Source organism: Klebsiella sp. WP4-W18-ESBL-05 (genome assembly GCF_014169075.1).
GTDB classification, from domain to species: domain Bacteria; phylum Pseudomonadota; class Gammaproteobacteria; order Enterobacterales; family Enterobacteriaceae; genus Kluyvera; species Kluyvera ascorbata_B.
In genome coordinates, this window is sequence record NZ_AP022057.1 from 4,054,878 (window position 1) to 4,112,548 (window position 57,671).

The window sequence follows — 57,671 nt, forward strand, 5'->3', positions numbered from 1 at the left end:
TGCCGTCGCTGAAGGCAAAGCTTCGGCCCGGTGCAATTCGCGCGAGGATCTTCGGTGAAGGGCCATAACCTGCGGACCAGACCAGCATAGAGGGCTTCATCTGGGTCAGCAGTTCAAGATTAGGTTCGGTACGCAGCCCGACGTCAATCACCGAGTCCGGCAGCACCGGTTCGTTGACCCACATGCGGTAGTTGGGGATATCCGCCACGCCGTAGGGCGTTACGCCCAGCGCCAGCATCAGCTCGACGGGCAGCCACTCCAGCGCCACGATACGTTCGGCATTCACCGGCGCAGCCTGCGCTTTTTGCATCTGCCAGAGCAGCGGCGAGAGCGCCATCGCCGCCAGAAAACGGCGGCGGTTTATCACATTCGAATCAGCCATCAATAGACAAAACTTACCGGTGCAGCACCGGCTGGATGCGGCAGAATGCCCATTGGAATGCCGTAAATCTGCTCCAGCGTGTCGCTGCGCATCAGTTCATCCGGCGTGCCCTGAGCAATCATTTCACCGCCGCGAAGCGCCACCAGATAATCACAGTAGCGCGCCGCCATATTAATATCGTGCAGGACAGCAACAACCGTCAAACCGCGCTGCTGGCTCAGGCGATGCACCAGCGCCAGCACATCAACCTGATGGGCAATATCCAGCGCCGAAGTCGGTTCGTCGAGCAACAGACAGCGACTGTCCTGCGCCACCAGCATGGCTATCCACGCACGCTGACGTTCGCCGCCGGAGAGGCTGTCCACCAGGCGATGCGCCAGCGGTTTTAGGCCAACCAGCGAAATCGCTTCTTCCACTTTCTCTCTGTCAGCCACGCCAAAACGTCCCAGCGCGCCGTGCCACGGATAGCGACCAATTGCCACCAGTTCACGTACGGTCATCCCTTCGGCGGGCGGCAGCTGCTGAGGCAGATAGGCCACCTTGCGGGCAAACGCTTTGCTGTTCCAGCTTGCCAGCGGCTGACCGTCGAGCAGGATCTCCCCTTCCGACGGCGGCTGGTGACGGCCGAGCATTTTCAGCAGGGTCGATTTGCCGGAACCGTTATGGCCGATAAGGCCGGTGACTTTGCCCGCAGGGAAGGTTAACGAGAGAGGATGAAGCAGCGTACGGCCGGGAACGCGAAAAACGACCTGTTCGAGAGAAAAGGTCGTATCAGAATGAATTGTGTTGTCCTGCATAACCGTCAACATGTTAAAGGGCGCGGAAAGCCCGCGCCCTGGAGGTGGTTAGAAACGGAACGTTGCGGTTGCAACAACCTGACGTTCTGCGCCCCAGTAGCATGCATATTCGCTATAGCAGCTGGAAACGTAGTCACGATCGAACAGGTTATTCACGTTAACCGCGACGGACGATCCCGGTAAGCCGAAGCGGCCAAGGTCGTATTTCACCATCGCATCAGCCACCGCGTAACCGGCTACGCTAAACGCTTCGTTTTTCTTCGCCGCGTCGTTTTTGTAGTAGCTCACGGTAGAACCGGTGTAACGCACGCCTGCGCCGAAGGTCAGACCGCTCAGGGCCGTATCGTAGAAGGTGTAGTCGGTCCACAGAGACGCCTGATTACGCGGTACTTCCGCCGGGCGCTTGCCCTTGAAGATTGTGTCTTCAGTGTATTCCGCATCATTGTAGCTGTAGGCAGCCGTTACGTTGATGTTCTCGTTAACCGCCGCTTTCGCTTCCAGCTCGATACCGCGGGAGCGAATTTCACCCGTCTGCACGCTGTACAGGCCGGTAGAATCGTTCGGATCGGAGGTCAGGTTTTTGTTCTTCGTCAGCTGGTACACCGCGGCGGTCAGAACCACCGGCATATCTTTCGGTACGTATTTCACGCCCGCTTCATACTGCTTACCGCGCGACGGATCGAACGGTTTACCTTCTTTGGTGGAGCCAGAAGTCGGTTCGAAAGATTCGCTGTAGCTGAAGTACGGAGAGATACCGTTATCGAACAGGTAGTTAATGCCGCCACGCCAGGTGAACTGCTGGTCGTGATTCTGCGCCAGAGAATTGGAAGAACGCGTCAGCGTTGAGGTGGTCGCATAGTCGTAGCGGCCGCCCAGCGTCAGCACCCATTTATCCCATTCCATCTGATCCTGCGCATACAGGCCGGTCTGCTCCATACGGTTAAGCACCGCATAGGGGAAGTTAACCGCGACGTTCGCATTACCATACTGCGGATTGTTCATATCCAGCGAGCTGGCGGAACCATACTGCGCGTCAACGTCATTACGCATACGCGAGTAGTCAACGCCGGTCAGCAGCACATGATCAACCTCGCCGGTGGCAAAGTTGGACTGCAGCTGAGTATCGACGGTGAAGGCATTCATATCTTCATCAGAACGTACGTACTGACGGTTGATTTTGCCCGGCGCGCTGTAGCCATAACCGTAGACAGAACGGTACAGCGTTTTGACCTGGTCATAGCGCAGGTTCTGGCGCACGGTGAAGGTATCGTTGAATTCGTGAGAGAAGTTGTAGCCCACCATCTGCTGACGGCGCTGCATCTTGTTGTTTTTCTCACCTTCGTTGAAGTCGGTCGGCAGCTTGTGCGCGTTACCGTTGGCATCAATGTACGGCACAACCGTGCCTTCGCGCGGCAGCTAGCCATAGTAGCCCGCGTTCGGGTCACTCTGGAAATTGCTCAGGAAGGTGAAATCGGTTTTGTCATCCGGGCGCCAGCTGAAGGACGGCGCAATCGCGTAGCGATTAGATTTGGCCATATCCTGCTGGGTATTCTGGCTGCGGCCTAAGCCGGTCAGACGATAGGACCACACGCCCGCATCATCGATCGCGTCGCTGAAGTCGAAACCGGTCTGCCAGAGATTATCGGTACCCATTTTGAACTGAATTTCACGCAGCGGCTCGGTGGTCGGACGCTTGCTGACCATGCTGACGATGCCGCCCGGGTTGCTGTTGCCATACAGCACGGAAGTTGGCCCGCGCATCACTTCAACGCGTTCCAGGAAATACGGGTCCATGGAAACTTCAGAGTAGTTATTGCCCTGCAGTTTCATACCATCCAGATACTGGTTGGTGTTAACGGTGGTCGGCGCGGTAAAGCCGCGAATCGAAACCACGTCATAGGTAGAAGAGCTACCGCGAGTAGAGAAAACGCTCGGTGTGTAGGCCATCGCATCTTTGACGGTCGTCGGCTGGCGCATATCCAGCTCCTGACGGGTAATCACCGACACTGACTGCGGCGTTTTCTCAATTGGCGTATCCGTTTTCGTCGCCGTCGCGGAACGTTTTGCCGCGATGGTCGGTGCCGGGCCCCAGGCGCTTTCTTGCGCAGCCGGTGCGGCGGTAACGGTGATGGTTTCTTCTTTCGGTTGTTCTGCTGCCTGTGCGTATACAGACATGCCGCTAACCGCTGTGGCTACTACGACCGCGAGTTTACGCAGCGAGAGGTTTGGCTGAGCAGTTTTAAGACGCGCCATTGGTATATCTCTGATGAAGTGAATGATAACGTAAACGAGAATTATTATTATAACCAAGACATGATAGGACAGGCAGCGGACCCATAGCAAGTGATATAAGTCCCTACCAGAATTAAGGGGTTAAGAAATAAACAGATGAAATAATGAGGTTAAAAAAAAGAAAAAAACTGGAAATAAAGAAGCCCCGGTTATTAACAGGGGCTTCTTTGGGCCTCAATCGGCGATGACGTGATTTACAGTATTAGTTACCGCCGAACATATCCTTAATCCATCCCGCCACGCCGTCGCTGTCTTTCTTCTCCTGCTGCTGAGCAGGCTGTTGCTGCTGCTGCGGCTGAGAAGTCGAAGAGTCAAACGGGTTCGCCGACTGCTGCTGCTCAATCTGCTGCTGGCTCTGCTGGCAGAGCGCATCGGGATCGGTCGTCCACACCGGCAGCATACGCGTACCGCCACCGCCGCAGATAAAGTTACCGCCGTCGTCAACGCCCATATTGACCACGTCTTCCGGCGGCGTCAGCTCCAGCGCGATCGGCGACTGGCTGGCCAGATAGCGTTGATAGATAGACATCGCGCCGCTGGCACCGTACAGCTTGGTCGGCTGGTTGTTGTCGCGCCCTACCCAGGTAATCACCACTTCACGGCCATCGATACCGGCAAACCAGGTATCAACGTTGTTGTTAGTGGTACCGGTTTTCCCTGCCAGATGCAGGTTCGGGTATTTTGCCCCCAGTTGACGACCGGTGCCGCGCTGCACAACCTGCTGCATGGTCCACAGCGTCAGGTACGCGGCCTGCGCCGGTACGGCACGTTCGGCCTGCGGGAAGCTCTGATACAGCACGCTGCCATCTTCCGCAATCACGGAACGCAGCGCCGACAGCGGCGCGCGGTTGCCGCCGCTGGCAATGGTCTGGAACGCCTGCGCCACTTCAATCGGCGTCAGGTTCAGGGCGCCCAGCAGCATCGCCGGCACGGCGTTCAGCTGATCTTTCGGCGCGCCCAGCTTCAGCCACGTGTCGGTGACCGCCGGCAGGCCCAGCGCCATACCGAGGTTAACGGTAGGCACGTTCATTGAGCGGGTCAGCGCATCTACCAGCATCACCTGACCGCTGTAGCGGCGATCATCGTTCTGCGGCGACCACACCTGGCCGTTCGGCTGGCGCAGCGCGATCGGCGCATCGGCAATCCAGGTATTCAGACGATACTGATTCGGCTGGCTCAGCGCGGTCAGGTAGGTCGCCGGTTTCGCCAGAGAGCCGATCGAACGACGCGCCTGCATCGCACGGTTATAGCCGGCAAACTGCGGCTCAGCCCCGCCAACCATCGCGCGCACTTCACCGCTGAAGCGATCAACGACGACCATCGCCGTTTCCAGATCGCTGAGCTTACGCTGTTTCTTCAGCACCGGGATGCCTTCCGTTGCCGCTTTTTCGGCCGCATCCTGGGCCACGGAGTCAAAGGTGGTGAAAATCTTCACGCCAGAGAGATCTTTTACCTTATCGCCCAGCTTAGCCTGCAGTTCCTGACGCACCATCTGCATAAAGGCCGGCTGCGGTGAAATCACCCCGCCGCGCGGCTGCACGCCCAGCGGACGGGCGCTCAGCATATCGTACAGCTCCTGGTCAATCACGTTCTGCTGCTGCAACAGACGCAGGACCAGGTTTCGACGCTCCAGCGCCACTTTCGGGTTACGCCATGGGTTGTAAATCGACGCCCCTTTCACCATGCCGACCAGCAGCGCCTGCTGATCGAGACTCAGCTCTTCCACCGGTCGGCCGAAGTAGTAAAGGCTCGCCAGCGGAAAACCGCGTATTTCATTGTCGCCGCTCTGACCGAGGTACACCTCATTCATATACAGCTCAAGAATACGGTCCTTGCTGTAACGCGCGTCCATAATCAGCGCCATGTAGGCTTCGTTCGCCTTACGCCAATAGGAACGTTCGCTGGACAGGAACAGGTTTTTCACCAACTGCTGAGTCAGCGTACTGGCCCCCTGTACCGTACGCCCGGCGGTCAGGTTCGCCAGCACCGCGCGCCCCATAGAATAGAAGCTGATACCGTCGTGCTCGTAGAAGTGGCGGTCCTCAGTAGCAATCAGCGTATCGATCAACAGATCCGGGAAGCCACTACGCGGGACAAACAGACGCTGCTCGCCGTTCGGCGAGGACATCATGGTAATCAGCCGCGGATCGAGACGGAAATAACCAAACTGGCGGTTATTATCCATGTTTTCGATGCTGTCCAGACGCGCGCCGTCAAAGGTCAGACGCGCACGCACCTGCCCTTCTTTGCTGTCCGGGAAGTCGAACGGACGGCGGATCATCTCGATGCTGTTCGCCTGTACGGTGAACTCACCGGGGCGCGTCATCGCCGACACCTGACGATACTGGGTCGCCGTCAGCAGCTGAATCATCTCATTCTTGCTGATGGCCATATCCGGCTCGAGGCTAACCATGCGGCCATACACCGCCGCCGGCAGCTGCCAGACTTTACCGTCAATACGGCTACGGATTTTTTGATCCAGATAGACGCCGTAAATGGCAATCAGTACCGCGAAGACGATACCGAGCTTAACCAGGAACCAGAACCAGCGGTGTTTACCGCGCGGTTTTTTCCCCTTGCCGCCTTTACGCGAGCGCGGCTTTTCTTCATCGTAGCCATCATCATAATCGTCGTCATACTCATCATCTCTGAGCTGTCGACGGTCTACCTTTTGCTTTGCCGGACGCGCTGGCTTGCCTTTACGTCCAATCGGCTCGCGGTCATTCCCCGCCATGCTTTCTCTCCGCAACATTCAGGCATAAAGGCCTGATTTTCTGTTCTTCCGTCACAAGACAGAAGAAGATATCTCTCAATTTTCAACCGCAGTTTTGCCGGATGGCGGCGTTGCCTTATCCGGCCTACGAAAGCATGTGCCTCGGTAGGCCTGATAAGCGTAGCGCCATCAGGCGGAATACTTCTTCGTCCGCCGCGTTGGAGCGGTATTCGCCGGGTCATCCGGCCAGACGTGCTTCGGATAACGCCCTTTCATCTCTTTTTGCACCTCGCGGTATGCCCCCTGCCAGAACGCGCTTAAATCGCGCGTGATTTGCAGCGGCCGCTGCGCCGGTGACAGCAGCTCAAGCACCAGCGCCACGCGGCCTTCCGCGATAGTGGGCGTACGGGCTTCACCAAACATCTCCTGCATCCGCACGGCCAGCGCCGGTGGGTTATCTTCGTCATAGCGAATCGCAATACGACTTCCCGTCGGCACAGTGTAATGAGTTGGCAGCTGACTATCCAGACGTTGTCGTAATGACCAGGGCAACCAATCGAGCAGCGCCTGGCGCAGATCGAGCGATTTCAGGCTGCGTAGCGAATGCACGCCGCTCATATGCGGCAGCAGCCAGCTTTCCAGCGCGGCCAGCAACGAGGCGTCATCCACCGCAGGCCAGTCATCCTCCGGCAGCCAGCGCGCCGCGCACCGTAACCGCAAGCGTAGCTGTTCCGCTTCGTTCGTCCAGTTCAGCACGCTTAACCCCTTCTCACGAATACCGGTGAGCATCGCCTGGTGTAATTCGTTCTCGGACGGCTTCGCCAGTGGCCGCACGCTGAGCGTCAACTGGCCTATCTGGCTGCGGCGCAGCGCTTTTAGCGTCCCCTGCGCATCATCCCATTCAATGGTGTCAGATTGGTGTAACAGCACCGGACAGCGGCTGACCAGCCCGTCAATCTCCACCGCGCAGGCTTGCAAAATACGCGCGTCCGGCGAGGCATTCCCCTGTAGCAGCAGCGGCGCAATCAGCCACTCGTGACGGCCTAACGCGTCGTCGGCGTTGAGCATCGCCCCCATACCGTTTGCCAGCTGGTAGCGCCCCTCCAGCCCGCGTCGACGCGCGATACGATCGGGAAAGCCCTGCGCCAGCAGCGGCGCAACGGCATCAACGTCGGCCTGCCCGGCGCGGCGGTTCAGGCGCTTGCACAGCTGCTGGCTGCGCTGCTGCCAGTTCCCCTGCGGGCGGGAAAACGCCAGTAGCAGGTCGCTGCTGGCACCGCGCGGCGGTTCTTCGAGAATCGCCGCCAGCCGGGCTGCCGTCGCCACCTCATCATCACTCTCTGCGGCCACCAGCATGGCCGCCAGTCGCGGATCGTTGCCGAGCGCCGCCATCTTCTGCCCTTTTGCCGTCAGGCGTTCACCGTCCAGCGCCTGCAGCTGCGTTAGCAGACGGCGCGCCGCCGCCAGGTTTGCCGCCGGTGGCATATCCAGCCAGCGAAGCTGCGACGGATCGGCGCAGCCCCACTGCAACACATCCAGCAACAGTGCGGAAAGATCGCTTTGCAAGATTTCCGCGTCGCTCTGCGCGCTGGCGCGTTCAGCCTGTTCTTTCGCCAGCAGATGCACGCAGACCCCGGGCGCCAAACGCCCCGCGCGGCCTGCACGCTGGGTCATTGACGCCTGGCTGACGCGCTGCGTCACCAGTCGCGTTAGCCCCGTACGCGCATCAAAGCGCGCCACGCGTTCCTGAGCGCTGTCCACCACCAGACGAATGCCTTCTATCGTCAAGCTGGTTTCGGCGATATTGGTCGCCAGCACCACTTTTCGTTTTCCCGGTGGGGCGGACAAAATCGCCTGCCGCTGCGCGTTTAGCGGCAGCGCACCGTATAAAGGACACAGCAGTACATCATCAGCCACCCGCTCAGTCAGGTGCTCCTGCACCCGTTGAATTTCACCGACGCCGGGCAAAAACAGCAGCAGCGAACCGCTCTCGTTGCGCAGCAGCTCGGCAGTCGCTATCGCCACGGCCTCGTCAAAACTCAGCTGTGCGGGCAGCGACTGGTAACGGCGCTCGACCGGGTAGGCCCGGCCTTCAGACACAATCGTCGGTGCCTCTGCCAGCAGGCGTTGAAGCCGCTCGTTGTCCAGCGTTGCCGACATAATCAGCAGTTTGAGATCGTCACGCAGCCCCTGCTGAACGTCGAGCAGCAGCGCCAGCGCCAAATCCGCCTGCAGACTGCGCTCGTGGAATTCATCAAGGATCACCAGCCCCACGCCGGACAGTTCGGGATCGTGCTGGATCATGCGCGTCAGGATCCCTTCGGTCACCACTTCGAGCCGGGTATTCGGCCCGACGCAGGTTTCCGCACGCATCCGATAGCCGACCGTTTCGCCTGGTTTTTCATTCAACAGTTCAGCCAGCCGCTGCGCAACGTTGCGCGCCGCCAGGCGACGCGGCTCCAGCAGCAGAATGCGCCCGTCGATACCGCCATCGTGCAAAATTTGCAGCGGCAGCCAGGTCGATTTACCCGCGCCCGTTGGCGCATTTAACAGCACCTGCGGGGCATGGCGTAAGGCATGAAGGAGTTCAGGAAGGACGCTGGCGACCGGCAACAAGGACACGAATAGCTCCAGAGGGTTAACATTAAACGGCGTACATTGTAGCATCGCCACAATTCATAACCGAGTACCCACCATGTCTGAGTCAAAAAGACTGTTTTTCGCCATTGCTATCCCGCCGAAGATCCAGAAACAGCTGGTGCAATGGCGCGCCGAGCGTTTCCCCGCCGATGCGGGCGTGCCGGTCGTCGCCGCCAATATGCATATGACGCTGGCGTTTCTCGGCGAGGTCAGCGCGGAAAAACAGCGGGCGCTGACCGCCATGGCCGGACGCATTCGTCAGCCGGGTTTTGCGCTGCACCTGGACGATGCCGGGCAGTGGCTGCGCTCGCGAGTGGTGTGGCTCGGTACGCGTCAGCCGCCGCGCGGGCTGCTGCAGCTGGCGAATATGCTGCGCGCCCAGGCCGCACGCAGCGGCTGCTATCAGAGCCCGCAGCCGTTCCACCCGCACCTGACGCTGCTGCGCCACGCCGCGCAGGCGGTCCCCATTCCGCCCCCCGGCTTTCACTGGGAGATTCCGGTCACCGAGTTTGTGCTCTACGAATCACGCGTCGTCGGTCACCGCACCCGCTACACGCCTTTGCAGCGCTGGACGCTCAGCGAATAATTAAGGAAACCTGATGCAGTTTATCCCCCCGCTTAAGTCCGCCACGCTGATCAAACGCTATAAACGTTTTCTCGCTGACGTCGTTACCCCAGCAGGCGAAACCTTTACGCTTCATTGCGCCAATACCGGCGCAATGACCGGCTGCGCGACGCCCGGCGATACCGTTTGGTATTCCACGTCAGAAAATACTAAGCGCAAATATCCCCACAGCTGGGAATTAACCCAGACACAAAAAGGGGATTTTATTTGTGTAAATACGTTACGGGCAAATAGCTTAGCAAAAGACGCTATTTTATCCGGACGTATTCCTGAACTTACCGGTTACAACACGCTGAAAAGCGAAGTGAAATATGGTGAGGAAGGCAGTCGAATAGACATCATGTTACAGGCAGATGATCGTCCTACCTGCTATATTGAAGTGAAGTCAGTCACACTTGCAGAAAATGAATTCGGCTATTTTCCTGACGCCGTCACCGTGCGCGGACAAAAGCATCTACGCGAGCTGATGAGCGTTGTGGCGGGCGGTGAACGCGCCGTTTTGCTGTTTGCAATATTGCACTCAGCCATTGAATATTTCTCTCCAGCGCACCATATTGATGCTAAATACGCAGAGTTGTTACAAGAAGCACAGAAACAGGGGGTGGAAGTTTTAGCTTATAAGGCGGAACTTTCTGCCGATAATATGACTCTGATATCGCCGTTACCCGTCTCGTTATCGCGGGGTGAAGAAGTTGAGTAGAAAGTGTTCGGGCTGCGGCGCAAATACGCTTTTCCTCACAGCATTGTCAAGTGTTACGTTTAGATAATTGCCATCCGGAAAAGCATCTGCTATTTATAGCGGCCTGATTTTTCCCCCGAACACGGGGATCGATAGTGCGTGTTAAGGAGAAGCAACATGCAAGAAGGGCAAAACCGTAAAACATCGTCCCTGAGTATTCTCGCCATCGCTGGGGTGGAGCCATACCAAGAGAAGCCAGGCGAAGAGTATATGAACGAAGCCCAGCTGGCGCACTTCAGGCGTATTCTTGAAGCATGGCGTAATCAACTTAGGGATGAAGTCGATCGCACCGTTACACACATGCAGGACGAAGCTGCAAACTTCCCGGATCCGGTTGACCGTGCCGCGCAGGAAGAAGAGTTCAGCCTCGAGCTGCGTAACCGCGACCGTGAACGCAAGCTGATCAAAAAGATCGAGAAGACGTTGAAGAAAGTGGAAGACGAAGATTTCGGCTACTGCGAATCTTGCGGTGTGGAAATTGGCATTCGTCGTCTGGAAGCGCGTCCAACGGCAGACCTGTGCATTGACTGCAAAACGCTGGCAGAAATCCGCGAAAAGCAGATGGCAGGCTAACAGAAAGCTCACACTCTATCTTCAAGGCGGGAGTCATTTCCCGCCTTGTTGTTTTTATTGCTATCAACATGTCATCACAATCTTACATCGGGCGATTTGCCCCCTCTCCTTCCGGTGAGCTGCATTTCGGCTCGTTAATTGCCGCGTTAGGCAGCTACCTCCAGGCTCGCGCTCAGCAGGGCATCTGGCGAGTGCGCATCGAAGATATCGATCCCCCTCGTGAAGTTCCCGGTGCTGCAACCACCATTTTGCATCAACTGGAACATTACGGCCTGCACTGGGACGGCGACGTGCTGTGGCAATCGCAGCGCCACGACGCCTACCGAGAAGCGCTGGCGTGGCTGAAAAGCCAGAACCTGTGCTACTACTGCACCTGCACGCGCGCGCGAATTCAGCAGATTGGCGGCACCTATGACGGCTACTGCCGTGACCGGCACAACGGCCCGCAAAACGCTGCGCTGCGCCTGCGTCAGACCCATCCGGTGATGGCATTTACCGATTTACTGCGCGGTCGCCTGACCGCCGATGAACGTCTGGCGCGGGAAGATTTTATTATTCATCGCCGTGATGGGTTATTTGCCTATAATCTCGCGGTGGTGGTGGATGACCATTTCCAGGGCGTCACCGAGATTGTGCGCGGCGCAGACCTTATCGCACCGACCGTCAGGCAGATTTCCCTGTACCAGCAGTTTGGCTGGCCCGTACCGGACTACATTCACCTGCCGCTGGCATTGAATGAAGAAGGTGCTAAACTTTCGAAGCAAAATCATGCACCTGCTTTACCTACCGGCGACCCGCGCCCGATACTCATTGCGGCGCTGCGTTTTTTAGGCCAGCCGGTAACTGACCAGTGGCAGGATTTTAGCACGGCCGATTTATTGCAAAATGCGGTCGCTCAGTGGTCGCTAACGTCAGTACCTGAGACGGCGAAGATCAATCCGCCATTCTCAAACGCGTCATGCTGAGCTATGATTAGCCGCTATTTTTTTGTCCTGGATTCTGATATTACCGAGGTGCACCATTTTTACCCGAGTCGCTAATTTTTGCCGCAAGGTGCTAAGCCGTGAGGAGAGCGAGGCTGAAAACGCCATCGTGAAACCTGCTATGACTGTCATTCCGCGCGAGCAGCACGCTATTTCCCGCAAAGATATCAGCGAGAACGCCCTCAAGGTTCTTTATCGTCTGAATAAAGCAGGCTACGAGGCTTACCTCGTCGGCGGCGGCGTCCGCGACCTGCTGTTAGGCAAAAAACCCAAAGATTTTGACGTCACCACCAGCGCCACGCCCGAGCAGGTACGTAAACTGTTCCGCAACTGCCGCCTGGTTGGCCGTCGCTTTCGCCTGGCCCACGTCATGTTCGGCCCGGAAATCATCGAAGTCGCGACGTTCCGCGGGCATCATGAAGATGGTCAGTCCGATCGCGCCACCTCGCAGCGCGGTCAAAACGGTATGCTGCTGCGCGACAATATCTTCGGTTCCATCGAAGAAGACGCCCAGCGCCGCGACTTTACCATCAACAGCCTTTATTACAGCGTTGCCGACTTTACCGTACGCGATTACGTTGGCGGCATGCAGGATCTCAGCGACGGCGTGATTCGCCTGATCGGCGATCCGGAAACCCGCTACCGCGAAGACCCGGTACGTATGCTGCGCGCCGTACGCTTTGCCGCGAAGCTGAGTATGCGCATCAGCCCGGAAACCGCCGAGCCGATTCCGCGTCTGGCCACCCTGATGAACGACGTGCCGCCGGCGCGCCTGTTTGAAGAAGCGCTGAAGCTGTTACAGGCGGGCTATGGTTACGACACCTACAAGCTGTTGTGCGAATACAATCTGTTCCAGCCGCTGTTCCCGACCATCACCCGCTACTTCACCGAAGACGGCGATAGCCCGATGGAGCGCATCATCGCGCAGGTGCTGAAGAACACCGATAACCGTATTCACAACGATATGCGCGTTAACCCGGCGTTCTTGTTCGCCGCGATGTTCTGGTATCCGCTGCTCGAAATGGCACAGAAAATTGCCCAGGAGAGCGGGCTGGCCTACTACGATGCCTTTGCGCTGGCCATGAATGAAGTGCTGGACGAAGCCTGCCGTTCGCTGGCCATTCCAAAACGTATTACCACCCTGGTGCGGGATATCTGGCAGCTGCAGCTGCGCATGTCGCGCCGTCAGGGCAAGCGCGCGTGGAAGCTCATGGAGCACCCGAAATTCCGCGCGGCCTACGATCTGCTGGCGCTGCGTGCCGAAGCTGAACACAACGGCGAATTACAGCGTCTGTCCCAGTGGTGGAGCGAGTTTCAGGTGGTTGCGCCGCCGGCACAGAAAGAGATGCTCAACGATCTGGGCGATGAGCCTGACGCTCGCCGTCGCCATCGCCGCCCGCGTAAACGCGCGCCGCGTCGTGAAGGCTCTTCATGACCCTCGCTTATATTGCGCTCGGCAGTAATTTAGCCTCTCCGCTGGAGCAGGTTAATGCTGCCGTGCAAGCGATCGGCAACATCCCCGACAGCCGTATCGTGGCGGTCTCCTCGTATTACCGCACACCGCCATTAGGCCCGCAGGATCAGCCTGATTATCTGAACGCCACCGTAGCGCTGGAAACCACTCTCGCCGCCGAAGCACTGCTGGATCATACTCAACGTATTGAGCTGCAGCAGGGGCGCGTGCGCAAAGCCGAGCGCTGGGGGCCGCGCACGCTGGATCTCGATATTATGCTGTTCGGTGATGAGGTCATCCGTACCGAGCGCCTGACCGTCCCCCATTACGACATGAAAAACCGGGGTTTTATGCTGTGGCCGCTGTTTGAAATTGCCCCTGAGCTGCATTTCCCCGACGACGGACGCTCGCTGGCAGAATGCCTACGCCAGCTCCCGCCCTGCCCCGACCGCTGGTAGACCGCATACCGATTATTCTCTCTGCAATGATTCAGACATACAGGCAGAAAAGGCGAAAGCGCGCGCTGCGTTTCTGGCGTGGCCACCAGGAACAGGGTAATAATAGGACATCACAAAAAAGACATTTAGTGTGATATTAAATAATACAATTAATGTTTAATTTACATAATAAACATTATTCGTCATCTTTTCGCGTAATATTTTTTAAATTCATTATGCAATAATTCTAAACGCATCATATCCATCAATGTCAAAAATAAATCATAGAAAAACCTTTCAATAAACTCACTTTTCCCGAACAATTTTCCATATCACTTTTTTATTTTATTCAGCAAAACATTCATATGCGACGTAAATTATCGTCTCAAATCATCACATTACCCCGTATTTTTCAAAACAAATGATCGACAACGAGAATATCATAGACAAAATCTCTTTATTTGAGGGATAAAAGAACAAAATAACATATTTAATTACAATGGATAAAATCTTTATATTTATATAGTGAATTTTACAACCCAGCACGATATCAGGTTTAATAGCCGTGAATTAATATAACATTTTGTTACAGCTTTAATTCACCTATTACCACTCTATATAAGGATATTCGTTGTGAAGAAAAACATCATTGCACTGTCGGTCGCTGTCTCTGCCGCACTGCTCTCCTCTTCTGCATTCGCCCTCGACGGCGGCCAGATCGATTTTGCCGGTCTGGTCAGCGACAATACCTGCATCCCGCGCGTTAACGGCGGCAGCCAGGATGGCCAGGTTCAGTTGAACACCGCCAAAGTGGCAGATATCCAGGCCGATGGTGGCGTCCAGCTTGGCGCTGCCGGCGTACAGCCGGAATCATTCTACATCACCGTCGACTGCGGTTCTGGCAACACCAACGCAAATGCTAACCTGAGCATGGCCTCTACGTTCTTCAGCAACAGCAACGGTACGCTGAATAACGATGATTCCATCTCCAGCCCGGCGGCTGGCGTGAACCTGGCGATTCATGAGGTTGACAGCTCCGGCGCAGCACTGGCTTACAAGCAGGTTAAAATCAACAACACCAGCGACGTCCACAAACAAAAATTTGGTGCTGACGGCGTGGCGAAATTTAACTTCGTGGTTTCTTACGTTAAGCAGTCAACCGCAGTGCAGATCAAGGCGGGCTACGTGAAGTCCAATACCGCATATACTCTGGTTTACGATTAATTAAGACCTTTCAAGGGGCTATTTTACGCAGTGAAGTAGCTCCTTTTTAAAGTACGGCGATTGATGAACGAAGGGATGACGAACGCTCAAACTTTTAAGTTCAACTTCAGCCACATTTCATTTTTTATAATAGTAAAAAATGAAATGTGATTATCTAATTCAATAAAAATAAAACATGCTTAAATCAGATAATAGTGAGTAAAAAAACTCACCTCACAAATAAAACAATACAGATACTGTACAAAATACATTATTCACATAAAAAGCAGCCTTACATTAAACAAGCATCACACTTAAACAACATAATTAGGCCTAACACAAACATAATATATTAACAAAATAAATAAGAAGCGAAGGAAATATCCATGTGAGTTATTTTTATACAGCACGGGTATTCTCTATAATTGCGCCGGCTTGACGTAATATTTATTTTTTTAACAAGGATATTTCTAAATGAAATTAAAGTTAATTGCACTGTCTCTCGTTCTGTCTGCGGCCTCCACCTCGGCATTTGCTGCCATTGACGGCGGCCAGGTTGATTTCGCCGGTCTGGTCAGCGATAACACCTGCGTTCCACACGTTAACGGCGGCAGCCAGGACGGTCAGGTTCAGCTGAATACCGCGCAAGTGGGTGCTATTCAGGCCGATCTGGGCGTCCAGCTTGGCGCCGCTGGCGTACAGCCAGAGTCGTTCTACATCACCGTAGACTGCGGCTCATCGAATACCAACACCAACGCTCACCTGAGCATGGCGTCCACCTTCTTCAGCAACAGCAGCGGTACGCTGAATAACGATGACTCCATCAGCAGCCCGGCAAGCGGCGTGAATCTGGCAATCCACGTGGTCGACGGTACCGGCGCGGCGCTGACCTACAAACAGGTCAAAATCAACGATGCTGCCGATATCCATGATACCACCTTCGGCGCCGACGGCGTGGCGAAATACAACTTCGTCGTTTCTTACGTCAAGCAGTCCGGTGCGGTGCCAGTCAAGGCGGGCTACGTGAAGTCCAACACCGCGTATACCTTGACCTATAACTAATCGTTAATACCTAAGAGGGGGAGTAGCGTGCGCTTAAACGCGCAATATTCCCCCTGAATCATCTCCATGGAGGAATCATAATGACCAGGATGCGTCGTTCTCTTTATTTCACTCTTTCTGCCGTTGCTGCCTGTTCAGTCATACCTTCAGCGATGGCGGATATCGTTCTGTCCGGCACGCGCGTTATTTATAAAGAAGCGCAGAAAGACATTTCTATCCGTCTGGAAAATAAAGGTTCCCGCCCCGCGTTGGTACAAAGCTGGCTGGACGACGGTAACCAGAATGCCGACCCGAGCACAATCAACGTTCCCTTTAACGCCACGCCGCCGGTTTCCCGTATCGAGCCAGGCCGCGGGCAAACCGTCAAATTTACCTACACCGGCAGCCGCTCGTTGCCCAACGATCGCGAAAGCATCTATTGGTTTAACGTGCTGGAAGTGCCGCCCAAAATGAAAGACGAGGACGTTAAAGAGAAAAATATTCTCCAGCTGGCGTTCCGCACGCGCATCAAGCTGTTTTATCGCCCCGAAGGTCTGGACGGCACCGCCGCCGAAGCCCCGCAGAAATTACAGTGGCGGATGCAGCAAAAAGCCGGAAAACCGGTCGTTCATGTCACTAACCCCACAGGTTATTTCGTCTCCTTTAATAAAGTGGAGGCCATGGTCGGCGGGCGAAAATATACCGTTTCGGCCTCAATGGTCGCCCCCAAAGGCGAATCTGATTTCACTATTTCGGGGTTAACCGGTACGCCAGCCAAAACCAGCATTAGCTATGTCGCAATCAGCGATTTTGGCGGCGCCATTAATGGCAAGGTGGATATTTAACGCTTTTATTTAATACTTCGGATGCGCCAATGAAACAGCGGTCAACACAATTCAGGATCAAACTCCTGACTCGTTTTATTGCCTTTACCCTCCTGTCCGGCAGTCTCTCTGCGCGGGCCGAAAATGAAACGCTAGAGTTTGACAGCTCGTTTTTAATGGGGCCAGGCGCCAGCCAGGTCGATCTCAGCCGTTATTCCAACGGTAACGCGATCTCCCCCGGCGTCTACGAAGTGAGCGGCTACGTCAATAACGATCTGGTGACCACGCTAAAAGTCGAATTTATTGAAACCGCAAAAGGTAAAACACAGGCCTGTATAACGCCAAAAATATTAAGCCTGCTGCATATCCGCATGCCCGATGACCTGCCCGACAATGCGCTGCTGTTAGCCCGGGAAGACAGCGCGGACAGCTGCCTTAACCTCGCGCTGGCGATCCCTCAGTCTACGCTCAACTTCGACGGCGGCGACCAGCGGCTGGACGTGGGCGTACCGCAAATATGGGTGCAAAAAGGCTTCGCGAACTATGTCGATCCATCGCTATGGGATGACGGCGTGCCGGCCGCGATGCTGTCTTACGACGTCAGCGCCTGGAAAAGCCAGAACGACTACGGTGACGAAGACAGCGTGTACGCAGGCTTTAACGGCGGCATCAACCTTGGCGCATGGCACTTTCGCGCACAGGGTAACTACTCGTGGCAAAAAGACGGCAGCAGCGATATTGAATACCAGAACCGCTACGTTCAGCGGGATATTGCCGCGCTGCGTTCTCAACTGGTGAGCGGTGAAGCCAGCACCAGCGGCGAAAGCTTTGATACCGTCAGCCTGCGCGGCGTACGCCTGTACAGCGAATCGCAGATGCTGCCGCCGCAGCTCGCCAGCTATGCGCCAACGATTCGCGGCGTCGCCAAAAGCAACGCTAAAGTGACCATCACGCAGAACGGCTACAAAATCTACGAAACCACGGTGCCGCCGGGGCCGTTTTCGATCGACGACCTTTCGCCGTCCGGCTACGGCGCGGACCTTGAGGTCACCATTACTGAAGCCGACGGCTCGAAGCACAGCTTTAGCCAGGCCTTCTCGTCGCTGGTACAAATGATGCACCCCGGCGTCGGCAGCTGGGATATCAGCATCGGCCAGGTCAACGACGACAGCCTGCATGACGAGCCGGGCCTCGCGCAGGGTACCTTCTACTACGGCCTCAACAGCACCTTCACCGGCTTTAGCGGCATTCAGGCCACCGACAACGGCTATTTTGCCGGGCTGCTGGGCGTTGGGATGAACACCCTCGTCGGCGCCATCTCCTTTGACGTGACGCAATCGCAGGCGGAGATCCCCGATGACAAAACCTACCGTGGCCAAAGCTACCGTATTTCCTGGAACAAGTTCTTCGCCCCGACGGACACATCGCTGAACATTGCCGCCTATCGCTATTCCACCAAAGATTATCTGGGGCTGAGCGACGCGCTGAGCATTATTGACGATGCCGAACACAGCAGCGGCGACAACGCTCGCGGCATGAACGACTACTCGCGAATGAAAAACCAGTTCACCATCAGCCTCAACCAGAGCCTGAAGGATGAGGATATCAACTACGGTTCGCTGTACCTCACCGGCAGCTGGGCCGACTACTGGGTGACCAATGATTCGCGCAGCAGCTTCTCCGCCGGCTACAGCAACAGCATCGGCTGGGCAAGCTATAGCATCAACCTGCAGCGTACCTACGACGAAGACGGCAATCGCGACGATTCAGTCTACCTCAGCGTGACCATTCCGCTGGATAAACTGCTGGGCACAGACCGCGACAGCGGCGGCTTCCGTACGCTGAACAGCAGCGTCAGCAGCGATTTCGACGGCAGCAACCAGTTTAATACCAGCGCCAGCGGCTACAGCGCCGACAACCGCTGGAGCTATAGCGTCAGCACCGCGTACAACATGGAAAAAGAGGGCAAAGACCTCTCCACCGTCAGTTCCTACGTCAGCTACGACTCCAGTTACGGCAATGTCGCCGCCTCGGCGTCGGCCAGCAACGACAGTTCGCGTCAGTATTCATTAAATACCGACGGCGGCTTTGTGCTGCATAGCGGCGGCTTAACCTTCAGTAATCAGAGCTTTGGCGACAGCGATACGCTGGTGGTGATCGACGCCCCTGGCGCGCAGGGCGCACGTATCGACTACGGCAACAGCACCGTTGACCGCTTTGGTTACGGTATTGGCAGTTCATTAACCCCGTACCGGGAAAATATCGTCTCACTTGATGTCAACGATCTGGATAACGACGTCGAAATGAAGAGCACCAGCGCCACCGTGATCCCCAGACGCGGCGCGGTGGTGGTCAGCAAATTCGAAACCGACCAGGGGAAATCCGCCATTCTCAACCAGGTGCGCAGCGACCGCCAGCCGGTGCCGTTCACCGCCGAAGTGTACGATCTCAGCAACAACCTGCTGGGCACGGTAGGCCAGGGTAGCCAGGCCTTCGTACGCGGCATCGGCGAAAGCGGCGAACTTGAAGTGCGCTGGAGTAAGCAGAATCAAACGCAGCGCTGCCGCGCGCGCTACCAGGTGGCGTCGGGCAACGACAAGCAGATGGGTAAAACCATCGTCCTGGGCGCCGTGCCCTGCCAAATGCAATAAATTGCGAGGATCAAGGATGAGAACTTACCGCGTAATCCGCTCGCTGACGCTCGCCGCCGCGCTGCTGGCGCCGCCGGGCTTCGCCACGACCCAGGGGTTAAGCCTGGATTTCACCGCGGTGATTGAAGAAACCACCTGCCTCATGAGCGTCGTCAGCCTCAATAACGCCTCGGTCAGCGGCAGCGGAACGCAATACGATCTCACCATTCCAAACTTCGGGATCGCTGAGCTTTTAAACATCACCGCCAGCACCGAGGCCAGCTTTAAATTGCTACCTAAGGAGTGCAACAACGAGATCACCTCGCTGACGATGACCGTGAAAGGCATCACGCTGTCAAATACCCTTTTTATGCTGAAAAACACGCTCACCAGCGGCAACGCCGAAAACGTTGGGCTGGGCTTTAAGCCCAACGGCAGCGATGAGGGCAGCCGCTTTAAGGTCGACGGCACGGAAAAAATCGACTGGAGCGCCAGCCAGATCGCCAACGGTATGGAGCTAAACGCTTTTTTCCGCCGCGCCAGCACCTCGCTGACCCCAACGCCAGGCGACTTTCAGGCCAAGGCGCTCTTTACGTTTACCTATGAATAACCGAGGGCTGCATTGATGCGATATCTGTTACCGCCGTGTACCGCGCTGGCGCTGCTTCTGAACGCGGCGCCAGGCCTTGCGGGCTCTAACTCGCTGGAGTTAACGGTTTCCACCACCATTACGCCCTCAACCTGCCTGGCTACCCTGCACGACGACAGCGGCACGGCGAATACGACTGTAGATATGGGCGACGTCTATATTCCACAGATCGTCAATAAGAGCAAATCGCGCCCCTTTTCGCTGGTGTTCAGCGACTGCATTGGGCTGGCCAAAAAGCAGGCAACCGTCACGCTAACGGCCAAAACCGGCTGCGACGGTGCCTCCGGCGGCGGTAATGGTTTTCGCAACGCGCTGAGCGGCAGCGATGACGCCGCTGGCGTGTCAGCGGAAATCTGGACGGGCGCCATGCCTGAAGCCAGCGGCAGCAAGCAGCTGCGCTGCGCCAGCCCGGCGCAGCAGTTAATCGATCTCGCCGAAGCCAGCGATACCACCACCGTCGTCTGGCCGCTCAGCGCCCGCATCGTGCTGGCCTCGGGCAGCACGATTGCTGATTTACACACCGGCTCGTTTTCGACCCAGGGCCTGTTTACCATTACCTATGAGTAACGTGCGATGAGCAAACTATTGTGCGGCGCAGCGGCGGTTGGCCTCTTGCTTCTGTCCCCGCTGAGCCAGGCCGATACCGACGTCGAAATCAAAGCCAACATCGTCAACACCACCTGTCAGGTCTCGGTCGACAATAACGGGCTGGTCAGCCTCGGCACCTGGGGCATCGACTATTTTGCCAGCGGCATCACCGCTGAAGATCTCTATAAAGGCGGCAGCACCTTCTACGTACACGTCAAAGACTGTATGCCGGTTAGCGGTAAAACGCCCTCAACGCTCACCGTCCATTTTTCGCCGCTGTCCGGCAGCTTCGCCGTGGGCTCAACGCAAATTTTCGCCAACGACGAAGCCGACGGCGCAAAAAACGTGGGAGTGGTGATTTTCTCGGTTAACGACGCCAATAACGTTTACAACGTGATGAACACCGACGGGACGCCGCGCAGCCGCTACGACATTACCGCCGCCAGCTACGCCGACAGCCGCTATTCGTTTTACGCCCGGATGCAGAAAATACAGTCCGGCCAGTCCATCGTCAGCGGCCCGGTAAAGTCCAGCGTGCTGGTGTCGGTTTATTATGAATAAAAGGCGTTATTGGCCATTAAAAGGAGTAACGACTGTGGAAAAATCGTCTCAGCAATATCATTATAATATTAACAAAAAGTGGAAAATAATGATTCGCAAAGCATTAATAACGCTCATGGCGGCAACCCTCTTTACTTCTGTTAACGCTAATGCCACTCAAACGTTTGTTTTGGGAAACTACGCCCTAACTACAGATATGTCAGGCCCCTCAGCCGATGGTAGCAGTACATTCACTTATCCCAGTGGCCGCACGGTTTACTTTAGCCGAACATCAACGCTTACCCCGGCTAATGTTGTCATCAACTGGAACGGTAACCATGGCTCATCATCAAGTAAGACGAATAGCCTCTGGTGTACCCAAGCATCTGTTGGAACAGGCAATCCCTTATCTATAGAATCAGGGCTAATATCTGCGGGAAATTATGGCGGGGTCGATATATTTAAGACCAATATTACCGGTTTATATTTTTCATTAACGATCCGTTCGTTTAGCTCCAATAGCATGGTGCATTCGAGTGTCCCTAGCATTACGATCCAGAACGGCATAATGCATCAGGTGCTTCCACTTGAAGATACCAACAGCAACCAGCTTTGTCAGACCACAAATACGACTGGCGAGATCAATTATAAAACATTAGCAGGGCTAGGTTTTTATGCAGCTTTTACATTTTATACCGATCAAACTTATACCCCTGGCAGCTCCACAATTACACCATTAAAAACTGGCGATTATCATATCCGTATCTGGAACGAAAACCCCGGCGCAGGCATTAAAAGTCATTACGATAATGTGACCTTCGATATCAGCTCGGTGACGGTTGCTGAACCTACCTGTACCACCCAACCGGTCGCCAGCGGCAGCAGCGTCAGCGGAACCACCGTTAATTTAGGCAGCTACAGTCCAAACGACATTATTAACGGCGCAACCGCCGTGCCGTTCTCCATCAAGCTGGCGGGCTGTAAGGGGCTGCGCAATATTAACGTCACGCTCGCGTCCACCACCATGGCAACCGATGCCACCCTGCTCGGCAATATTCTCACCCTTAACCACGCCACCGGCGTGGGGCTGGAAATTCGCGGCGCGGCCAATAGCTACAGCACGGAAACGCTGATCATTCCGAACGAGAGTAGCTCGGTGTATAACGACCAGCGCGACACCTCCAGTGATGACAATATCTACGGCAGCAGTGAAAACGGCAAGGTGCAAACCCATACTCTGAACTTCCTGGCCACGCTTAAGCGCGACAGCAATCAGAAAATCGGCGCTGGTAACTTTAAGGCCAACGCTATCTTTACCCTTGATTACCCCTGATGACCTCCCCCGGCGGCCTGCCGCCGGGGGCATGTTCAATGCAATATCTCCCCCCGCTCACCTGCATTACAAAAATACACAGGTGACATATTTAGCGACAAAGTGCTCGAACGCCGCGGACCTTGTTGTGTCATGATAAGAAAAATCTCAAGCCCACTACTGAGGGAAGAGAAAGCTATTACGGATAATAGCGTTATCGTGGACAAGCAAGGATATAACGATGGGAAGGAGCCCTGGCGTACCGTTTTACCGCCGCCTGATGGCCGCTTTACGCGCGGCACTCATAATGCTGCTGTGCTCTGCCAGCGCGCAGGCCGCGACGCAAACGTTCGTGCTGGGCGGCACCGCCTACGCTTCAGACGGCGGGCCGGTTGACGACGGTACGAACGCGCTCTCTTACCCCAGCGGGCGAACCGTCTACTTCAGCCGCAGCGACACGCTGGCCCCCGCCAACGTCACCATCAACTGGAACGGCTCCCACGGCTCGTCCAGCGGCAAAGACCGCCTGTACTGTACCTCGACGGGCGCGGCCACCAGCAACCGCTTATCCGTCGAGTCCGGGCTGGTGCCCGCCGGCAGCTACGGCGGCGCGGCGTTATTCAAAACCAATATTACCGGCCTCTACTTCTCGCTCACGTTGCGATCGTTCAGCGCTTATGCCCTCAGCGTAACCGCCTCAACGCTGCCCGTCGTGGACGGGATCATGCACAACGTGATTACGGTCAAAGATAACGGCCACATCTGTTCCGACACCAGCAGCGGCGGTATGCAATACAACAGCCTCGGCGGGCTTGGGTTCTACGCGGCCATCACCTTCTATACCGACCAAACCTATACGCCGGTCAGTTCGAAGATTAGCCTGCTGAAAAATGGCGACTATCACGTGCGCATCTGGAACGAAAACCCCGGCAGCGGTATCAAAAGTTATTATCAAAACGTCACAATTGATGTCAGCGCCGTCAGCGCCAGCGAGCCGACCTGCACCACGCAGCCGGTTGCCAGCGGCAGCAGCGTCAACGGCACCACCGTTAACCTGGGCAGCTACAGCCCAAACCAGATTATTCGCGGCGCCGCCGCGGTGCCGTTTGCCATTAATCTCGCCGGCTGCCGCGGCCTGCGCAATATTAACGTCACGCTGACCACCACTACGCCCGCCAGCAACCGCACGATGCTCGGCAACATCCTGACCATGAACCAGGCCACCGGCGTCGGCGTGGAGATCAGCGGCGTCGCCAACGGCTATAGCCCGCAGATGGTACTGCTGCCTAACGACACCACCTCAGTCTATAGCGAGCAGCGCGATACGTCAGGCGACGACAATATCTACGGCACCAGCGAAAACGGGAAAAACCAGTCGCTGACGCTCAACTTTCTGGCCACGCTCAAACGCGACGGCAATCAGAAAATTGGCTCAGGTAACTTTAAAGCCAACGGTATTTTTACGCTCGACTATCCCTGATGATGCCCGAAAGCGCCATCAGGATGGATATGCCCACAAAGGGCTAACGTTCCGTCCTCTCTTCCCCTACAATGCGCGCATTGCATTCATACAATTTATGACCAACAGGGGTTATGATGAAACCAACCACCATCGCCTTGCTGCAGAAATGCAAACAGGAAAAGAAACGCTTCGCCACCATCACCGCCTACGACTACAGTTTTGCCAAACTGTTCGCTGACGAAGGCATTAACGTGATGCTGGTTGGCGACTCCCTGGGGATGACCGTTCAGGGTCATGATTCCACCCTGCCTGTGACCGTTGAAGATATCGCTTACCACACCCGCGCCGTCCGTCGCGGCGCGCCGAACTGCCTGCTGCTGTCTGACCTGCCGTTTATGGCTTACGCCACGCCGGAGCAAACCTTCGAAAATGCCGCTACGGTCATGCGTGCCGGCGCCAATATGATCAAAATTGAAGGCGGCGCATGGCTTGCCGATACCGTCAAAATGCTGGCCGAGCGCGCGGTGCCGGTCTGCGGGCATCTGGGGTTAACCCCGCAGTCGGTGAATGTGTTTGGCGGCTATAAGATTCAGGGGCGTGGCGATGCCGGAGACGTGCTGCTGGCAGATGCGCTGGCGCTGGAAGCCGCGGGCATACAGCTGCTGGTGCTGGAGTGCGTGCCGGTTGCGCTGGCAAAACGCGTGACGGAGGCGCTGTCAATTCCGGTTATCGGGATTGGCGCAGGTAACGTCACCGACGGGCAGATCCTGGTGATGCACGACGCCTTTGGTATTACCGGCGGCCATATTCCAAAGTTTGCCAAAAATTTCCTTACCGAAGCGGGCGACATGCGTGCCGCAGTACGGCAGTATATTGCCGAAGTGGAGTCCGGTGTTTATCCGGGTGAAGAACACAGTTTCCATTAATTTATCTGCCTGCACGCCATTACGCCGGATGACGGCGGGCGCTACGCGTGCGGTTGTAGAATGTAGGCCGGATAAGACGCTTTGCGTCGCCATCCGGCAAAACGCCTGATGGCGCTACGCTTATCAGGCCTACAAACTACAGACCCTCAGAACTTAAGGAGTCTTGTTGTGTTAATTATTGAAACCCTGCCGCTGCTACGTCAGCACATTCGCCGTCTGCGTCAGGAAGGCAAACGCGTCGCGTTGGTCCCGACCATGGGCAACCTGCACGACGGTCATATGACGCTGGTTGACGAGGCCAAAGCCCGTGCCGATGTGGTGGTGGTGAGTATTTTCGTTAACCCAATGCAGTTCGACCGCCCGGAAGATTTAGTCCGCTATCCACGCACCCTGCAGGATGACTGCGAAAAGCTGAATAAGCGCAAAGTCGACTTCGTGTTTGCCCCGTCAGAAAAAGAAATTTACCCGCAGGGCCTGGAAGGCCAGACCTTTGTTGATGTCCCCGGTCTCTCCACCATGCTGGAAGGCGCCAGCCGCCCGGGCCATTTCCGCGGCGTGTCGACCATCGTCAGCAAACTGTTCAACCTGATCCAGCCGGATCTCGCCTGCTTTGGTGAGAAAGACTTCCAGCAGCTGGCGCTGATTCGCAAAATGGTGGCCGATCTCGGCTACGACATTGAGATCGTCGGCGTGCCGATCATCCGCGCCAAAGATGGTCTGGCGCTGAGCTCACGCAACGGTTACCTGACCGCGGAGCAGCGGAAAATTGCGCCGGGTCTGTACAAGGTATTGAGCCGCGTAGCCGAGAAGCTGAAAGCCGGTGAACGTGACCAGGGCGAGATGATTGCTATCGCCGAGCAGGAGCTGAACGAAAAAGGCTTCCGCGCCGATGATATCCAGATTCGCGATGCCGACACCCTGCTCGACCTGACCGACAGCAGCAAACGCGTGGTGATCCTGATGGCCGCGTGGCTGGGCCAGGCGCGGCTTATCGATAACAAAATTGTTGAGCTAAGCTAAGCGGCCTGCACTGGCGCTGACCCGGGTTAGCGCCAGTCAATTAGCTGCTCAACCTCAACGAGCGATAACGTGGTCATCTGCGCGACGTCCTCGTGCGCCATCCCCTTTTTCAGCAAACGGCGGGCAATAATACGGCGTTCTTCTGATTGGCCTTCGCGCACGCCCTGCGCCACGCCCTTTTGCATCCCCTGTTCTTCAAGCCATTGTGCGAGCGTCTGCATCGTTTTCTCCTTAGGCATCCTGTTCGTCAGCTCCCTGAAAAATACGGTTGGTTGATGTGTCGTACCGCGTTGCAGCATATAGTTTAGCAGCGTGACTAGCTGGCTATCGGTAGTGTACTCCGCGTGCAAAAGCGTTACCAGCGGCGCCAGTAACCCCATTAAATCTCGCTGCCGAATGTGCTTTTGCAACAGCTCGAGTATCGCGACTCGCCGGTGTTGCATGATGTCATCATCGGGAATAACGGTGATATCGACCAGCGGGAAAGGCTGACTGTATAGCCTTCCGGCCAGCGTCGATGAGGCAAACATATCCAGCCAGCACAGGGAAAACGGGTAAGGACTCACTTTCCCCTGATAAAACAAAATGGGGATCACCAGAGGAAGCTGCTCGTTCCCGGCTTCAAGGTGGCGATGCATAGCGGCAATCGCGTAACGGATCATGCGAAAGGCCATTTTTTTATCCGGAGAACTTTGGTGTTCAATGAGAACATGAAGGTAGCCGTCGTTCCCCTGCATTTGCAGCGAATACAGAACATCGCTGTATTGTGCTCTCAGATCGTCTTCGATAAAGGTTCCCGACTCGAGCTGAAGCGTGCTCAGGTCGCAAATCTCACGTAGCTCTGCGGGCAGGTGAATATCCAGAAAATCACGGGCCGTTTCCGGGTGCATCAAAAATTGTTTGAATACCGCATCGTGCGGTGCGTTGGTAGAAGGTTCCATCATCCTGACCTGTCCAGTCATCCTGAAGGCCAGTATCCGCACGCCAATACTCGGGGTCAGCGCCGTATTTAGGCTTTTACGAGGCGGGCAGAGGAAAAAAACAACGCGTTACAACGATTGTAAAACTTTCTGCCAGGCATTACGCAAACTGTATGAAGAAACAACACCAGATGTGTAGACACCCAACAAAAATCGGGCAATACTGCCTGCGAAATTCCTCAAGGCAGTCGTGAACTGCTTTGTTTCCGCTAAGAATTAAAGGTAGACGCTATGATTCGCACTATGCTGCAGGGCAAACTCCACCGCGTGAAAGTGACGCATGCCGACCTGCACTACGAAGGCTCCTGCGCCATCGACCAGGACTTCCTTGACGCTGCCGGTATCCTGGAAAACGAAGCCATTGATATCTGGAACGTGAACAACGGTAAACGTTTTTCCACCTACGCCATTGCGGCGGAGCGCGGCTCTAAAATCATCTCTGTTAACGGCGCGGCAGCGCATAACGCCGACGTGGGCGATATTGTGATTATCGCTAGCTTTGTCACCATGTCTGACGAAGAAGCACGCACCTGGCGTCCGAACGTCGCCTACTTTGAAGGCGACAACGAAATGAAACGTACCGCCAAAGCGATTCCGGTTCAGGTTGCCTGATCCTCTCTGGCGTTCCGCGCCCGCGGAGCGCCAGCTTATCCCTGCGGCTGATTGCTGATAAGCCGCGACATCGTCTCCAGCGAATCCGTGCGCAAAATATACAGTCTTTTGAGCAGCATTGGGTTGTCACCCGGTTTCACCTTGCCTTTCACCGTCGTCACTGCCAAATGAAAACCGGCGTCGCTTGCGGCTTTCACCGCCGTGGCGTTATAGCCGCCGAACGGGTAGGAAAGATACAGTACGTGCGGATTAAACTGCGCGAGCGCCCGTCGGGAACGCTCGAAATCAAAAAGAATATTGTGATAGCTTCGGCTCAGCAGAATCGGACGTCGATAGCCATCCACGCGATGCAGGAAGTGGGTGTGTGACTGAAAATCAAAGACATCTTTAATTTCTTCCAGCTCGGATACGCTCATAAACTGCAGCGATTTCGGCGCCCACTTCTGCGGGTGACGCTTGATGCGCGACGAGATAATAAACGCCGTCGCCTTAAAGCCGTACTGCTTGAGCACCGGGTAGGCATAGCGGCTGACCGACTTCAGACCGTCATCAAAAGTAATCGCCACCGCGCGCGCCGGCAGATTAGCGCGGTTGTGGAGATAATCTTCCAGTTGATAGAGCGTCAGCGTGGTGTAGCCCATATCGCGCAGCCAGGTCATCTGGTTACTGAATGCCCGCACCGACGTGGTGGTAGAGGTATGGCGGAAGCGGGTGTTTTCTTCGTCACGCAGGATATGGTGGTAAGTGATCACCGGAATGCCGTTATCCGGCTGAGCGTCCAGCGCGCTGATGTAAGCCAACCGCCCGCCGATACGAATCTGATACCAGGTCTGATTCAGCCGGTCTTTTAGCTTGTTAAGAATCGGGTAGCGCAGGTTATCCGCCAGCGTCCCAAACGGCGCGCTGCCCGCGTCCGGTGCGTTGTACACCGGCGTATCTTTCCAGGTGATCAGATTCTGGTTGCTGAGCGGCTTATTCAGATCGCCTAAGCCATCCTCTACCCGCTGACGACCCTGCACCGGTTCAAGATGGCCTTTATCGATAAACCCCTTGCCGAAGCCAAAGCTGAAGGTGTCGTAATCTTCGACGTCGGGTTCAACGGCAATAATTTGCCCGGCGCGCAGGTTGCCAACGGTCATGGTTTTATTACCGATGCGCGCCCAAATCGCCGCATCCTCGGTGGTTTGCATATAGCGCACGGGTAATGCGGCGCTAACGCCGCCGGCGAGGAACAGCAGAACAAAAACAACAGCACGTATAGCCATGAGCAATAACCGAAGCGGGAACCGACTTCATTATTGTAACAAAAGCGACATCAATACCAATGCTTACGGCTTATACAAATCGTGGAGCAGCACAAAGGGCGGATTTTTTTGCTGCTGATGCCACAGGCTGGTGACGCCGGGCGACCCTTGGGCAACGATGCGATCGCGAAAGTCGCCGCTGCTGAGGGATTCCCGCAGGGGAATCATCGACTCAATCAATGAGTAGTGAACACCGGCAATCACCTCGCAGCCGCTGTGCTTATGGCTCATCAGCGAGGCCACGCGATAAGGCGCCGCGCCGGCGTTATCGGTCAGAAAAATGACGCCGTCGCCGGAGTCGGTTTGATGCAGCGCATCGCACATCATGCGGCTTAGCATATTGGCGCTGAGCCCACGCCAGTAGTTTACCGCCCGGCACTGCGGCAGCGGCCCGAATTTTTTTTCCAGACGATCCAGCAGTTCCTGTGCGCGATCGTCGTGGCAGGATATCACCCAACCTAACATAGCTTGCCTCCTTAGCAGGCAAGTAGTTTAGCGGAGTGATAGATAAAGGGGGGTGATGACTGTCAAAGAACGCGTCCCGGCAGGTATCACCTGCCGGGAAATCAAACAAATCAGCTGCGCAGACCGCGCCCGCGCTGGATGAGATACCAGCACAGCAGGTAGAAGGCGAGGATAAACACCACCAGCACGCCGAAGGTAGTGACCAGCGGCACATCGTTAATGCCGAGGAAACCGTAGCGGAACCCGCTGATCATATAGACGATGGGGTTCAGGTGCGACAGCCCCTGCCAGAACGGCGGCAGCAGCGTCAGCGAATAGAACACCCCACCGAGGTAGGTCAGCGGCGTCAGCACAAAGGTCGGGATCAGGCTGATGTCATCGAAGGTTTTCGCAAACACGGCGTTCAGCAGGCCCGCCAGCGAGAACAGAATCGCCGTCAGCACCAGCGTCAGGGCAACAAATACCCACGAATGCACCTGGAACGGGACGAAGAACAGCGACACGGCGGTGACCAGAATCCCCACGCACAGACCGCGCGCTACGCCGCCGCCGACAAAGCCCGCGATAATCACGTGCGTTGGCACCGGCGCAACCAGCAGCTCTTCAATGTTACGCTGAAACTTGGCGCTGAAGAATGACGAGGCCACATTGGCATAGGCGTTGGTGATGACCGCCATCATGATCAGCCCCGGCACGATAAACTGCATATAGCTAAAGCCGTGCATCTCGCCAATACGTGAACCAATCAGATTACCAAAGATAATAAAGTACAGCGTCATGGTGATGACCGGCGGCACCAGCGTCTGTACCCAGATACGCATAAAGCGATGGATCTCTTTCGCCCAGATGCTTTTCAGCGCGATCCAGTAAAGCTGCATCATGCGCGATCTCCTTGTTTTTCATGAACCAGCGAAACAAACAGCTCTTCCAGACGGTTCGCTTTGTTACGCATACTCAGCACCTGGATGCCCTGGGCACTCAGTTGGCTGAAGACGCTGTTAATCCCCTGCTCGCGCAGCACTTCCACTTCCAGCGTTGAGGTATCGACCAGGTTATACCGGTAGCCCTCAAGCTGCGGCAGCGGGCTTTTCGGCGCCAGGTCAAGAATAAAGGTTTCCGATTTCAGCTTAGACAGCAACGCCTTCATCGAGGTGTTCTCCACCAGCTCACCGCGCTGGATGATGCCGATATTACGGCACAGCATTTCTGCCTCTTCCAGATAGTGGGTGGTGAGGATAATGGTGGTGCCTTTGTCGTTAAGATCTTTCAGGAAGCCCCACATCGAACGACGCAGTTCGATATCCACACCAGCGGTCGGCTCATCGAGAATCAGCAGCTTGGGCTCATGCATCAGCGCGCGGGCAATCATCAGGCGGCGCTTCATACCGCCGGAGAGCATCCGCGCACGTTCGTTGCGTTTTTCCCACAGATCGAGCTGCTTGAGGTATTTTTCGCTGCGAATCACCGCTTCTTTGTGTTCAACACCGTAGTAACCCGCCTGGTTCACCACAATTTGCTGCACGGTTTCAAACGGGTTGAAGTTGAACTCCTGCGGCACCAGCCCGAGCTGGCGCTTAGCGTTAACCACGTCCTTTTGCAGGTCGTAGCCAAATACGCTCACCCGCCCGGAGGTTTTATTCACCAACGAGCTGATGATGCCGATGGTGGTGGATTTACCCGCGCCGTTCGGCCCCAGAAGCGCGTAAAAATCGCCGGCCTCAACTTTCAGATCGATCCCACGCAGCGCCTGAACGCCGCCCGGATAGGTCTTTGTCAGTTGCTCTAATTCCAGTGCAATGGTCATAGATTGTCGCTTACCTTACATTCTGATACTTGATATTTACTCTAAGTCATTCGAGTTACAGCAAGGCGGCGACGCAGCGAATCCTCAGGAACGTACACCAGTACGTGACTGGGGTGAGCGAGGAAAGCCAACGCCGCTGTAAATCGAAGTACGACGAGTATTTAGTTTTAATAAATCAGGAGTTGCCCTATATTAGCCCAACGCACTTCAATTGGTTACAAGCCTCCATGAAAGACATAGATACACTCATCAGCAACAACGCACTATGGTCAAAAATGCTGAGAGAAGAGGATCCCGGATTTTTTGCGACGCTATCGCAAGCGCAAAAACCCCGCTTTTTATGGATAGGGTGTTCCGACAGCCGCGTCCCTGCTGAACGTTTAACCGGGCTTGAGCCTGGCGAATTGTTTGTTCACCGTAACGTAGCCAACCTTGTTATTCACACCGACCTTAACTGCCTTTCCGTGGTGCAGTATGCCGTTGATGTGCTGGAAGTTGAACACATTATTATCTGCGGCCACTATGGCTGCGGCGGCGTACAGGCGGCGGTTGAAAACCCGGAGCTGGGCTTAATCGATAACTGGCTGCTGCACATTCGCGATATCTGGTTCAAACATAGCTCATTGCTTGGCGAGATGCCGCCGGAGCGTCGCATGGACACATTATGTGAGCTAAATGTGATGGAGCAGGTGTACAACCTGGGCCATTCGACAATTATGCAATCGGCGTGGAAACGCGGCCAGAAGGTGATGATTCACGGCTGGGCCTATGGTATTCATGACGGCCTGCTGCGCGATCTCGACGTTACGGCAGTCAGCCGTGAAACCCTGGAGCAGCGTTACCGCCACGGGATTTCCAACCTCAAGTTAAAGCACATCAATCATAAGTAGTGCAGGGATGGGCGGGTGACGGCAGTGCCTTACCCGGCCTACCGACCTGCGCCGTTGGTATTGCCGGGTGGCGGCTGCGCCTTACCCGGCCTACGTCGCAGGTTGTAGGCCTGATAAGCGAAGCGCCATCAGGCGCTCCCGCAGATTACTCGTCTAACATCACCACTTTGCCAACATACGGCAGATGACGATAGCGCTGGGCGTAGTCGATACCGTAGCCCACCACGAATTCGTCAGGAATGGCGAAGCCCACAAACTCAACCGGCACGTCCACTTCACGGCGGGACGGTTTGTCCAGCAGCGTGCAGATAGCCAGCGACTTCGGCTCACGCAGGCTCAGAATCTCGCGCACTTTCGACAGCGTATTGCCTGAATCGATAATGTCTTCGACGATCAGCACGTCTTTCCCACGGATGTCTTCATCCAGGTCTTTGAGGATCTTCACGTCGCGGGTGGTAGACATACCGCTGCCATAGCTGGATGCCGTCATGAAATCGACTTCGTGCGGTACCTGCACTTCACGGCAGAGATCGGCCATGAACATGAATGAACCGCGCAGCAAACCCACCAGTACCATTTCGCTGCCGCTATCTTTATAGCGTTCGTTAATCTGACGACCCAGTTCGGCGATACGCGCTTTGATCTCCGCTTCCGGGATCATCACTTCAACAATATGTTTCATAAACTTTATATCTCACTGATTTTAATCAGTTAAAACCAAGTTCAAGCTACGCAATTCAGTGAGTATTGATACACCGGTTGATATACGGATTCTCGCACAAATCTGAAATGATGCGACAGCATGAGCACAGTAGAAAGGCGGCGAGTATACAGCATAGTGGGCGAGAATAAAAAAAGCACCGATTGAGATCGATGCTTTCTGTACTTCCACTGTGTGTCAAAACTCAGGGAGGTTCTCTAGGTTGTCTTTAGCAGTACCATTAGGCCTTGTAGTAATATAGTTTGTCCCATTAACTGGGTCCTTTATCACTTTTTGACCTTTCTTCCATTTACCATCGTCGCCTTTGAAAATGGTGTAAAACGTATAACCGCTATCTATCTTACTTACTACCCACTGTCGTGTTTCTGATGTCCCTTCACCTACAGTGTCACCGTTATCAACGTGCACATATACGTGAGTAATGTGGGTGTGGGAATCATTATATCGGACCTTAGAAATAAGGTAGTTAGCCCATTTTTCGATCATATTTCACCAAAGGTTTGAACAGGAAAGCCCTGCAACACACTTATAAACAACAAAACAGATTTTTCCCATTCCACAAGTCACATAAATGGGTATTAGCAAGACCATTTCAAAGTCGCAATAGGCCGAATTCAATACGGGACACGTGAGGTTACTAGAAAATTGCTATATATCGTTCAACGAGGTGGACTATCAGGCTTCTTCCATTGAAAAACAGGGGCAGACATCCGCTGCCGGTGTCGATCTCTAGCAGCTAAAGAAGTAGCCACACGAGTACGGATAAGTAGTCGTTCCTGAGCATTCAGTTCAATGCCTTGGTAATCATCCCGTAAATTAACAGACGCTAAAAGTAGAATTTTCTCGTACGATAAACGCAGGAGATTCTGCATATGAAAACATCAAAATTTAGTGACAGCCAAATTCTGGCGATTTTAAAACAAGCCGAAGCTGGAGCACCTGTTCCTGAGCTGTGTCGTGAGCATGGCATGAGTTCAGCCACCTTTTACAAATGGCGAGCTAAGTTTGGCGGGATGGATGCGTCAATGATGGCGCGCCTGAAAGAGCTGGAAGCCGAAAATGCCCGACTGAAAAAGATGTATGCCGAAGAGCGGCTCAAAGCCGAAATCCTCAAAGAGGCTATCGAAAAAAAGTGGTAAAGCCGTCGCGCCGACGGGAGTTGGCGCAAAAGGCGGTGCAAAACCATTCCATTACCATCAAGTTTGCATGTGGTCTATTTGGGCTGAGCGAAACCTGTTACCGCTATCAGGCCAAACTCAGTGATGAGAATGCTCAAATCGCCGACTGGCTGCTTCGGTTAACTGAGGCTCACCGCAGCTGGGGTTTTGGAATGTGCTTTTACTTTTTACGCAATGTGAAACGCTTTGGTTGGAACCATAAACGGGTGCTTAGGATTTACCGTGAGCTGGAACTTAATCTGCGGATCAAGCCGAAGAGGCGCTTAAAACGTGATGTGCCTGATGCATTAGTGGTGCCGGAGTCGATAAATCAGTGCTGGTCTATGGACTTTATGCATGACCAGCTCGAGGATGGCCGCAGCTTCAGACTGCTTAATATCATTGATGATTTTAACCGCGAAGGATTGGCGATTGAGGTCGACTTCTCGCTGCCAGCTGAGCGTGTTGTCCGCACTCTCAATCAAGTGATTGAATGGCGCGGCAAGCCCAGACAAATTCGCAGTGACAATGGTCCTGAATACATCAGTGCTTTACTGGCGGAGTGGGCAGCAAAACATGATGTTGAGCTGAAGTTTATCCAGCCTGGCAACCCGCAGCAGAATGCCTATGTGGAGCGGTATAACCGTACAGTTCGCTACGACTGGCTCAACCAATATTTATTCAGCAGTATTGCCGAGGTACAAGAGCATGCGACAGAATGGCTTTGGTTTTACAACAATGAACGACCAAACAAAGCAATTGGTGGCATACCACCGAAATACAAGCAGGCTTTAATAACGCAACCTTCTACTTCTAACGTCCATTAAAAATGGGATGATTACCCCTTCTTTACGAGCAATCTCAAGCAGAGTGGCTTCGATTGTGTTATTCATCAACATATTCAGCCCCATACACTAGGATAGAAAAAGGCCAGCCCCGTAGGGCCGAAATAACAGGAGCCTACTGGCACACTTTGCTTTAGTGGTTGTAGTCGGCCAGGGCGTAAAGTAGCGAAGGAGTAACCCTCCGCATGGCTGTTTCTTCAGTCTCATCACTCATTAGTGCAAGGGTGTAATCCCGGCATTCAAAGATCACATCGCTAGCGGACAGACCGAACGCACCACCAGCAATGATCTGTCCAACTTCATGATCTGGCGTTTCAACAATCGACAAGCGATAGCCACCAAATGTGACAGGGGGATTATTCGGCCCTTTACTCAAAAACAGGCCCACTGCTTGTGCAGCTAGTTGAGCATGCTCTTCCAGGAGCATACCGGCCGCTTTGTTAGCGTCGCCAGCTATAATGCGCTTTATCTCGGTCACACTCATATCCACCGGTTCACGCCCCATCGACTTTACCTCCCTAGCCGATATGGGCTTGCTCTTTGCATTCTTTGTACGCGGGTCGCTGCTACTACGATACCGGGCCAGATAAGCATCACAGGCCAGTTGGTCAATCTTGCCGTCCACTCGTGCGGGGAAACCTTGCTTAGCCTCCCAGTTGTAGAGGGCCTGACGACTTAGCCCTGCGTGTTTAGCGTACTGACTCACACTCATCAGCGACATATTTTTTCTCCTGGGTAATTATCATTGGCAGGCAATGTGTCAACCCACCAGCGGGAAACTGTCAATCAAACTGTAAAGCGCCAGCTACTTGACACTTTTTCTGTCCGGTTGACACTTTTCAGGCAGAAAGTGTCAATCTGACTGTCAATCAGGATCGGCGGTTATTCCCGGTAATCCCTTGCCGCTCAAGGGAGTTAACAACCCAGCAACCGGAAAAAACTTAGTGTAAAGTGTCAATCAAATTCAAAACCTGTAGCTAGGAAAACACTGCGGCGCGCAATGCCCGTGCCTTACAAAAGTCTCAGGAAGGACCCATTTTTATATACGGTCACCTCCTGAGTGCCTGTCGGTATCAATAATTCATTGGCGTGGTGATCCGTCCATTATTCTCAACGTTGTAGGTCTTACGTTCACCCTTATCATTGACCATGGTGATTTCAAGCTTCAGCGTCTGATCGGACATTGCCTCTTTAAGCGAACGAGCCAGGTTATCAGTGAGCGTACTTTCACTACGGCTCCCATTCTGAATTGGCTGCAAAATTCCTGAACCTGCAGATTGCCCATTAATGGGGATATCTGGAAAGCCGTCACGTTGGCGGGCTTCACCTTTAATAATTTGCTGGTAATTATCGAGGACCGCATATGGATAAGCCTGATTTTTTGGCCCCCATCGACGGCGGTCATATCCTCCGTGGTAATATCGAAGCGCCAGAGGTACGTCGCCACCTGACCTCTGTAAGTTTTCGGATAAAATTTGTGCTCCAGCATTAATATTCTGGTTTGGGTCTTTCCAGTCCGTTATCCCGGTGGCTTTGAAGTTCGGGGGGATTATCTGCATTAACCCACGAGCATCAGCGTCACTAATAGCATTAGGATTGCCACCAGATTCTTGCATCATAATGGCTTTGAGTAGACGCGGGTCGACGCCCCATTTTTTGCCAGCATCGCTAAAAATAGAATCATACTGACCCCCTTGGTTATATGGCACATTATTTCTACCTGGAGCCTGAGGGCGGGTAATGGCGGACATATCGTCCAGTAATTGTTGTGCCCTGTCCTGGTTATAATAATGTCTGCGGTATTTATTTCTCGCCTGATCAGTCATAACGCCAGCAGTCAGCTGGTTTTTTTCATTCCCATCGAGCTGTTTGATAAACTCAGGGTCGCGCAATGCTCGGCGCATTAATGCAGAATCATCCCCTTTGTTTTGTCCCGAGAAGCGACCAATTGAGATATTGTCAAAGTTGTTCTCAAGCATATCGGATGCGCCACGTACAGTATCTGTTATGCCGTTATTATCAAGGTGCGAGTAAATTTTACGCTCGACTTTAGACTTAAAGCCATCCCATGAGGCACTGACCTCGTTTATTGCAGAGTTAAAGTCCGTCAGTTGCTGATTGAGCGTGGGATCGACTGTCAGTCCAACTTTATCGGCTTTTGCCAGAAGGGTTTTCATTCGCGCCCCCTCACGCATTAACGCCAGCATTTCAGGTGTCAGACCAAGACTGTCAGCGATTGACTTCTGTTGTTCCGGGCGGTATTTAGGGAAAATTCTCGCAATTTCCTGTAACGTTTTTAGCGTATCAACAGACCCGTCTTTATTTTTCTGTATCTGCACACCAATTGTCGCAAATGCCGCCATCATGCCCTGATTGCTGCCGCTACTTGCCTCCTTCAGCGCCTTCGCAAATCCCTCAATAGACGAACTGGCGCTCTCACTATCAGCGCCGACAAACTGCAACGCACCAGCAAGGCGAGAGAAGTCGTCTACCCGCATTCCGGCATTTTTAGACGATACGTCAAGGTTATAGGCCTCACGCGATGCTTCCCGGTAGCTTTCAGCCAGTTTTCCAGTTGCGTAGGCAACACCACCAATAGCACCACCGACAAGGCCAATCTTCGCCATTTTCTCCAGCTTTCCGGAGATATCCCCAACCATTTTTAATGGTGGGACCATATCACCGATATACTGCACATTATCTCTGGCGCTTTGGGCCATCAGCTCAAGGCGAGAGTTATACCCGTTCAAACCATCCAGTGTTTCCTGCCCACCGAATTGCAGCCCCGTTCTGGTTTTATCCAGCTTCGGCTGCAAGTCATTCAGTGATTCATTAATACGCTCAATTGCACCACTGACCTTATCGTCAGCCACCAGCTCAAAATCAAATGAATTAGACATCAGCACTATCTCCCACCAGGATAAAGTCTTCAGCCGTTACCGGCTCTATAAATTTATTTAATGCCGCTGTGGCCGCGTTCATACAAGCCAGATATCCATTTCCATCGCTGGTTCTGACACTATGGAGATACGCCTCCATATTCTGCATTTCTTCAGTCATCAGCTCCCAGCCGGGGCAGAAACGTTCCATTTTCCGAACGGTATAATTGCTTAGCGCTCGCGGGGACTTCTCCAGCACACTGATTGCTTTCTGGTGAGGTATGCCCTGTTCAATAAGACGGAGAGCAAGTATGGGGTTGTGTTTAGCTGGTTCGCTGCTCGCAATATAGTGGGCCTCTGCATGCGCTGACATCGTAGTGACATCATTTGTTATCGGGGTGACAGAGGCCCAAAGGCCACCTGCCACAGCCATGGGACTGTTATTCAGGTGGCTGAAAGTCATGGATGAATTTCTCCATTTGAGGGCTGAGAAACCACAATAGCCCCGGATTTAAGACCAGACTTAATCATCTGCAACTCATTTCGAGGTGCGGAGGGCTTACCACCAGCTGTACGGGTATCGCCTGGCAAGAACACACCGGTGGAACGCATTTGATTGTTTCTGGCAACAATAGCCCTGGCAACCTGCTCCTGATATTCATCGTCAGCTTGTTTTCGGGCCGCAACATTATCCGGGGTATCAGGATCGGAAGCATTTTGGTCCAGACGAAGATTTTCGAGCATCGCCTGCTTTTCATCATCAGTAAGTGGTTCTTCAAGCGATTTAAGCGTTTGAGATGCACGATTCCGGGAAGCGTGATAACCGTTCTGATCATTATCGCGAATGGATAGCTGCATGGCAGTTCTGGATTTTTCCTCATCGTTGAGAAATTCCCAGCCTGGCATATTTTCTTCCATGAAATTAGCCGTGAACTTTGATAAAGCCGCAGGCTCTTCCCGAAGGCGAGCACGGATTTTACTGGAGCTTAGTTTCGTTTCACGTAACAGCTTAACCGCCAGGACAGGGCTATTCTTCCCTTCCTCTGATATTGCAACGTTATGCCCCCGGCTATGCTGACTGGAAATACGGTAAGAACCGGCTGGTTTCAGAGTCTGGGTTTGCTGCTGGTCCTGCACCACAATCGTTTGAGTAGCCGCAGCATCAAGATGTGCAAAGCTACGCTCTTTTTTGCTCATGGATTTTTCCCGCTGTCGAAGTGTTGGCTTTTGGGAATTGCGGACGTTATTTGCGCCACCAGTAAATCCAAGGAGTGCTGTTAACGATACTTTTGCCATCAGAAAGCACCTCCGTGATAGCTCAGCGCCTTATCCACCAGCTTGCGTGCGATTTCATGGATTGATGGCTGTATGCCAAATTCAGAACGTTTACGCTCCTCTTCCTGAATGCGTTGCAAAGCTTCAACCTGACCACGCGTCAGTAGCACTACTTGTGAGTTTTGCTTCTTGTTCATACCACCCCCCTGATGTTTATACAGTGATTGTAGTTGCTGATTATGAAACGATCAATACATTCATTGCATAAAATGAAACGATAATGATATGAAAAAGGCGATGTAACAACATCGCCAATCGCTATCAGTGGTGGTAACTGGCTATCTTATTTTTATCAATCGGCCACCAGCGATGTTCTGCTCAAGTTCCCAGCCCATTTCTCTGAGTTTCCCCATAACAAACCATTGCGCCTTGTCTACATCTTTTACGTTCGCATGCTCGCTACAGAATGTTGCATAAGCACGGATGGCCGACTCTCTTTCTTTATAAAAAAAATAATTACGAAGAGGATGCTTTCTTTGAGCATATACAGGAGAGTCCAGCTCAGGATACCTTTCTCCCAACCAGGATTCGAACTGAGCATTTGTCAAATCAAACACCTTCCCATCAAGTTCGACCCAGTAGTGATGATGATCCAGCGTTCTATGACTTCCTTTAACAACTCTGACAGTAGCCTCTGGCACAAGCCACGTAAAAAATAAGCTAAGATACACAGATGCGCCCTGGCATGCATTTGTCGGAAAACTATAAAAAAATGGTATTCCTATCTTATCTAATTTATTGCGATTGCTTTGAAACACACTGTGTAAATCTTTGGCAAACTGTATCGTTAGCTCCTGCATAAACTAAACCTTATGATTATTAATCACCTATATGAATATCATTTGAAGAGAGCAACTAATGCTGCCACTAAGACCACTATCAGCAAAAAATATTTCATGATGTTATTTTTAGCATGTGGTTCTTTATTCATAATTTTCATGTCACTGACAACAATCACATCCTTATCTTTTATCTGATTGCGATTTCCTTCAATCTTATTGATTTCAATATTACGATTGGCTTCTATATCAACTTTTAGCGACTCAACCCAATCGGAAGGTTTTAAAGTGTCTTTATCAAGATTAAGTTTTTTACTAAGTGAATTCAGCATTCGTTTAACTGTAACTTTTGGGTCAAGGCATAAAGCATCAACGCAACTCTGTAGTGCCCCTGAGTTATCACCCAAAAAGGCTTGAATCTCAGCACGTGATTTTAATGCCAGAGCACCATACGACAATCCATGGAACATGGATGAACATGTACTCAAAAATCGTTCAAGAGCCTCCATCGCCTCGGCACATGTTTCAGGTGTTTTCCCATGCAACTCAAAAAAATTAGGCAAAGCTCTCATCGTTCCATAATCAGCAGTCTTCACGCGGCGCATATAGTAATCAGCGCGGTCTGAAATACCTCCATCATCATTAACTAACCAGGTACCATAGTGATCTGTCTCAACACAAATATTTCCATCATGATTAAATGTATAGCCTCTGGCCCATCCCCACTCAGGCCCTACCGAATAAATTTTACGTCCAGTAGTTACATCTAATTTAATGAATTTACCTGAGTCCTCAGACGTTGAGTTACAAAGTTGAACATATAAATATTTTTCACATGGAGATAAGACATGATTAAACTCTAAAGCACCAAGTTTGATATTTATACTTGAACCATTCGCTTTGACATGAAAGGTTGTCTCCAGCTTAGGCAAATTTTCCTTAGTTGATACGCTTGCTACCATTTCTCCCCTCCGAATTCCACCCTTACAAAAATCAAAACATTACAAATCGCTTTAACCATTCTGATTGGATTTAAACCTACCAATTTCGCCCAACCAATGATCCAAAGTCACAGACGTATCGTATATATGTTCACTCACGCTAGGGCTAGGTTTGGCTCCACGACGAATTTTATCGATCGAGGTTAAGTAAACATCATTAATAGCTGGTTCGATAAATGCTATTTCAAAGTCTGATAGTTCACCCAGGGATTTCTTTTTTTGTATTATTTTACGAGCGTCTTGTACATGTCCTTTCAATTCTGTAATTTGTGCTGTAATCTCAGGGTCTGATTTATAATTTGGATACTGTTCATTTAATGCTTCTTCGATTAATTCAAGGCGTTTTTTAATTTCAACCAGTCTTTGCATATTCCATACATCTCCATTAATGATAAAAACATTCTACAACCCTGCTGTGAATCCTTAACCAAACTCCATCAAAGATACCCGTTTAATGAAAACATTAGTGCGAGGAACATCACTCTTCCCCGTTAGGTACACATACAGCCAGCAGACAGTTGGACAATCAAACCATATCAAAGGGTGGTTAGTTTAAACAAATTTAAATCCTATCTGTATACACAGACAACTCTTATCTGGTGCGGCTTGCAGGCTGATTTTCTGCATTTTTGTATACAAGTTTCACTATTTATGCACAAGGGGTGTATACCCCCGAAAGCCAGCGTTGACGCGGCTTTGGGCGTAGCACTGTATAGTGCGTAAGGTGTGAACTCCTTTTTGCTGTTTTATTCAACAGATGTTAACCACTAGGATTTTTCTAACTGGTCAGAAAGGCGAGGTTTCCAATGACCAGGCAACTTTACGCGAAGAGGCGAACGGTATGCCGGAGAATAATGATTACAGGTAATGATCAACATCCATCCCTACCTGACAGGAAAATAACTGCACCCAAAAGAGTGCAGCCAGATAAATTCTGGTTCAATAACCTTAAACCGTACGGTTAATACCACCATCTTCAAGCCATTTCATTACAGCTTTGCGGCTATAGCGCGTTGGGTATGTTAAAACCGGCATCGGAAATCCATAATTTTTGCGAAGCCGCCAGACCGCAGTCTTTTTCTTACCGATCAATTCAAATAATTCACTCTCTTCCATAAAATCATTTTTGGTCATTACTTCCCCCTCAAAATTAAATTAATAACATCCACCTCATGAATATTATTAAAATGTCACTCCATTAGTTTTTAAAAATTTAACACGAGCAAGTATGCTTTGCTCGTGCGCCTCAAAGGCTTCGCGCTTTAATGCAATCTCTTCCTGCAAAATCTCATCTGAAAAGTCGTAGTGTTGTGCCATCGGGTCATCTGACTTGCTGGAGTGGTGAAGGCACAGGAGGCTTATTTCCCTTCTATCCGATCGGGAATAGCCTCTTTCTTTCATCAGGGCAATAACATTACTCTTAAGGAATTTACGACACATCGTATTAAATGCACCTTCTTTCCCTTTTATGGTTCCATCGTGCTTAATACCTTTGACAGCCCCTTCCGGGCTGTACGTTTTAACCAGTTGATCCAGTGACCGTTTTGAAAATGGCTGCATCGGATCACGAGGTTGCAAGAACACATAATCGTTATTGCACTCAGAAACTGAATCTCGCCAGGCTTTCTGCTCATCGATAATTCGCCGAATTTCGGGTGTTATCGGTAGGCGAAAAGCCTTTTGTGTTTTCATGGCCCCACGCATACCGCTCACGCCTTCAGGATAAATAATTTCACCAGCATTCTCGTTAACATAATCCCAGCGTAGGTTATGGACATTTATAGGACGAACACCAGTGATGATCATGAAGCGTACAGCATTTTTCTGGTGCACTGAGGTGCATGCAGCCACATTCAGCCATAGACGGGAAATTGATTCGATATCGGTAAAAAGCCGTGTAGGAGTCGGTTTCTGCACACGAGAAGATACATAATCATCAGGCAAGCTAGCGGCCACATTGCGACCGTTGCAAAGCATCGGGGCACAAAACCTCCAGAACCGGCGAAGTTCAGCAAACAATTCCAAAGCGTTATTGTTGGAACGGGTAGCGATCCACTCATCCAGAACCTCCACCAGCCGAATATATGTCACTTCACTGAATACCTCTCGCTTACCAAACATTGATTTTATCCGGTCCATGCGTACCCCATAAGTGGTGAAACTATCCGGGCTCAACCTTTTCCTAGCAACCTTACCTCTCAAATCGTCTCGATACATTTCCAATGCTGCGTGTACAGTTTCAGCACGAAGCCCTCCCTTTGCCATGTCTAACGCTTTCTCACGGGCTATCTGAATAGCAAGTTCAGGCCATTCCCCGAGTTTTTTACCCTTTAGCACCATCTTTTTGGGAAACTCAGCGTAAAATGTCACCTTGCCCGCTTTACTAAAATCAATACGGAGGTAGCTCTCTTTTTCGTATTTGGAACGGCGAGGTACACCAGAGGCTAAGAGGATTATTTTGGCGGCGGAAACGCAGGTTTTAATGCAAGCATTGGTATAGGGAGGTTTACAGGCATCCCATCTCTCTGATGCGGCTAAAACATCATTATTGTGCTCAACCTGTTTATATATTGTGGTTCCATCAACTAATTCGATACCTGGTTCTGTCATTTTTCTTTTCACCTCAGATATAAAAATTAAAAAATATATGTTTAAGTGTTCACCTGTTCACCATTTATAATTTCTTAATTAAATTCATATTGTTACATGGTGAATACTGCTCTCTTAGGTATTCACTAGTGTTCACCCTACCCTTCACCCTATAGGGAAAAAGACAATCAAAAGGTGAATAGGTGAATACTTGGTGAATACTTAATAAATAAGTGTTCACCCCTTAACGCTCTGTTATTGATAGAATTTTTAACAGGGTGAATACTGGTGAACACTTTATCTATAACTTTACTCTACCCCAGCATTATCAGGGATAGCTGCACACGATGGCATCCAGTCGGCAGAATCATCATGCAGGGTTACGTTGGAGCGTATGCCATGCTTTGTTTTCCGCTTCTGGTACTCCTTACCGTACTCAGCCATTGCGCCAGGCATATCTGTGCCAAACCGCATCAACGAGACTGGTTTGCTCAACCCATTGGCTCGTATATATGCCAGATATGCGTGATACAGATACTTGCGCGGGCTAAATGGTACTATCTCAGCATTGCCGATAAACATCCCATCACACGCTACTGACGCCATCAGTGATCTTGACCCTCCATCTCCGAACAGCTTTTGTATCTTAAGTTAACGATGTCCGCTGCCGCCGGTATTCCCTCGGGGAGTGATATCCCAGCGCGCTGTGCGGGTGGTTTTCATTGTAATGCGTGAACGCTACTGCAAGGTTTCGCAGTGCTGTTCTCACATCCGGTTTTGGCATGAACGCGATATAGTCTTCTTTCATCGTTTTCACGAACCGTTCGGCCATGCCATTACTCTGCGGGCTGCTCACCGCTGTTGTGCAGGGCTCCAGATTCAGCTCTCTCGCGAACCTCCGCGTTTCATACGCGGTATACGCTGAACCGTTATCCGTCAGCCACTGCACCGCTGTGTCGGGCAACCTGTCGCCGAAGCGCTTTTCCACCGACCTCAGCATCACATCCTGCACGGTCGAACTGTCATAGCCTCCCGTGCTTGCTGCCCAGTCTATGGCCTCACGGTCGCAGCAGTCCAGCGCGAACGTTACCCGCAGTTTTTCGCCGTTGTCGCAGCCGAACTCGAAGCCATCTGAACACCAGCGCATATCGCTTTCTGCCACCGCTATCTTGCCCTTATGTTCACGCTTCGGTCGCTCTGGTTTGTGATGCAACAACAACAGGTTATGCTCGCTCATTATCCTGTAAAGCCGTTTGGCATTCACAGGTGGCTGTCCCTCTGTGCGACGTTGCTTGCGCAGGATGCCCCACACGCGTCGATAACCATAACTCGGCATATCGCTGATAATGTTGAGGATAGCCGACAGTATTTCTGCGTCTGCTTCTTCATTACGCCGGTTACAGCGCCTGTCCTGCCAGTCGGCAGAACGGTTAATCCGCAGTGACAGTTGCGCACGCGACACGCCCATGGTCCGGCTGACCATGGCTATTCCCCGTCCTTTGGCAACAAGGGCGCGTGCGCTATCCATTTTCGCGACTGACCGTACTCCACGGCTTCTTTCAGGATCTCAACTTCCATCGTTTTCTTGCCCAGAAGGCGCTGAAGCTCCCGGACCTGCTTCAGAGCAGCAGTAAGCTCAGAAGCAGGAACGACTTCCTCTCCAGCCGCAACGGCGGTGAGGCTGCCTTCCTGATATTGCTTCTTCCACTTAAACAGCAGGCTGGGCTGGATACCATGCAGGCGGGCGACATGGGAGACATTCATACCCGGCTCCATCGTCTGCTGGATAATGGCGATCTTCTCCTGAGGAGTTTTACGTTTACGGACTTCTTGCCCTAACAGGATCCCGGTCATCTCAAAATTGGCGTTAGTGTTAGACATATATTCAAGCCTATCTCTTATCTGGAGATACAGCTACTGTCCGGTGTTTCAGGGGGCTACATCACTACTGACGCCATCAGATAGCCGCAGAAATCCACCAGCGAATCACCTTCACGTTTAATAGCCAGGGCTTCTTCTGACTTCTGCTGTTCGTGCAACAAGCGACGGGCATCATCCTGATCTGCAAAACGAGTCAGCAGGTGGCGAATAACCACCGCCAGCTCACCCTCTATCTTCTCTGCCAACATCGTATCGCGTTCGTTTTCTGGCACCACTTCGCTAAAGTTAAATATCACCCGCCGACGCGAGATACCACCGCTGCGGTCGCTGAACGTCATAGCATTGTTATTGACGGCCAGCACCACAGCCTGTATCCGGGTCGAGTACGGCGCTTTGTGTTTTGGGTCGATAGAAACCTTATCACCGCCTGTAATGGCCTTTATCCCTGCACCGTCGCCAGCGTAGCGGGTCATATCCGGCATGATGATCAGCGAGTAGCCAACCACCAGCGCCCTATCCCTCGCATCCTCCAGCGCCTTCATACTGGCCGACACCGTATTTGCCTTGCCCGCCAGCATGGTGCAGATTTCCGCCATCACGCTCTTACCGCTACCACCCGGCCCTGTAACCTCCAGGAATAATTGCCAGTCGTACCGGTTCGCCAGCACCATAAACAGTGCAGCCAGTACGCGATCTGTCTTGCGGTCGTTGTTGGCCACGGAACGGCGTAGCCATTTCCAGAAATTTGGGGCATGGCTGGCCAGCGTTTCCCCTTCGGCAGGTGGGCTGAAAGGTAGCTCACTGGCGATCAGCAGCCAGTCAGTTTTACTGTGCGACCGGAATTGCCCCGTTCGGGTATCAAATACACCATTGCTGAAACCGATAAGATTACGGGCCGTAGACCCCATGACCGGAAGACTCAGCTTCATGGTTTCCACCGCTGATTTAACAGCATTCTGCGAATAGGCCACCTCAGCATCGATATAAATCTGTGCCATCTCGCGCTGTAGCTCTTTATCCGGCAGCGGGTTCCACACCACACCGTTATAGTGATGAACAGTGTCAGAGTCGGCATGAATCGCCAACTCGCCATCGTAATGTGCCAGTAACACCTCACCGCGCTGGCTGGCCCCCATCTGATTGAGTGCAGGGCTAACTTCAGCGTGTTCCTGAGTACGCACTCTCTGGGTGATTGGTAATTGATGAATGTTATTTTCTTCGACTTTACATTGTTCACGCAGCCGGTTCAGATAGTCCCGCCAATCTTCAGGTTCCCGATCTGGAATCCCCTTATACAACTTGGCTTCCTGAACTCCTGCCAGCGCCAGCTTCTCTCCAATGGCATTAATCTGTATCTGCTCGATCTCTCCAGCCAAGTACACACGGGCACTACGGCGCCCATTATCAATTATTTGCAGATTATCCAGCTCGGTCAGTTGCTTTGGCCCAAGATATACAGGGGGCGTAGTGTCTTCGGCAATTTGTTTGCCTAAACCTTCTTCCCATCCCTTCGCATGGGCGTATGCATCAGAGCCAGCAAAGATAATTACCTCTGTAAATTTTTCCTTCGGCTGGCATTTCAGGTTCGGTGCATTCTTCATTTGCTCTCTCCCCTGCTTACAAAGGTAAATTCTTTCACAAACCGTTCCAGCGGAAATACGCAGGGGAATTCGTAACCATCACGGACGAACGTCACCCGATTAAAGGCAATATTGTTCACCGTAATCGTTTCACCGTTCTTTTCCGACCAGCGGTCATGGATTTCAGGACTTTTCACTTTTGTCCCTCCTCCATTCTTCGGAGGCTACGCACATAGTCCGCTGTCTCACTATTTTGATTGAGAGCTTGTGCCATCCTCGGTAAATATCTCAATGCATGGCTGACAAGAACCAGATCACGGCGAGCATCTTCATTGTCATAATCCTCTGAATCAGTTGCATCTAACGCCAGATTTCCGATAAGTGTGAGCACGCTATTAATGGCAAAAGCGCCCGAAGAATACAGATCGCCAGATGCAGCCAGGTCCTCATCGGTTAACCCCTTAAAGTCGGAAGAGCTTTTAACCAGCTGATGGTAAATATCACGCATTCTTCACCTCCATTGGATTAGCCTGCTGCTGAAAATGACGGCAACGTTGAATCGCCATATCAATCAACTCACCAGCGATTTCACTCTCATCGGCTTTCCTCCAATCCATTTCCATCACAGCGCATAACAGAACCTCCAGCGAGCGGAGGTTATCGACCATGTTCAGCGGGTTCATATCAGTCATGGGACACCTCACGAACAAAGTTGATACGGATATGCTTATAGCCATCTTGCTGGGCCAGCAAATTAGCTGCTGATTTAGCATCGTCATAACTTGTGCTGGTCAAGGTGTAGTGAATACCGACAGTGTGGCCGCGTCTGTTAACAGCAAAACCATAAGCCTGGAAGGTTTTACGCATGGCGCACCTCCAGAACCTGAAACGTGTGATAAGGAAGACGGGCGGCAAAAACGAGGTTTACACCCGGCATGGTGTCACGTGCTTCCTGCTCACTGGATGCGTTGACATAGATCACCAACGGTTTAGCGGTGGGATAGCGTTCAGAAGTGGAGAGAAAACGCCATGTAAATTCAGGGCGAGTTTGGGTATGCTGTGATTCAGCCATAGTCGTTACCTCTGATAACGGTTTGTGGTAAGAGGCCCAGTTAGTGTTAGCGCACTGCTGGGCTTCGCTATTTTGACACCTTAAACAAAATAAGGTGTGCACCCACCATACGTTTTGGTGTGCACCCATGTCAATAGTTTTAATTGCCATTTTTTTAGTGTATGGTGTGCTCACACCTAACTTAAGGATGGCACAGATGGCTACGGGTAATACCAACAATAAGTCAGCTAAAAAACACATACGATTTCCCCACGAACTCATTGAAGAAATCGACGCCAGCGTAGAGAGAGAGAGAGCAGAAAACTCCAGTGCTAATTTCTCTGCATGGGTATTGGATGCCTGCGGTCGCAAGCTGAAAGCTGAGCTGCGCAAAAAGGCCAAGGAATCTGGCAAAGACTGACACCCAATATTTGGGTAGCGGCTTAAATTTGAGCTCACCAAAACGAGGGGGCACAAAAGGTCGGATTCGACATCAGGGGTGTGCTGCAATGCAGTATCCCCCAACTGCGCCATTGCCGCAGTTCCTGAAACATCAGGAGATAACTCAACTATTCCCGTATCGCTCAGCCTTTGACCACCAGCAGCTAGCCTGGTAATATAATTTTGCTTTTGATTTATTCCCCACTGGCGACCCGGCAAGGTCGCCTTTTCTTCATACGCAATCATCCGGCACCTCCAACACGTCCAACAAGCCAGCGTTGTGCCAGTTCGGTGAGTTTTGTCTTGCGGGTTGCCGTACGGGTATCAAGATCCAGCAGAGCACAATCACGGCTTTCCAGATAAGCCAGCAGTGCCAGTTGATCTGCATTCATATGGTCACGAACCTGCTTTACCGGAATTTCTTTCTGTTTCGCCCACGTTCGAGGATGCACACCCAGCACAAGGCTATTCAGGAACGAGCATTCATTGCTGTAGGCAAATCCGTGTTGCCTGTCGCCGGTACGCTCAATATAGCCCTTCATTGCATCGGCCATGCTTTTATGATCTTCGCAGGCAGCTACACGATTTTTACGCCAGCCCAGCAACGCCGCCTCGTATTCCTCTGGCGCTACGCGGCGCAGACGCTCTTCACAGTCGATGAAATACTGGCGGGCCATCTTGCCTTGCGCGTTACGTTCAACCATCGAAAGCTCTTTAGCCATATTCAGGCTGACAATGTAGTCATGCTCAATACGCTGGCGAGATTTTGAGCTCGCCCGTTTTGGCGAGGTCAAATATTCGACAATCATATAATCCACCCCTTCGACGAACCCGTACTGCTTAATGCGCCCTTTGATCCAGTTGGTAAAGTCACGCCCTATAGCCAGAAACGTATGCAGCTTACGGCCGCTTACAGCCTGAGTTTCTTTCCCGCCGATATTGCTTAGGGTTACAGGAATTCGCGCAGCAAAATTATTACCAGAAATATCCTTCGGGCTGGTTTCAGATTGAGTTTGGCCGCTACCAGTTAAGGCAGTAATTTTTTTCGATAACATTTTCAGTGCTCCAATATATTCACATTGAGAGCCGCCGCGACAGCGTTAGCAATACTGCTGTATAACTAACGCAACAGCACGCAACAAATGCTCAGTAATGATCTTATCTAAACTGTTTATGCAGACTTGCGGCTGTGCGGATTATTTACGTTTAACACTGAAGGCGGATTACGAACCCACCAAAGAATGTCAGATAGGAGCCATGCGCAGCTGTTACGCCCAAAGTGGCAGCGGGTGGGAAACTTACTATCATTTTCCATATTCCAGCGGGTAGAGCGGGAAAGACTAGTTATTTCCAAGCATTCGGCCTCACGAATACGTCTGTCATATTCAAATCCGTAGTCCCTAAGAATTTGGCGGCGCTGCTCAGCCGTTGGTGGGATGAAAACAGTATTTAGCATAAACCCTCCAGTTAACGCTCTCAGAAGGAACACTTCCTATCTGTTCTGGCGTTGTTTGGAGAATCTTGATGCATATTTCTTTGTATTGAAACCCGAGTTAGCATAACTCGGGGAGGCATTAGGCTAACTCGGGAACCGGCTTACGATGATGGTGTTGGTAGCCTATGAGCCTCACCAATTAATGCTGCAATAGTTTTAATTGATAAGGGTGCTTCACCACTGCGCCAAAACTTATGAGCATGGTCACTAATAGCATTAGCCCAGTTAGTATAATTGTTACACAGTTCGGGGTGGCAATGTTTAATATAAATGGCAGCTTTTAATACTTCTTCCCTATTTTTTGCATGATATTCTGCCACACCAGGTTTTGACTCGACTGATGAAATTTCAGTATCTGGAGGTAATACACCTCCATTATAAAAATTAGGTAATGACTCACCATCCCTACTATCTCTTAACATAATAAAGTCATTTTTCATGACATAGATATCAGTCAAATCAAAATCAATAGGCTCATCACTATTAAAATTAACTATCATTTTGTTTGATACTGACATCCACACTTGGAAGAATTGAGGATGAATCTCATAAAGCTCGGTCAACCCAAAGAATGTTTTAGGTAGTTGCCAAAAGCCACTAAACCCACATTCCAAAGCATCCTTTAAAACAAGCTCACTTCCTTCATAATTTATTTTTGGGTCTGGGCAATTAATATCCCTAATGTTTTTTAAATTATAAACCCTCGAAAAAGAATCAGAAACGATACCTTTTTCAATGAATTTCGTTCTCAAAGAAAGACCTTCATCTGTGAATACCACATACCCTTTTGTTAAGTTAGTTACGTCGAAATTAATGAATAACCGTATTGAACCAGTAGAGGCCCAGTGTAAAAGATCACTCGTTTCATATCCTAATAAACTAGCTGCTCGAGTTATAGGATAATACTCACGTAATGGCATACCCATACCGTCACCCTCAACGCCCCTAAATAATTTGCGGGCCAGGCAGGTAGGGTATCCCGCTTTTCGGTTGGCCGACCTAAATAGCTGCGCCTAATACCGCTACACTTTTGCCTGACCATGTTTTCCTCCGGGGAATGGGCTGGCGGTTTCCATAAAATGGCGGACCTTTTTCAGTAACTGCCACATTGAGCGGCACTGATGATTACGGGTTATCGTGTCATGAAGTGCCTGCCATAGCCGTTCCACATGATTCACCCACGGCGAGTAAACCGGCTGGTAAATTACCCTGAACTTGGGATTTGCTTTCAACCAGCGCTGTGTTTCGCGGCTTTTATGGATAATGTAGTTATCAACGATCAGCGTGATTGTTTTCGCCCGCCGGTAAGTGGCTTTCAGGTGCTTCAGCAGAGCGATAAACAGCGCTGAACTTTTGCTGTTGCCGCCCACGTAGCTGACTTTACCCGTGCCACTGTGCAGTGCGCCGGCCAGATAGTATTTTTCGTTCTGCCCCGGCGTCACTACCCGTTTCTGCTGTCCGCGCAACTGCCAGTCCGCACCGATTTTAGGATTAAGGTGGATATCCACTTCATCTTCATAAAATACCGGATGCTCTGCGCTGCATTCATCCAGCGCTTTGTGGATTACCGCCATCTTTTCATCTTTATGTGGGTCACGGATACGCAGAGTTGGCGCGGCCCTGCGCCATACAAGCCCCGCAGATGGCAACCAGCGGCGAACGGTTCCTGCATGTAACTGGCAACCGGTTATCTCATTGATTTTTATTGCCAGTAATTCGGTGCTCCAGCGTGAACGTTGATAACCAAAATCGCCGGGAGAATGCTTTATCAGCTCACGTAACAGGGTGCAGATATGTTCAAAAGGCCAGCGTCGGGAGCGCCCTGCGGGTAAGGATTTCAGGCCTTCAATACCTGAGTGCGTAAACCAGTTAATCCAGCGACCAACGGATGAACGGGCACAACAGAGAGTTCTGGCAACATCGCTGACCCGTTCACCCCGATGAAGCATCAGCATGGCCGTGAGTCTGCGGGCATGATTTTTATCACGCGTTTTATGAATAGCTTTCTGCATCAGGCGTCGTTCGCCACGGGGTATTGGTACTATGATCGGCATCGCTCAGTCCGGTTGGTGATTTTGGTTGGTTTGGCGATTGATCAGATCGCACAATCCGGGCTGAGTTCCCTTTCAGTGATCTACTATTCCGCGCAGCTATTTAGACCCGCAACATCAGTTTAATTTCTATTCGTTACAGATAACAGAACCACATTTTGATGATTACCCGCAAGAAGCTCTAAGCGGTCATACCATTTGTTCAGCGCGTCCAACTTCTCAGGCAAGTAAAGACTACGGTTATAAATCGCCATAACCCCAGGTAAGGCATGTCCAAGCAACAACTCAACGATATGCGGTGCTATACCCATATTGTTCAGCCCCGTGGAGAACGTGCGGCGCAAATCATGCAACGTCCAAGGCTCGTTATGATGAAAATCTTTATAAAGTCTACGCCCTTTGAGTGAGACAGCCTGTCGAGTGCGTTCTTCACCCAGCAGCAGTCCTGTTTTCCCTGTTTCACGCTTCAGTTCTTCTAACCATGGCCGTATAGCTTCAGGAATTGACCTTACGATCTTCTCGCGTGTTTTGCTGTGCTCTTTGGGTACCGTCCATATCCATGAGCTGAAGTCCCACTCAGTCCAACGAGAGAGACGGACTTCCATTGTTCGCGCACCGAACAATACAAGCAGCTTAAGCAGCCGTGAATAATATGGCTGCTGATCTTCACTGTATGTGCATCTCCATACATCAGCTAGTTCGCTATCAGATAGCACACGGTCGCGCTGCCCTGATGGCTGGCCCACATCCTGAATAGTGAGAATTGCCAAGGCATCACTAGAAGCGTAGCGACGCACCTTACAGAAACGTAATGCCTGTTTGGATATCTGGAACATGCGTCCAGCAGTCATGGGTTTCGTTTGGTTGATTTCATCAAAACAGGCCACCCAATGGCGGGTTTCACATCGTGTCAAAGGATAGCGGCCAAGGCGTGGATAAATATGCTTACGCAGCTGAGCCCTCACAAGTTCCTCGTCACTGCGTTTTCTCTTGGCATAATTCACCAGCCAGTATTCGAGGGCGTCTTTTACTGTTACGGGTTTAAGAGTTTCTTCGGTGCTCAGTTCAATCTCGGTTTTTGGATCAAGCCCGCCAGCAAGCCATTGACGGCATTGCTCACGCTTCTCTCTGGCAAGCTTTAGCGACATATCCGGATACCGGCCAAGCGTGAGACGTTCAAGCTTACTGCCTCGTCCACCTAGTCGATAAGAAAAAACCCAGCTTAACTGGCCCAGCTTCGACGCTTTTACACTCAGCCCTTCACCATCTGCAAACATGGCCGGGGCCTCACGTTTGACGCTCTGGAGTGCCTTTAACTTTTTATCACTCAGCTTGTTAGTGCCCGCCATACCTGCTCCGGCCGTTTTGATTGATACACCGATTGATACACCGCTCGTTGTCACAGTCAAAAAACGCGCATAAACACACGAACAAACAACAATGTATCTTATTGATAATAAGTATTAAATCAGAAAATTCACGAAACCACGAAAAAGCATAAAAACACAAAGTTTTTTGCTTCAACAGTATGTTTCATTTAACTAACCACATGATTTTAAATGTAAATCACTCAACCTGTTAACCAGAGCCGCGAGGTTGATCAGCAAGCGGGAAAGTATACCAGCAAAACGATTCAGGCGGTTAATTGGATAATAAAGCTCATTTTGTGATTTCGATCACACTTGTTAAATCCTATAATCAAATGAAAGCAATAATTAACAAACAAACGGACACCTTTCTATGGCTGAAACAAACTATCAACAACCCCGGCTGCTCGCGAGGCTCACCGCCCTCTTCGCGGCATTTTGTAGCCTGTATCTTCTGATAGGCGGCGTCTGGCTGGTCGCGATTGGCGGCTCCTGGTACTACCCCATCGCTGGGCTGGTCATGCTGGCCGTCACCGTATTGCTGTGGCGCGGCAAACGCTCAGCGCTATGGCTGTACGCCGCGCTGCTGCTGGCAACGCTGATCTGGGGCGTATGGGAAGTCGGCTTCGACTTCTGGGCGCTCACGCCGCGCAGCGACGTGCTGGTGATCTTCGGCGTATGGCTGATTCTACCATTCGTCTGGCGTCGCCTGCCCGTGCCGTCCAGCGGCGCGGTGGGCGCGCTGGTGGTGGCGCTGCTGATCAGCGCCGGTATTCTGACCTGGGCCGGGTTTAACGATCCGCAGGAAGTGAACGGCACCCTGAACGCCGACGCCACGCCTGCTGAACCTATCTCTCAGGTCGCCGACCAGGACTGGCCAGCCTATGGCCGTAATCAGGAAGGCCAGCGCTTCTCGCCGCTCAAGCAGATTAACGCCGACAACGTGCATAATCTGAAGGAAGCCTGGGTGTTCCGCACCGGCGATCTGAAGCAGCCGAACGATCCGGGTGAAATTACTAACGAGGTGACGCCGATCAAAATCGGCAACATGCTGTACCTGTGTACTGCCCACCAGCGCCTGTTCGCACTGGATGCGGCCACCGGTAAAGAGAAGTGGCACTTCGACCCGCAGCTGGGCACCGACCCAAGCTTCCAGCACGTGACCTGCCGCGGCGTGTCTTATCACGAAGCGACGGCGGCGAACGCCTCGCCTGACGTGGTATCCGACTGCCCGCGTCGTATCATTCTTCCGGTTAACGACGGGCGTATTTTTGCCCTCAACGCCGACACCGGTAAGCTGTGCGAATCCTTTGCCAACAAAGGCATTCTGAACCTGCAAACCGACATGCCGGTCACTACGCCGGGGATGTACGAACCGACTTCACCGCCGATTATCACCGATAAAGTGATTGTGATTGCCGGTGCGGTAACCGATAACTTCTCTACCCGTGAGCCGTCTGGCGTCATTCGTGGTTTTGACGTCAACAGCGGCGAGCTGCTGTGGGCCTTTGACCCGGGTGCGAAAGATCCGAACGCGCTGCCGCAGCCAGGACAGCACTACACCTTTAACTCGCCGAACTCCTGGGCCCCGGCGGCCTACGACGCGAAGCTGGATCTGGTGTATCTGCCGATGGGCGTGACCACGCCTGACATCTGGGGCGGCAACCGTACGCCAGAGCAGGAACGCTACGCGAGCTCGATTGTGGCGCTCAATGCCACCACCGGTAAGCTTGCCTGGAGCTACCAGACCGTTCACCACGATCTGTGGGATATGGATATGCCGTCCCAGCCGACGCTGGCGGATATTACCGTAGACGGTAAAACGGTGCCGGTTATCTATGCGCCGGCGAAAACCGGTAACATCTTCGTACTGGATCGCCGTAGCGGCGAGTTGGTTGTGCCAGCACCGGAAAAACCGGTTCCTCAGGGCGCAGCCAAAGGCGACTACGTCAGCAAAACCCAACCGTTCTCCGATCTGAGCTTCCGTCCGAAGAAAGATCTGACCGGCGCGGACATGTGGGGCGCCACCATGTTCGACCAGCTGGTGTGCCGCGTGATGTTCCATCAGCTGCGCTATGAAGGCATCTTCACCCCACCGTCTGAGCAGGGTACGCTGGTGTTCCCGGGTAACCTGGGGATGTTCGAATGGGGCGGTATCTCCGTCGACCCGAATCGCCAGGTGGCCATCGCCAACCCAATGGCGCTGCCGTTTGTCTCGAAGCTGATTCCACGCGGCCCGGGTAACCCGATGGAACCGCCGAAAGATGCGAAATCCAGCGGTACTGAATCCGGTATTCAGCCGCAGTACGGCGTGCCGTTTGGCGTGACCCTGAACGCGTTCCTGTCGCCGTTTGGCCTGCCGTGTAAACAACCTGCCTGGGGTTATATCTCAGCGCTGGATCTGAAAACCAACGAAGTGGTGTGGAAAAAACGTTTAGGTACGCCGCAGGATAGCCTGCCGTTCCCGCTGCCGGTTCCGCTGCCGTTCAATATGGGTATGCCGATGCTGGGCGGCCCGATCTCCACCGCGGGTAACGTGCTGTTTATCGCAGCGACCGCCGATAACTATCTGCGCGCTTATAACATGAGCAACGGTGAAAAACTGTGGCAGGGACGTTTGCCAGCAGGCGGTCAGGCAACGCCAATGACCTATGAAGTAGATGGCAAACAGTACGTGGTGATCTCCGCAGGCGGTCACGGTTCGTTTGGTACGAAAATGGGCGACTATATCGTGGCCTATGCGCTGCCGGATGACGTGAAGTAACGCGAAGTGAGTCGATGTGCCGGATGGTGGCTTCCGCCTCATCCGGCTTACAACGTGGCGACGTGATATACCGCATGCCATCGCTTTGTAGCCCGGATAAGCGCTAGCGCCATCCTGCATTTCTTGCCCCAAAAAAAAGCCACCATGCCCAACGGCATGGTGGCTTTTCAATTGGTAAGCGCGTTATTTATCGAATTTCAGCGACAGCAGCGACGCTTTGGCCGCGCTTTGATACTGCTCGACCAAATCCTGGGTCATGTTAAATGCGACCTGTACCGCCTTACCATCCTGAGACGTAATCAGCATCAGGTTGAGAATTTCACTGTCCGGCGCCTGAACGCTAAAAGTCAGGATCCAGGCCTTGTGCCCATCAACCGTTACCGCTTCTGCTTTCGGCTTCAGCGTTTCCATCATCTTGAGCATCACATCTTTGAATTCATCGATTTTATCCGCCGGTAACGGATTACGCCCGGCAGTGATCCCCAAAGACGCTTTGCCTTTTTCATCACCATAAATAACCTGCGGACGGTTTTCCGACGGGTATTTTACCTTCGCCATCTCTTCTGACATTGGCGACATGCTGGTAGGTATTTCAATGCTCAGTTTTAACTCGGGTACCGCTTTACGCTCAAGCATCATCCCCGCAGTGGCGGAAAACGTCACGAATAACGCCAAGCAGGCGACGGTTACTTTACGAAAAAAATCCATTTTTACCTCATACTTGAAGTCCACGCAAAATTGCGCCTCAAGTATATTCTTCTGCCACGCAACGAGATGAATAACGGACGCTTTTTCAGAAAAGCGCCCGGTCCGAATCCATAACGTTTAACAGAGATTATGCGGTGGTAAACCCGAGCATCATCCCCGTGTCTTCATGCTCCAGCAGGTGGCAGTGCGCCATATACGCCTGCTCTTTTGTCGCCTCGTGGTCGAATTTCACCAGCACTTCGCTGACGCCGCCTTCTACTCGTACCGTATCTTTCCAGCCCGTTCGGTGCGCCGCCGGTGACTGGCCGTTTTCTCGCAGAATACGGAACTGGGTACCGTGAATATGGAACGGATGCAGCATCATGTCGCCCTCGCCGGAAATCACCCAGCGCTCAAATTTCCCCTTTTCCGCCGCAAACATCGGCTGGTTCATATCGAAGGCTTTACCATTGATCTTATTGGCATTGTGGAAATCGAACTTGCCGCCACCGTGCTGCATGTGGCCCATATTGCCGTGGTCCATCTTCATCCCGCCATGATCCATCATACTGCCGTGATCCATCCCACTCATCGCCTGATTGCCGTACTTCTGCATCAGCGCCTGCATCCCCATCATATCGAGCATCGGGTCCATGGAGAGCTGAAGCTTACGCTCGGTGAGACCCTCCAGCGACGGCAGCGCTGGCATCGTAGCCAGCGTATCCGGCAGCGTACCGGAGCCGGGAATACCAATGGGCTGAATATGCAGCACCGGCATTGCCTTATCGAACGGCGCAACCGCCATGCCCATCTGGGTCACCGGTAACGTCAGCAGGTCGAACGGTTTACCGTCGCGCACGTCGACCAGCACCTCAAAGCGCTCACCCATCAACAGCGGCAGTTCGCTGACCTTAACCGGCTCGGCCAGCAGGCCGCCGTCGCTGGCCACCACGTATAGCGGGCGTTTATCGCTGGCGGCCAGCGTCAACGAGCGGGCGTTACAACCGTTCAGCAAACGCAAACGCAGCCAGCCGCGCGGCGGCGCATGCTGTGGGAAAGGCGCGCCGTTGGTCAGCAGCGTATCGCCAAACCAGCCAACCGCAGCGCTCATCACGTCGAGCTGATAGTCTATCTCACCGGCCGCAGTAAATTTTTTGTCCTGCA

General features: G+C 52.5%; 57 protein-coding genes and 3 pseudogenes (2 of these 60 cut by a window edge). 22 read left to right on the top strand and 38 right to left on the bottom strand.

Features of this window, described 5'->3' with window-relative positions; all coding sequences use genetic code 11:
- The 5 genes and pseudogenes from fhuD to hrpB all read right to left on the bottom strand — a co-directional run.
- Positions 1-382: the 5' portion of a Fe(3+)-hydroxamate ABC transporter substrate-binding protein FhuD gene (gene fhuD / locus H7R58_RS19485; RefSeq protein ID WP_106925525.1), read on the bottom strand. It extends 509 nt beyond the left edge of the window; 382 of the gene's 891 nt are visible here — the first part of the coding sequence; the start codon lies at positions 380-382; the stop codon falls past the left edge of the window.
- Positions 382-1,179 carry a Fe3+-hydroxamate ABC transporter ATP-binding protein FhuC gene (fhuC, locus tag H7R58_RS19490; protein ID WP_182929438.1) on the bottom strand — a complete coding sequence of 266 codons (798 nt, stop codon included), beginning with the start codon at positions 1,177-1,179 and terminating at the stop codon, positions 382-384. The genes fhuD and fhuC overlap by 1 nt, the downstream gene beginning before the upstream one ends.
- Before the next feature lie 48 nt (positions 1,180-1,227).
- Positions 1,228-3,432: pseudogene (gene fhuA, locus H7R58_RS19495) on the bottom strand (ferrichrome porin FhuA).
- A gap of 241 nt (positions 3,433-3,673) precedes the next feature.
- On the bottom strand, positions 3,674-6,205 hold the full coding sequence (gene mrcB / locus H7R58_RS19500; protein WP_182929439.1) for a bifunctional glycosyl transferase/transpeptidase: 2,532 nt from the start codon (positions 6,203-6,205) through the stop codon (positions 3,674-3,676).
- A 168-nt stretch (positions 6,206-6,373) separates the two neighbouring features.
- On the bottom strand, positions 6,374-8,806 hold the full coding sequence (hrpB, locus tag H7R58_RS19505; RefSeq protein ID WP_182929440.1) for an ATP-dependent helicase HrpB: 2,433 nt from the start codon (positions 8,804-8,806) through the stop codon (positions 6,374-6,376).
- Positions 8,807-8,879: 73 nt separating this feature from the next.
- On the opposite strand from hrpB, the gene thpR reads away from it, so the two are divergent.
- The 17 genes from thpR to panC all read left to right on the top strand — a co-directional run bounded on the left by thpR (position 8,880) and on the right by panC (position 25,829).
- Entirely contained in the window at positions 8,880-9,410 is a 531-nt protein-coding gene (gene thpR, locus H7R58_RS19510) for an RNA 2',3'-cyclic phosphodiesterase (RefSeq protein ID WP_182929441.1), read from the top strand.
- A 13-nt stretch (positions 9,411-9,423) separates the two neighbouring features.
- A complete protein-coding gene (gene sfsA / locus H7R58_RS19515; protein ID WP_106925515.1) occupies positions 9,424-10,149 on the top strand; it encodes a DNA/RNA nuclease SfsA in 726 nt (241 codons plus the stop codon).
- A 156-nt stretch (positions 10,150-10,305) separates the two neighbouring features.
- A complete protein-coding gene (gene dksA / locus H7R58_RS19520; RefSeq protein ID WP_001155227.1) occupies positions 10,306-10,761 on the top strand; it encodes an RNA polymerase-binding protein DksA in 456 nt (151 codons plus the stop codon).
- Between the two features lie 68 nt (positions 10,762-10,829).
- Positions 10,830-11,726, top strand: coding sequence for a tRNA glutamyl-Q(34) synthetase GluQRS (gluQRS, locus tag H7R58_RS19525; protein WP_182929442.1), 897 nt, complete (start codon positions 10,830-10,832; stop codon positions 11,724-11,726).
- 55 nt (positions 11,727-11,781) lie between these two features.
- On the top strand, positions 11,782-13,179 hold the full coding sequence (gene pcnB / locus H7R58_RS19530) for a polynucleotide adenylyltransferase PcnB (protein WP_106925643.1): 1,398 nt from the start codon (positions 11,782-11,784) through the stop codon (positions 13,177-13,179).
- On the top strand, positions 13,176-13,655 hold the full coding sequence (gene folK / locus H7R58_RS19535; protein WP_182929443.1) for a 2-amino-4-hydroxy-6-hydroxymethyldihydropteridine diphosphokinase: 480 nt from the start codon (positions 13,176-13,178) through the stop codon (positions 13,653-13,655). Before pcnB ends, folK begins: the two co-directional genes overlap by 4 nt.
- A 612-nt stretch (positions 13,656-14,267) precedes the next feature.
- Positions 14,268-14,858 (top strand): fimbrial protein, encoded by a 591-nt coding sequence (locus H7R58_RS19540; RefSeq protein ID WP_182929444.1) that lies wholly within the window; start codon positions 14,268-14,270, stop codon positions 14,856-14,858.
- Positions 14,859-15,311: 453 nt separating this feature from the next.
- Positions 15,312-15,899, top strand: a complete 588-nt coding sequence (locus tag H7R58_RS19545) for a fimbrial protein (protein WP_182929445.1) — start codon at positions 15,312-15,314, stop codon at positions 15,897-15,899.
- 80 nt (positions 15,900-15,979) lie between these two features.
- Complete coding sequence (locus H7R58_RS19550; protein ID WP_182929446.1) at positions 15,980-16,723, top strand: fimbrial chaperone; 744 nt, start codon at positions 15,980-15,982, stop codon at positions 16,721-16,723.
- A gap of 29 nt (positions 16,724-16,752) precedes the next feature.
- The gene (locus H7R58_RS19555) at positions 16,753-19,353 is read left to right on the top strand and encodes an outer membrane usher protein (protein ID WP_182934502.1); all 2,601 of its coding nucleotides are present in this window, start codon (positions 16,753-16,755) and stop codon (positions 19,351-19,353) included.
- Positions 19,354-19,369: 16 nt separating this feature from the next.
- Positions 19,370-19,942, top strand: a complete 573-nt coding sequence (locus H7R58_RS19560) for a fimbrial protein (RefSeq protein WP_182929448.1) — start codon at positions 19,370-19,372, stop codon at positions 19,940-19,942.
- Positions 19,943-19,957: 15 nt separating this feature from the next.
- The gene (locus tag H7R58_RS19565) at positions 19,958-20,548 is read left to right on the top strand and encodes a fimbrial protein (RefSeq protein ID WP_227674119.1); all 591 of its coding nucleotides are present in this window, start codon (positions 19,958-19,960) and stop codon (positions 20,546-20,548) included.
- A gap of 6 nt (positions 20,549-20,554) precedes the next feature.
- A complete protein-coding gene (locus H7R58_RS19570) occupies positions 20,555-21,130 on the top strand; it encodes a fimbrial-like protein (RefSeq protein WP_182929450.1) in 576 nt (191 codons plus the stop codon).
- Positions 21,131-21,164: 34 nt separating this feature from the next.
- Complete coding sequence (locus tag H7R58_RS19575; protein WP_182929451.1) at positions 21,165-22,442, top strand: fimbrial protein; 1,278 nt, start codon at positions 21,165-21,167, stop codon at positions 22,440-22,442.
- A 220-nt stretch (positions 22,443-22,662) separates the two neighbouring features.
- Positions 22,663-23,901, top strand: coding sequence for a fimbrial protein (locus tag H7R58_RS19580; protein WP_182929452.1), 1,239 nt, complete (start codon positions 22,663-22,665; stop codon positions 23,899-23,901).
- A 116-nt stretch (positions 23,902-24,017) separates the two neighbouring features.
- Entirely contained in the window at positions 24,018-24,809 is a 792-nt protein-coding gene (gene panB, locus H7R58_RS19585; RefSeq protein WP_182930667.1) for a 3-methyl-2-oxobutanoate hydroxymethyltransferase, read from the top strand.
- Between the two features lie 168 nt (positions 24,810-24,977).
- Positions 24,978-25,829, top strand: coding sequence for a pantoate--beta-alanine ligase (gene panC / locus H7R58_RS19590; RefSeq protein ID WP_182929453.1), 852 nt, complete (start codon positions 24,978-24,980; stop codon positions 25,827-25,829).
- A 26-nt stretch (positions 25,830-25,855) separates the two neighbouring features.
- On the opposite strand, the gene H7R58_RS19595 is transcribed toward panC, so the two are convergent.
- Positions 25,856-26,773, bottom strand: coding sequence for an Rpn family recombination-promoting nuclease/putative transposase (locus H7R58_RS19595; protein ID WP_182929454.1), 918 nt, complete (start codon positions 26,771-26,773; stop codon positions 25,856-25,858).
- 267 nt (positions 26,774-27,040) lie between these two features.
- Between H7R58_RS19595 and panD the strand changes: the two genes are divergently transcribed.
- Complete coding sequence (gene panD / locus H7R58_RS19600) at positions 27,041-27,421, top strand: aspartate 1-decarboxylase (RefSeq protein ID WP_035891933.1); 381 nt, start codon at positions 27,041-27,043, stop codon at positions 27,419-27,421.
- A gap of 35 nt (positions 27,422-27,456) precedes the next feature.
- Here panD and H7R58_RS19605 read toward each other — a convergent pair whose 3' ends face one another.
- The 4 genes from H7R58_RS19605 to H7R58_RS19620 form a co-directional block, all read right to left on the bottom strand.
- A complete protein-coding gene (locus tag H7R58_RS19605) occupies positions 27,457-28,686 on the bottom strand; it encodes a polysaccharide deacetylase family protein (protein WP_106925485.1) in 1,230 nt (409 codons plus the stop codon).
- Positions 28,687-28,749: 63 nt separating this feature from the next.
- On the bottom strand, positions 28,750-29,190 hold the full coding sequence (locus H7R58_RS19610; RefSeq protein WP_182929455.1) for a PTS sugar transporter subunit IIA: 441 nt from the start codon (positions 29,188-29,190) through the stop codon (positions 28,750-28,752).
- Positions 29,191-29,300: 110 nt separating this feature from the next.
- On the bottom strand, positions 29,301-30,071 hold the full coding sequence (locus tag H7R58_RS19615; RefSeq protein ID WP_106925481.1) for an ABC transporter permease: 771 nt from the start codon (positions 30,069-30,071) through the stop codon (positions 29,301-29,303).
- On the bottom strand, positions 30,068-30,994 hold the full coding sequence (locus tag H7R58_RS19620; RefSeq protein WP_106925479.1) for an ABC transporter ATP-binding protein: 927 nt from the start codon (positions 30,992-30,994) through the stop codon (positions 30,068-30,070). The genes H7R58_RS19615 and H7R58_RS19620 overlap by 4 nt, the downstream gene beginning before the upstream one ends.
- A 227-nt stretch (positions 30,995-31,221) precedes the next feature.
- On the opposite strand from H7R58_RS19620, the gene can reads away from it, so the two are divergent.
- The gene (gene can, locus H7R58_RS19625) at positions 31,222-31,884 is read left to right on the top strand and encodes a carbonate dehydratase (RefSeq protein ID WP_106925477.1); all 663 of its coding nucleotides are present in this window, start codon (positions 31,222-31,224) and stop codon (positions 31,882-31,884) included.
- Between the two features lie 145 nt (positions 31,885-32,029).
- Here the strand turns inward: can and hpt are convergent, their stop codons facing one another.
- From hpt to H7R58_RS25345, 3 genes are all read right to left on the bottom strand, one after another.
- A complete protein-coding gene (hpt, locus tag H7R58_RS19630) occupies positions 32,030-32,566 on the bottom strand; it encodes a hypoxanthine phosphoribosyltransferase (RefSeq protein ID WP_106925475.1) in 537 nt (178 codons plus the stop codon).
- Between the two features lie 216 nt (positions 32,567-32,782).
- Positions 32,783-33,091, bottom strand: coding sequence for a DUF3892 domain-containing protein (locus tag H7R58_RS19635; RefSeq protein WP_123650782.1), 309 nt, complete (start codon positions 33,089-33,091; stop codon positions 32,783-32,785).
- A gap of 173 nt (positions 33,092-33,264) precedes the next feature.
- Entirely contained in the window at positions 33,265-33,477 is a 213-nt protein-coding gene (locus tag H7R58_RS25345) for a hypothetical protein (protein ID WP_227674938.1), read from the bottom strand.
- Between H7R58_RS25345 and H7R58_RS19640 the strand changes: the two genes are divergently transcribed.
- Positions 33,478-34,589, top strand: a protein-coding gene (locus H7R58_RS19640; protein ID WP_110198830.1) for an IS3 family transposase whose coding sequence is annotated in 2 segments (ribosomal slippage) — positions 33,478-33,739 and positions 33,739-34,589 — 1,113 coding nt in all. Because the reading frame shifts where the segments join, the coding sequence is not laid out codon by codon here. It abuts the gene before it with no gap.
- A 151-nt stretch (positions 34,590-34,740) separates the two neighbouring features.
- On the opposite strand, the gene H7R58_RS19645 is transcribed toward H7R58_RS19640, so the two are convergent.
- The 18 genes and pseudogenes from H7R58_RS19645 to H7R58_RS25510 form a co-directional block, all read right to left on the bottom strand.
- A complete protein-coding gene (locus tag H7R58_RS19645) occupies positions 34,741-35,328 on the bottom strand; it encodes a hypothetical protein (protein ID WP_182934503.1) in 588 nt (195 codons plus the stop codon).
- Between the two features lie 352 nt (positions 35,329-35,680).
- Complete coding sequence (locus H7R58_RS19650) at positions 35,681-37,507, bottom strand: lytic transglycosylase domain-containing protein (RefSeq protein ID WP_146145754.1); 1,827 nt, start codon at positions 37,505-37,507, stop codon at positions 35,681-35,683.
- Entirely contained in the window at positions 37,500-37,949 is a 450-nt protein-coding gene (locus H7R58_RS19655; RefSeq protein ID WP_053266295.1) for a hypothetical protein, read from the bottom strand. Before H7R58_RS19655 ends, H7R58_RS19650 begins: the two co-directional genes overlap by 8 nt.
- The gene (locus H7R58_RS19660; RefSeq protein ID WP_157925846.1) at positions 37,946-38,782 is read right to left on the bottom strand and encodes a hypothetical protein; all 837 of its coding nucleotides are present in this window, start codon (positions 38,780-38,782) and stop codon (positions 37,946-37,948) included. Before H7R58_RS19660 ends, H7R58_RS19655 begins: the two co-directional genes overlap by 4 nt.
- Entirely contained in the window at positions 38,782-38,958 is a 177-nt protein-coding gene (locus tag H7R58_RS19665; RefSeq protein ID WP_172952670.1) for a hypothetical protein, read from the bottom strand. Before H7R58_RS19665 ends, H7R58_RS19660 begins: the two co-directional genes overlap by 1 nt.
- Before the next feature lie 141 nt (positions 38,959-39,099).
- A complete protein-coding gene (locus tag H7R58_RS19670) occupies positions 39,100-39,621 on the bottom strand; it encodes a hypothetical protein (protein WP_053266293.1) in 522 nt (173 codons plus the stop codon).
- A gap of 38 nt (positions 39,622-39,659) precedes the next feature.
- Positions 39,660-40,562 carry a Smr/MutS family protein gene (locus H7R58_RS19675; protein ID WP_182934504.1) on the bottom strand — a complete coding sequence of 301 codons (903 nt, stop codon included), beginning with the start codon at positions 40,560-40,562 and terminating at the stop codon, positions 39,660-39,662.
- A 51-nt stretch (positions 40,563-40,613) separates the two neighbouring features.
- Entirely contained in the window at positions 40,614-40,970 is a 357-nt protein-coding gene (locus H7R58_RS19680) for a hypothetical protein (protein ID WP_053266291.1), read from the bottom strand.
- 579 nt (positions 40,971-41,549) lie between these two features.
- Positions 41,550-41,735, bottom strand: a complete 186-nt coding sequence (locus H7R58_RS19685) for a DNA-binding protein (protein ID WP_182289756.1) — start codon at positions 41,733-41,735, stop codon at positions 41,550-41,552.
- 48 nt (positions 41,736-41,783) lie between these two features.
- Positions 41,784-43,211, bottom strand: a complete 1,428-nt coding sequence (locus H7R58_RS19690) for a tyrosine-type recombinase/integrase (protein ID WP_182934505.1) — start codon at positions 43,209-43,211, stop codon at positions 41,784-41,786.
- 288 nt (positions 43,212-43,499) lie between these two features.
- Positions 43,500-43,799: pseudogene (locus H7R58_RS19695) on the bottom strand (primase-like DNA-binding domain-containing protein); the annotation flags it as partial.
- Positions 43,800-43,836: 37 nt separating this feature from the next.
- A protein-coding gene (locus tag H7R58_RS19700; protein ID WP_089617520.1) for an IS3 family transposase occupies positions 43,837-45,044 on the bottom strand; the annotation gives its coding sequence in 2 pieces (ribosomal slippage) (positions 43,837-44,723 and positions 44,723-45,044; 1,209 coding nt in all).
- Positions 45,045-45,133: 89 nt separating this feature from the next.
- Positions 45,134-46,672 (bottom strand): annotated as a pseudogene (locus tag H7R58_RS19705) (DUF5906 domain-containing protein); the annotation flags it as partial.
- The gene (locus H7R58_RS19710) at positions 46,669-46,848 is read right to left on the bottom strand and encodes a DUF4222 domain-containing protein (RefSeq protein WP_182934506.1); all 180 of its coding nucleotides are present in this window, start codon (positions 46,846-46,848) and stop codon (positions 46,669-46,671) included. The pseudogene H7R58_RS19705 and the gene H7R58_RS19710, both read right to left, overlap by 4 nt.
- Positions 46,845-47,159: a hypothetical protein gene (locus tag H7R58_RS19715; protein WP_182934507.1), complete on the bottom strand. Its 315-nt coding sequence runs from the start codon at positions 47,157-47,159 to the stop codon at positions 46,845-46,847. Before H7R58_RS19715 ends, H7R58_RS19710 begins: the two co-directional genes overlap by 4 nt.
- Positions 47,152-47,343: a hypothetical protein gene (locus H7R58_RS19720; protein ID WP_182934508.1), complete on the bottom strand. Its 192-nt coding sequence runs from the start codon at positions 47,341-47,343 to the stop codon at positions 47,152-47,154. The genes H7R58_RS19715 and H7R58_RS19720 overlap by 8 nt, the downstream gene beginning before the upstream one ends.
- Entirely contained in the window at positions 47,336-47,518 is a 183-nt protein-coding gene (locus tag H7R58_RS19725) for a hypothetical protein (protein WP_182934509.1), read from the bottom strand. The genes H7R58_RS19720 and H7R58_RS19725 overlap by 8 nt, the downstream gene beginning before the upstream one ends.
- A complete protein-coding gene (locus H7R58_RS25510) occupies positions 47,511-47,984 on the bottom strand; it encodes a host cell division inhibitor Icd-like protein (protein WP_320108682.1) in 474 nt (157 codons plus the stop codon). The genes H7R58_RS19725 and H7R58_RS25510 overlap by 8 nt, the downstream gene beginning before the upstream one ends.
- Between H7R58_RS25510 and H7R58_RS19735 the strand changes: the two genes are divergently transcribed.
- Entirely contained in the window at positions 47,920-48,123 is a 204-nt protein-coding gene (locus H7R58_RS19735) for a YlcI/YnfO family protein (protein ID WP_182934511.1), read from the top strand. The genes H7R58_RS25510 and H7R58_RS19735 overlap by 65 nt on opposite strands.
- 262 nt (positions 48,124-48,385) lie before the next feature.
- Here the strand turns inward: H7R58_RS19735 and H7R58_RS19740 are convergent, their stop codons facing one another.
- The 5 genes from H7R58_RS19740 to H7R58_RS19760 all read right to left on the bottom strand — a co-directional run bounded on the left by H7R58_RS19740 (position 48,386) and on the right by H7R58_RS19760 (position 53,038).
- Entirely contained in the window at positions 48,386-49,198 is an 813-nt protein-coding gene (locus tag H7R58_RS19740; RefSeq protein WP_182934512.1) for an antA/AntB antirepressor family protein, read from the bottom strand.
- A gap of 116 nt (positions 49,199-49,314) precedes the next feature.
- Entirely contained in the window at positions 49,315-49,599 is a 285-nt protein-coding gene (locus H7R58_RS19745) for a helix-turn-helix transcriptional regulator (RefSeq protein ID WP_053266284.1), read from the bottom strand.
- A 140-nt stretch (positions 49,600-49,739) separates the two neighbouring features.
- Positions 49,740-50,564 (bottom strand): hypothetical protein, encoded by an 825-nt coding sequence (locus H7R58_RS19750; protein ID WP_182934513.1) that lies wholly within the window; start codon positions 50,562-50,564, stop codon positions 49,740-49,742.
- 96 nt (positions 50,565-50,660) lie between these two features.
- The gene (locus H7R58_RS19755; protein WP_001395480.1) at positions 50,661-51,692 is read right to left on the bottom strand and encodes an IS630-like element ISEc33 family transposase; all 1,032 of its coding nucleotides are present in this window, start codon (positions 51,690-51,692) and stop codon (positions 50,661-50,663) included.
- Positions 51,693-51,811: 119 nt separating this feature from the next.
- Positions 51,812-53,038 carry a tyrosine-type recombinase/integrase gene (locus H7R58_RS19760; RefSeq protein ID WP_182934514.1) on the bottom strand — a complete coding sequence of 409 codons (1,227 nt, stop codon included), beginning with the start codon at positions 53,036-53,038 and terminating at the stop codon, positions 51,812-51,814.
- Positions 53,039-53,429: 391 nt separating this feature from the next.
- Between H7R58_RS19760 and H7R58_RS19765 the strand changes: the two genes are divergently transcribed.
- A complete protein-coding gene (locus tag H7R58_RS19765) occupies positions 53,430-55,820 on the top strand; it encodes a glucose/quinate/shikimate family membrane-bound PQQ-dependent dehydrogenase (RefSeq protein ID WP_182929456.1) in 2,391 nt (796 codons plus the stop codon).
- A 183-nt stretch (positions 55,821-56,003) separates the two neighbouring features.
- On the opposite strand, the gene H7R58_RS19770 is transcribed toward H7R58_RS19765, so the two are convergent.
- Both H7R58_RS19770 and cueO read right to left on the bottom strand, forming a co-directional pair.
- The gene (locus H7R58_RS19770) at positions 56,004-56,528 is read right to left on the bottom strand and encodes a hypothetical protein (RefSeq protein ID WP_106925641.1); all 525 of its coding nucleotides are present in this window, start codon (positions 56,526-56,528) and stop codon (positions 56,004-56,006) included.
- A gap of 127 nt (positions 56,529-56,655) precedes the next feature.
- A protein-coding gene (cueO, locus tag H7R58_RS19775; RefSeq protein ID WP_106925466.1) for a multicopper oxidase CueO crosses the window boundary here: on the bottom strand, positions 56,656-57,671 show its 3' portion. It continues 553 nt past the right edge of the window; the window shows 1,016 of its 1,569 coding nt (coding positions 554-1,569); the start codon falls outside the window, past its right edge; the stop codon is at positions 56,656-56,658.

Bases quoted from the DNA above. Each gene is read 5' to 3' on its own strand.
- fhuC (WP_182929438.1), bottom strand. From the start codon at position 1,179: ATGCAGGACAACACAATTCATTCTGATACGACCTTTTCTCTCGAACAG.
- mrcB (WP_182929439.1), bottom strand. From the start codon at position 6,205: ATGGCGGGGAATGACCGCGAGCCGATTGGACGTAAAGGCAAGCCAGCG.
- thpR (WP_182929441.1), top strand. From the start codon at position 8,880: ATGTCTGAGTCAAAAAGACTGTTTTTCGCCATTGCTATCCCGCCGAAG.
- sfsA (WP_106925515.1), top strand. From the start codon at position 9,424: ATGCAGTTTATCCCCCCGCTTAAGTCCGCCACGCTGATCAAACGCTAT.
- dksA (WP_001155227.1), top strand. From the start codon at position 10,306: ATGCAAGAAGGGCAAAACCGTAAAACATCGTCCCTGAGTATTCTCGCC.
- gluQRS (WP_182929442.1), top strand. From the start codon at position 10,830: ATGTCATCACAATCTTACATCGGGCGATTTGCCCCCTCTCCTTCCGGT.
- folK (WP_182929443.1), top strand. From the start codon at position 13,176: ATGACCCTCGCTTATATTGCGCTCGGCAGTAATTTAGCCTCTCCGCTG.
- H7R58_RS19545 (WP_182929445.1), top strand. From the start codon at position 15,312: ATGAAATTAAAGTTAATTGCACTGTCTCTCGTTCTGTCTGCGGCCTCC.
- H7R58_RS19550 (WP_182929446.1), top strand. From the start codon at position 15,980: ATGACCAGGATGCGTCGTTCTCTTTATTTCACTCTTTCTGCCGTTGCT.
- H7R58_RS19555 (WP_182934502.1), top strand. From the start codon at position 16,753: ATGAAACAGCGGTCAACACAATTCAGGATCAAACTCCTGACTCGTTTT.
- H7R58_RS19560 (WP_182929448.1), top strand. From the start codon at position 19,370: ATGAGAACTTACCGCGTAATCCGCTCGCTGACGCTCGCCGCCGCGCTG.
- H7R58_RS19565 (WP_227674119.1), top strand. From the start codon at position 19,958: ATGCGATATCTGTTACCGCCGTGTACCGCGCTGGCGCTGCTTCTGAAC.
- H7R58_RS19570 (WP_182929450.1), top strand. From the start codon at position 20,555: ATGAGCAAACTATTGTGCGGCGCAGCGGCGGTTGGCCTCTTGCTTCTG.
- H7R58_RS19580 (WP_182929452.1), top strand. From the start codon at position 22,663: ATGGGAAGGAGCCCTGGCGTACCGTTTTACCGCCGCCTGATGGCCGCT.
- panB (WP_182930667.1), top strand. From the start codon at position 24,018: ATGAAACCAACCACCATCGCCTTGCTGCAGAAATGCAAACAGGAAAAG.
- H7R58_RS19595 (WP_182929454.1), bottom strand. From the start codon at position 26,773: ATGATGGAACCTTCTACCAACGCACCGCACGATGCGGTATTCAAACAA.
- panD (WP_035891933.1), top strand. From the start codon at position 27,041: ATGATTCGCACTATGCTGCAGGGCAAACTCCACCGCGTGAAAGTGACG.
- H7R58_RS19605 (WP_106925485.1), bottom strand. From the start codon at position 28,686: ATGGCTATACGTGCTGTTGTTTTTGTTCTGCTGTTCCTCGCCGGCGGC.
- H7R58_RS19610 (WP_182929455.1), bottom strand. From the start codon at position 29,190: ATGTTAGGTTGGGTGATATCCTGCCACGACGATCGCGCACAGGAACTG.
- H7R58_RS19615 (WP_106925481.1), bottom strand. From the start codon at position 30,071: ATGATGCAGCTTTACTGGATCGCGCTGAAAAGCATCTGGGCGAAAGAG.
- H7R58_RS19620 (WP_106925479.1), bottom strand. From the start codon at position 30,994: ATGACCATTGCACTGGAATTAGAGCAACTGACAAAGACCTATCCGGGC.
- can (WP_106925477.1), top strand. From the start codon at position 31,222: ATGAAAGACATAGATACACTCATCAGCAACAACGCACTATGGTCAAAA.
- hpt (WP_106925475.1), bottom strand. From the start codon at position 32,566: ATGAAACATATTGTTGAAGTGATGATCCCGGAAGCGGAGATCAAAGCG.
- H7R58_RS19635 (WP_123650782.1), bottom strand. From the start codon at position 33,091: ATGATCGAAAAATGGGCTAACTACCTTATTTCTAAGGTCCGATATAAT.
- H7R58_RS25345 (WP_227674938.1), bottom strand. From the start codon at position 33,477: ATGCAGAATCTCCTGCGTTTATCGTACGAGAAAATTCTACTTTTAGCG.
- H7R58_RS19645 (WP_182934503.1), bottom strand. From the start codon at position 35,328: ATGTCGCTGATGAGTGTGAGTCAGTACGCTAAACACGCAGGGCTAAGT.
- H7R58_RS19650 (WP_146145754.1), bottom strand. From the start codon at position 37,507: ATGTCTAATTCATTTGATTTTGAGCTGGTGGCTGACGATAAGGTCAGT.
- H7R58_RS19655 (WP_053266295.1), bottom strand. From the start codon at position 37,949: ATGACTTTCAGCCACCTGAATAACAGTCCCATGGCTGTGGCAGGTGGC.
- H7R58_RS19660 (WP_157925846.1), bottom strand. From the start codon at position 38,782: ATGGCAAAAGTATCGTTAACAGCACTCCTTGGATTTACTGGTGGCGCA.
- H7R58_RS19665 (WP_172952670.1), bottom strand. From the start codon at position 38,958: ATGAACAAGAAGCAAAACTCACAAGTAGTGCTACTGACGCGTGGTCAG.
- H7R58_RS19670 (WP_053266293.1), bottom strand. From the start codon at position 39,621: ATGCAGGAGCTAACGATACAGTTTGCCAAAGATTTACACAGTGTGTTT.
- H7R58_RS19675 (WP_182934504.1), bottom strand. From the start codon at position 40,562: ATGGTAGCAAGCGTATCAACTAAGGAAAATTTGCCTAAGCTGGAGACA.
- H7R58_RS19680 (WP_053266291.1), bottom strand. From the start codon at position 40,970: ATGCAAAGACTGGTTGAAATTAAAAAACGCCTTGAATTAATCGAAGAA.
- H7R58_RS19685 (WP_182289756.1), bottom strand. From the start codon at position 41,735: ATGACCAAAAATGATTTTATGGAAGAGAGTGAATTATTTGAATTGATC.
- H7R58_RS19690 (WP_182934505.1), bottom strand. From the start codon at position 43,211: ATGACAGAACCAGGTATCGAATTAGTTGATGGAACCACAATATATAAA.
- H7R58_RS19715 (WP_182934507.1), bottom strand. From the start codon at position 47,159: ATGCGTGATATTTACCATCAGCTGGTTAAAAGCTCTTCCGACTTTAAG.
- H7R58_RS19720 (WP_182934508.1), bottom strand. From the start codon at position 47,343: ATGACTGATATGAACCCGCTGAACATGGTCGATAACCTCCGCTCGCTG.
- H7R58_RS19725 (WP_182934509.1), bottom strand. From the start codon at position 47,518: ATGCGTAAAACCTTCCAGGCTTATGGTTTTGCTGTTAACAGACGCGGC.
- H7R58_RS19735 (WP_182934511.1), top strand. From the start codon at position 47,920: ATGGCTACGGGTAATACCAACAATAAGTCAGCTAAAAAACACATACGA.
- H7R58_RS25510 (WP_320108682.1), bottom strand. From the start codon at position 47,984: ATGAGTTCGTGGGGAAATCGTATGTGTTTTTTAGCTGACTTATTGTTG.
- H7R58_RS19740 (WP_182934512.1), bottom strand. From the start codon at position 49,198: ATGTTATCGAAAAAAATTACTGCCTTAACTGGTAGCGGCCAAACTCAA.
- H7R58_RS19745 (WP_053266284.1), bottom strand. From the start codon at position 49,599: ATGCTAAATACTGTTTTCATCCCACCAACGGCTGAGCAGCGCCGCCAA.
- H7R58_RS19750 (WP_182934513.1), bottom strand. From the start codon at position 50,564: ATGGGTATGCCATTACGTGAGTATTATCCTATAACTCGAGCAGCTAGT.
- H7R58_RS19755 (WP_001395480.1), bottom strand. From the start codon at position 51,692: ATGCCGATCATAGTACCAATACCCCGTGGCGAACGACGCCTGATGCAG.
- H7R58_RS19760 (WP_182934514.1), bottom strand. From the start codon at position 53,038: ATGGCGGGCACTAACAAGCTGAGTGATAAAAAGTTAAAGGCACTCCAG.
- H7R58_RS19765 (WP_182929456.1), top strand. From the start codon at position 53,430: ATGGCTGAAACAAACTATCAACAACCCCGGCTGCTCGCGAGGCTCACC.
- H7R58_RS19770 (WP_106925641.1), bottom strand. From the start codon at position 56,528: ATGGATTTTTTTCGTAAAGTAACCGTCGCCTGCTTGGCGTTATTCGTG.